The organism is Paraburkholderia sp. GAS448, assembly GCF_050435685.1.
Taxonomy (GTDB): Bacteria; Pseudomonadota; Gammaproteobacteria; order Burkholderiales; family Burkholderiaceae; genus Paraburkholderia.
Genome location: NZ_JBNDKT010000045.1, coordinates 1 through 55717 on the forward strand (window position 1 = coordinate 1; position 55717 = coordinate 55717).

At 61.8% G+C, this 55717-nt stretch carries 54 protein-coding genes and 2 pseudogenes; 21 read left to right on the forward strand and 35 right to left on the reverse strand.

Going from position 1 to position 55717, the window contains the following annotated elements; all coding sequences use genetic code 11:
* Positions 1 to 167 precede the first annotated feature (167 nt).
* The 5 genes from P3T23_RS40845 to P3T23_RS40865 all read right to left on the reverse strand — a co-directional run bounded on the left by P3T23_RS40845 (position 168) and on the right by P3T23_RS40865 (position 4488).
* Positions 168 to 1589: a basic amino acid/polyamine antiporter gene (locus tag P3T23_RS40845; protein ID WP_429321736.1), complete on the reverse strand. Its 1422-nt coding sequence runs from the start codon at positions 1587 to 1589 to the stop codon at positions 168 to 170.
* 344 nt (positions 1590 to 1933) lie between these two features.
* Entirely contained in the window at positions 1934 to 3253 is a 1320-nt protein-coding gene (locus P3T23_RS40850; protein ID WP_429321737.1) for a sensor histidine kinase, read from the reverse strand.
* The gene (locus P3T23_RS40855) at positions 3250 to 3990 is read right to left on the reverse strand and encodes a response regulator (RefSeq protein WP_133664848.1); all 741 of its coding nucleotides are present in this window, start codon (positions 3988 to 3990) and stop codon (positions 3250 to 3252) included. Before P3T23_RS40855 ends, P3T23_RS40850 begins: the two co-directional genes overlap by 4 nt.
* 7 nt (positions 3991 to 3997) lie before the next feature.
* Positions 3998 to 4120, reverse strand: coding sequence for a hypothetical protein (locus P3T23_RS40860; RefSeq protein ID WP_429321738.1), 123 nt, complete (start codon positions 4118 to 4120; stop codon positions 3998 to 4000).
* Positions 4117 to 4488, reverse strand: coding sequence for a GFA family protein (locus P3T23_RS40865; RefSeq protein ID WP_429321739.1), 372 nt, complete (start codon positions 4486 to 4488; stop codon positions 4117 to 4119). The genes P3T23_RS40860 and P3T23_RS40865 overlap by 4 nt, the downstream gene beginning before the upstream one ends.
* 176 nt (positions 4489 to 4664) lie before the next feature.
* Between P3T23_RS40865 and P3T23_RS40870 the strand changes: the two genes are divergently transcribed.
* The 3 genes from P3T23_RS40870 (at position 4665) to P3T23_RS40880 (ending at position 6596) form a co-directional block, all read left to right on the forward strand.
* Entirely contained in the window at positions 4665 to 4808 is a 144-nt protein-coding gene (locus P3T23_RS40870) for a hypothetical protein (RefSeq protein WP_429321740.1), read from the forward strand.
* A 1-nt stretch (position 4809) separates the two neighbouring features.
* Positions 4810 to 5367 (forward strand): thioredoxin family protein, encoded by a 558-nt coding sequence (locus P3T23_RS40875; RefSeq protein WP_429321741.1) that lies wholly within the window; start codon positions 4810 to 4812, stop codon positions 5365 to 5367.
* A 176-nt stretch (positions 5368 to 5543) separates the two neighbouring features.
* Positions 5544 to 6596 carry an alpha/beta fold hydrolase gene (locus tag P3T23_RS40880; protein WP_429321742.1) on the forward strand — a complete coding sequence of 351 codons (1053 nt, stop codon included), beginning with the start codon at positions 5544 to 5546 and terminating at the stop codon, positions 6594 to 6596.
* 255 nt (positions 6597 to 6851) lie between these two features.
* Here the strand turns inward: P3T23_RS40880 and mdeB are convergent, their stop codons facing one another.
* Entirely contained in the window at positions 6852 to 9572 is a 2721-nt protein-coding gene (gene mdeB, locus P3T23_RS40885) for an alpha-ketoglutarate dehydrogenase (RefSeq protein WP_429321743.1), read from the reverse strand.
* A 148-nt stretch (positions 9573 to 9720) separates the two neighbouring features.
* Here mdeB and P3T23_RS40890 point away from each other — a divergent pair, with 148 nt between their 5' ends.
* Positions 9721 to 10248 (forward strand): Lrp/AsnC family transcriptional regulator, encoded by a 528-nt coding sequence (locus tag P3T23_RS40890; protein ID WP_429321787.1) that lies wholly within the window; start codon positions 9721 to 9723, stop codon positions 10246 to 10248.
* A gap of 182 nt (positions 10249 to 10430) precedes the next feature.
* Here P3T23_RS40890 and P3T23_RS40895 read toward each other — a convergent pair whose 3' ends face one another.
* The 5 genes from P3T23_RS40895 to P3T23_RS40915 all read right to left on the reverse strand — a co-directional run bounded on the left by P3T23_RS40895 (position 10431) and on the right by P3T23_RS40915 (position 14892).
* Positions 10431 to 11555 carry a porin gene (locus P3T23_RS40895; RefSeq protein ID WP_429321744.1) on the reverse strand — a complete coding sequence of 375 codons (1125 nt, stop codon included), beginning with the start codon at positions 11553 to 11555 and terminating at the stop codon, positions 10431 to 10433.
* A gap of 48 nt (positions 11556 to 11603) precedes the next feature.
* Positions 11604 to 12149 carry a hypothetical protein gene (locus P3T23_RS40900; RefSeq protein ID WP_429321745.1) on the reverse strand — a complete coding sequence of 182 codons (546 nt, stop codon included), beginning with the start codon at positions 12147 to 12149 and terminating at the stop codon, positions 11604 to 11606.
* Between the two features lie 89 nt (positions 12150 to 12238).
* Entirely contained in the window at positions 12239 to 13582 is a 1344-nt protein-coding gene (locus P3T23_RS40905) for an MFS transporter (RefSeq protein WP_429321746.1), read from the reverse strand.
* Between the two features lie 108 nt (positions 13583 to 13690).
* The gene (locus tag P3T23_RS40910; protein ID WP_429321747.1) at positions 13691 to 14050 is read right to left on the reverse strand and encodes a protocatechuate 3,4-dioxygenase; all 360 of its coding nucleotides are present in this window, start codon (positions 14048 to 14050) and stop codon (positions 13691 to 13693) included.
* Positions 14047 to 14892: a gallate dioxygenase gene (locus P3T23_RS40915; protein WP_429321748.1), complete on the reverse strand. Its 846-nt coding sequence runs from the start codon at positions 14890 to 14892 to the stop codon at positions 14047 to 14049. The genes P3T23_RS40910 and P3T23_RS40915 overlap by 4 nt, the downstream gene beginning before the upstream one ends.
* 395 nt (positions 14893 to 15287) lie before the next feature.
* On the opposite strand from P3T23_RS40915, the gene P3T23_RS40920 reads away from it, so the two are divergent.
* A complete protein-coding gene (locus tag P3T23_RS40920) occupies positions 15288 to 15989 on the forward strand; it encodes a GntR family transcriptional regulator (RefSeq protein WP_429321749.1) in 702 nt (233 codons plus the stop codon).
* A 55-nt stretch (positions 15990 to 16044) separates the two neighbouring features.
* Positions 16045 to 17295 (forward strand): LysR family transcriptional regulator, encoded by a 1251-nt coding sequence (locus P3T23_RS40925; protein WP_429321750.1) that lies wholly within the window; start codon positions 16045 to 16047, stop codon positions 17293 to 17295.
* 27 nt (positions 17296 to 17322) lie between these two features.
* On the opposite strand, the gene P3T23_RS40930 is transcribed toward P3T23_RS40925, so the two are convergent.
* Genes P3T23_RS40930 through P3T23_RS40945 form a run of 4 tightly spaced genes read right to left on the reverse strand, consistent with a single transcriptional unit; the run spans position 17323 to position 20743 of the window.
* Positions 17323 to 18201: a DUF1932 domain-containing protein gene (locus tag P3T23_RS40930; protein ID WP_429321751.1), complete on the reverse strand. Its 879-nt coding sequence runs from the start codon at positions 18199 to 18201 to the stop codon at positions 17323 to 17325.
* Entirely contained in the window at positions 18198 to 19307 is a 1110-nt protein-coding gene (locus tag P3T23_RS40935) for a 4-oxalomesaconate tautomerase (RefSeq protein WP_429321752.1), read from the reverse strand. The genes P3T23_RS40930 and P3T23_RS40935 overlap by 4 nt, the downstream gene beginning before the upstream one ends.
* A gap of 15 nt (positions 19308 to 19322) precedes the next feature.
* On the reverse strand, positions 19323 to 20018 hold the full coding sequence (locus P3T23_RS40940; RefSeq protein ID WP_429321753.1) for a 4-carboxy-4-hydroxy-2-oxoadipate aldolase/oxaloacetate decarboxylase: 696 nt from the start codon (positions 20016 to 20018) through the stop codon (positions 19323 to 19325).
* Positions 20015 to 20743 carry a PIG-L deacetylase family protein gene (locus P3T23_RS40945; protein ID WP_429321754.1) on the reverse strand — a complete coding sequence of 243 codons (729 nt, stop codon included), beginning with the start codon at positions 20741 to 20743 and terminating at the stop codon, positions 20015 to 20017. The genes P3T23_RS40940 and P3T23_RS40945 overlap by 4 nt, the downstream gene beginning before the upstream one ends.
* A gap of 221 nt (positions 20744 to 20964) precedes the next feature.
* Here P3T23_RS40945 and P3T23_RS40950 point away from each other — a divergent pair, with 221 nt between their 5' ends.
* Positions 20965 to 21294: a DUF2322 family protein gene (locus P3T23_RS40950; protein WP_429321755.1), complete on the forward strand. Its 330-nt coding sequence runs from the start codon at positions 20965 to 20967 to the stop codon at positions 21292 to 21294.
* Positions 21295 to 21352: 58 nt separating this feature from the next.
* On the opposite strand, the gene P3T23_RS40955 is transcribed toward P3T23_RS40950, so the two are convergent.
* The 3 genes from P3T23_RS40955 to P3T23_RS40965 all read right to left on the reverse strand — a co-directional run bounded on the left by P3T23_RS40955 (position 21353) and on the right by P3T23_RS40965 (position 24528).
* Entirely contained in the window at positions 21353 to 22564 is a 1212-nt protein-coding gene (locus tag P3T23_RS40955) for an amino acid aminotransferase (RefSeq protein ID WP_429321756.1), read from the reverse strand.
* A 190-nt stretch (positions 22565 to 22754) separates the two neighbouring features.
* Positions 22755 to 23168, reverse strand: coding sequence for a VOC family protein (locus P3T23_RS40960; protein WP_429321757.1), 414 nt, complete (start codon positions 23166 to 23168; stop codon positions 22755 to 22757).
* A gap of 418 nt (positions 23169 to 23586) precedes the next feature.
* Positions 23587 to 24528 (reverse strand): LysR family transcriptional regulator, encoded by a 942-nt coding sequence (locus P3T23_RS40965; protein ID WP_429321758.1) that lies wholly within the window; start codon positions 24526 to 24528, stop codon positions 23587 to 23589.
* A 103-nt stretch (positions 24529 to 24631) separates the two neighbouring features.
* Here P3T23_RS40965 and P3T23_RS40970 point away from each other — a divergent pair, with 103 nt between their 5' ends.
* Entirely contained in the window at positions 24632 to 26053 is a 1422-nt protein-coding gene (locus P3T23_RS40970; RefSeq protein WP_429321759.1) for an aldehyde dehydrogenase family protein, read from the forward strand.
* 99 nt (positions 26054 to 26152) lie between these two features.
* Here P3T23_RS40970 and P3T23_RS40975 read toward each other — a convergent pair whose 3' ends face one another.
* Together P3T23_RS40975 and P3T23_RS40980 are read right to left on the reverse strand one after the other, a co-directional pair.
* The gene (locus tag P3T23_RS40975) at positions 26153 to 26800 is read right to left on the reverse strand and encodes a cysteine hydrolase (RefSeq protein WP_429321760.1); all 648 of its coding nucleotides are present in this window, start codon (positions 26798 to 26800) and stop codon (positions 26153 to 26155) included.
* A gap of 579 nt (positions 26801 to 27379) precedes the next feature.
* Positions 27380 to 27970 (reverse strand): BPSL1445 family SYLF domain-containing lipoprotein, encoded by a 591-nt coding sequence (locus P3T23_RS40980; protein WP_429321761.1) that lies wholly within the window; start codon positions 27968 to 27970, stop codon positions 27380 to 27382.
* 557 nt (positions 27971 to 28527) lie between these two features.
* Here P3T23_RS40980 and P3T23_RS40985 point away from each other — a divergent pair.
* Together P3T23_RS40985 and P3T23_RS40990 are read left to right on the forward strand one after the other, a co-directional pair.
* Positions 28528 to 28574: pseudogene (locus P3T23_RS40985) on the forward strand (hypothetical protein); the annotation flags it as partial.
* 48 nt (positions 28575 to 28622) lie between these two features.
* Positions 28623 to 28913 (forward strand): autotransporter domain-containing protein, encoded by a 291-nt coding sequence (locus tag P3T23_RS40990; RefSeq protein ID WP_429321762.1) that lies wholly within the window; start codon positions 28623 to 28625, stop codon positions 28911 to 28913.
* 134 nt (positions 28914 to 29047) lie between these two features.
* Here the strand turns inward: P3T23_RS40990 and P3T23_RS40995 are convergent, their stop codons facing one another.
* Positions 29048 to 30091 carry a methyltransferase gene (locus P3T23_RS40995; RefSeq protein WP_429321763.1) on the reverse strand — a complete coding sequence of 348 codons (1044 nt, stop codon included), beginning with the start codon at positions 30089 to 30091 and terminating at the stop codon, positions 29048 to 29050.
* Positions 30092 to 30292: 201 nt separating this feature from the next.
* On the opposite strand from P3T23_RS40995, the gene P3T23_RS41000 reads away from it, so the two are divergent.
* Both P3T23_RS41000 and P3T23_RS41005 read left to right on the forward strand, forming a co-directional pair.
* Positions 30293 to 31750 carry an NCS1 family nucleobase:cation symporter-1 gene (locus tag P3T23_RS41000; protein WP_429321764.1) on the forward strand — a complete coding sequence of 486 codons (1458 nt, stop codon included), beginning with the start codon at positions 30293 to 30295 and terminating at the stop codon, positions 31748 to 31750.
* A gap of 35 nt (positions 31751 to 31785) precedes the next feature.
* Positions 31786 to 33123 carry an MFS transporter gene (locus P3T23_RS41005; protein ID WP_429321765.1) on the forward strand — a complete coding sequence of 446 codons (1338 nt, stop codon included), beginning with the start codon at positions 31786 to 31788 and terminating at the stop codon, positions 33121 to 33123.
* Between the two features lie 175 nt (positions 33124 to 33298).
* Here the strand turns inward: P3T23_RS41005 and P3T23_RS41010 are convergent, their stop codons facing one another.
* The 3 genes from P3T23_RS41010 to P3T23_RS41020 are packed head-to-tail and all read right to left on the reverse strand — an operon-like array spanning position 33299 to position 35690.
* Entirely contained in the window at positions 33299 to 34189 is an 891-nt protein-coding gene (locus P3T23_RS41010; protein WP_429321766.1) for a LytR/AlgR family response regulator transcription factor, read from the reverse strand.
* The gene (locus P3T23_RS41015; protein WP_429321767.1) at positions 34186 to 35325 is read right to left on the reverse strand and encodes a sensor histidine kinase; all 1140 of its coding nucleotides are present in this window, start codon (positions 35323 to 35325) and stop codon (positions 34186 to 34188) included. Before P3T23_RS41015 ends, P3T23_RS41010 begins: the two co-directional genes overlap by 4 nt.
* Entirely contained in the window at positions 35313 to 35690 is a 378-nt protein-coding gene (locus P3T23_RS41020) for a DUF2306 domain-containing protein (protein ID WP_429321768.1), read from the reverse strand. Before P3T23_RS41020 ends, P3T23_RS41015 begins: the two co-directional genes overlap by 13 nt.
* A gap of 265 nt (positions 35691 to 35955) precedes the next feature.
* On the opposite strand from P3T23_RS41020, the gene P3T23_RS41025 reads away from it, so the two are divergent.
* Positions 35956 to 37395: an alkaline phosphatase family protein gene (locus P3T23_RS41025; protein WP_429321788.1), complete on the forward strand. Its 1440-nt coding sequence runs from the start codon at positions 35956 to 35958 to the stop codon at positions 37393 to 37395.
* A 404-nt stretch (positions 37396 to 37799) separates the two neighbouring features.
* Positions 37800 to 39146 (forward strand): AAA-associated domain-containing protein, encoded by a 1347-nt coding sequence (locus P3T23_RS41030; RefSeq protein WP_429321769.1) that lies wholly within the window; start codon positions 37800 to 37802, stop codon positions 39144 to 39146.
* Between the two features lie 157 nt (positions 39147 to 39303).
* Here P3T23_RS41030 and P3T23_RS41035 read toward each other — a convergent pair whose 3' ends face one another.
* A complete protein-coding gene (locus P3T23_RS41035) occupies positions 39304 to 39909 on the reverse strand; it encodes a ParB-like protein (protein WP_429321770.1) in 606 nt (201 codons plus the stop codon).
* A gap of 559 nt (positions 39910 to 40468) precedes the next feature.
* Here P3T23_RS41035 and P3T23_RS41040 point away from each other — a divergent pair.
* Positions 40469 to 41668, forward strand: coding sequence for an NAD(P)/FAD-dependent oxidoreductase (locus P3T23_RS41040; protein WP_429321771.1), 1200 nt, complete (start codon positions 40469 to 40471; stop codon positions 41666 to 41668).
* Between the two features lie 209 nt (positions 41669 to 41877).
* Here P3T23_RS41040 and P3T23_RS41045 read toward each other — a convergent pair whose 3' ends face one another.
* Both P3T23_RS41045 and P3T23_RS41050 read right to left on the reverse strand, forming a co-directional pair.
* Complete coding sequence (locus tag P3T23_RS41045; protein ID WP_429321772.1) at positions 41878 to 42078, reverse strand: hypothetical protein; 201 nt, start codon at positions 42076 to 42078, stop codon at positions 41878 to 41880.
* Positions 42079 to 42165: 87 nt separating this feature from the next.
* Positions 42166 to 42580, reverse strand: a pseudogene (locus tag P3T23_RS41050) (peptidase); the annotation flags it as partial.
* An 895-nt stretch (positions 42581 to 43475) separates the two neighbouring features.
* On the opposite strand from P3T23_RS41050, the gene P3T23_RS41055 reads away from it, so the two are divergent.
* The 3 genes from P3T23_RS41055 (at position 43476) to P3T23_RS41065 (ending at position 46169) form a co-directional block, all read left to right on the forward strand.
* Positions 43476 to 43805 (forward strand): GntR family transcriptional regulator, encoded by a 330-nt coding sequence (locus tag P3T23_RS41055; protein ID WP_429321773.1) that lies wholly within the window; start codon positions 43476 to 43478, stop codon positions 43803 to 43805.
* Positions 43806 to 43843: 38 nt separating this feature from the next.
* Complete coding sequence (locus P3T23_RS41060; RefSeq protein ID WP_429321774.1) at positions 43844 to 44254, forward strand: hypothetical protein; 411 nt, start codon at positions 43844 to 43846, stop codon at positions 44252 to 44254.
* 271 nt (positions 44255 to 44525) lie between these two features.
* Positions 44526 to 46169: an alkaline phosphatase family protein gene (locus tag P3T23_RS41065; RefSeq protein WP_429321775.1), complete on the forward strand. Its 1644-nt coding sequence runs from the start codon at positions 44526 to 44528 to the stop codon at positions 46167 to 46169.
* Between the two features lie 144 nt (positions 46170 to 46313).
* On the opposite strand, the gene P3T23_RS41070 is transcribed toward P3T23_RS41065, so the two are convergent.
* From P3T23_RS41070 to P3T23_RS41080, 3 genes are all read right to left on the reverse strand, one after another.
* Positions 46314 to 46763: a hypothetical protein gene (locus P3T23_RS41070; RefSeq protein ID WP_429321776.1), complete on the reverse strand. Its 450-nt coding sequence runs from the start codon at positions 46761 to 46763 to the stop codon at positions 46314 to 46316.
* A 158-nt stretch (positions 46764 to 46921) separates the two neighbouring features.
* Complete coding sequence (locus P3T23_RS41075; protein ID WP_429321777.1) at positions 46922 to 47119, reverse strand: hypothetical protein; 198 nt, start codon at positions 47117 to 47119, stop codon at positions 46922 to 46924.
* A gap of 38 nt (positions 47120 to 47157) precedes the next feature.
* A complete protein-coding gene (locus P3T23_RS41080; protein ID WP_429321778.1) occupies positions 47158 to 47406 on the reverse strand; it encodes a hypothetical protein in 249 nt (82 codons plus the stop codon).
* A gap of 428 nt (positions 47407 to 47834) precedes the next feature.
* On the opposite strand from P3T23_RS41080, the gene P3T23_RS41085 reads away from it, so the two are divergent.
* Positions 47835 to 48488, forward strand: coding sequence for a TetR/AcrR family transcriptional regulator (locus P3T23_RS41085; RefSeq protein ID WP_429321779.1), 654 nt, complete (start codon positions 47835 to 47837; stop codon positions 48486 to 48488).
* Positions 48489 to 48517: 29 nt separating this feature from the next.
* Here the strand turns inward: P3T23_RS41085 and P3T23_RS41090 are convergent, their stop codons facing one another.
* Positions 48518 to 49471 (reverse strand): LysR family transcriptional regulator, encoded by a 954-nt coding sequence (locus tag P3T23_RS41090; protein ID WP_429321780.1) that lies wholly within the window; start codon positions 49469 to 49471, stop codon positions 48518 to 48520.
* A 43-nt stretch (positions 49472 to 49514) separates the two neighbouring features.
* On the opposite strand from P3T23_RS41090, the gene P3T23_RS41095 reads away from it, so the two are divergent.
* Positions 49515 to 50411: an MBL fold metallo-hydrolase gene (locus tag P3T23_RS41095; RefSeq protein WP_429321781.1), complete on the forward strand. Its 897-nt coding sequence runs from the start codon at positions 49515 to 49517 to the stop codon at positions 50409 to 50411.
* Positions 50412 to 50521: 110 nt separating this feature from the next.
* On the forward strand, positions 50522 to 51310 hold the full coding sequence (locus tag P3T23_RS41100; protein WP_429321782.1) for an alpha/beta fold hydrolase: 789 nt from the start codon (positions 50522 to 50524) through the stop codon (positions 51308 to 51310).
* 159 nt (positions 51311 to 51469) lie between these two features.
* Here P3T23_RS41100 and katG read toward each other — a convergent pair whose 3' ends face one another.
* The 4 genes from katG to P3T23_RS41120 form a co-directional block, all read right to left on the reverse strand.
* Positions 51470 to 53731: a catalase/peroxidase HPI gene (gene katG / locus P3T23_RS41105; RefSeq protein ID WP_429321783.1), complete on the reverse strand. Its 2262-nt coding sequence runs from the start codon at positions 53729 to 53731 to the stop codon at positions 51470 to 51472.
* A gap of 449 nt (positions 53732 to 54180) precedes the next feature.
* Positions 54181 to 54390, reverse strand: coding sequence for a hypothetical protein (locus P3T23_RS41110; RefSeq protein WP_429321784.1), 210 nt, complete (start codon positions 54388 to 54390; stop codon positions 54181 to 54183).
* 827 nt (positions 54391 to 55217) lie between these two features.
* A complete protein-coding gene (locus P3T23_RS41115) occupies positions 55218 to 55463 on the reverse strand; it encodes a hypothetical protein (protein WP_429321785.1) in 246 nt (81 codons plus the stop codon).
* Positions 55460 to 55717, reverse strand: a 258-nt coding sequence (locus tag P3T23_RS41120) for a hypothetical protein (RefSeq protein WP_429321786.1), incomplete at its 5' end; no start/stop codon positions are given. The genes P3T23_RS41120 and P3T23_RS41115, both read right to left, overlap by 4 nt.

A 55717-nucleotide genomic window follows, 5' to 3' on the forward strand; every position in this document is an offset into this window, starting at 1 on the left:
AATTGCTCGGCGTGAGGCGCGAATGCGCCAGGCCCGGCGCGCATACCATCACCTTGTGCAATTGCCCGACTTCCGAGTAAACGCCCAACCCAGCCTGTTTCACATCGGTGTTCGCCATAATGACCTCCGAAATTTCAGTATCCACCGGCCGTGTCCAGCCGGAGTGACTAGAGGGTGATCAACCCTGTCGCCAGGCCATAAATGCCGACGACGGCACCGATGACGGTGACGATGAAAATGATCCAGTCCGAAGCTATAAAGACGGTCTTGTTCTGTTCGCGCCTTGCCCAGATATACAGAATCGTGCCGGGCGCATACAGCACGGCAGAAAGCAGGATGAACTTCAGCCCGCCCGCATAAATCATGAAGATCGTGTAGATCACGGCGATGGTGGCCATGATCAGGTCGCGCGTGCGCTCCTCGGGACGTATTTCATACGTCTCGCCGCGTCTGGAAATCATGAAGCCGTAGGCTGCCACGAACAGGTACGGGATCAACGACATGGCGCTGGTGAGGTTGAGCATCAGCGCGAACGCGTCCCCCGAGAAGTACGTGCTGATGACGAGGAACTGCACGACGATGTTGGTCAGCCACAGCGCGTTGGCCGGCACCTTGTTGGCGTTCTCTTTGGCGAAGATCGCCGGCATGTCTTCGGTCTTCGCTGCAGTGAACAACACTTCGGCACAGATCAGCGACCAGGCCAGATAGGCGCCAAGCACGGAAATGAGAAGCCCCACGCTGACGAAGACCGCCCCCCAGTGACCCACCACCGCTTCCAGCACCGTCGCCATCGAAGGCTGGCGCATGCCCGCGATGTCCGCGCGCTGCAGTGCGGCATAGGGAAGCATCGTCACGAGCACCATCAGCGTCGTCACACTAATGAAGCCCAGAATCGTGGCGCGGCCGACGTCCGCGCGCTCCTTCGCGTAACGCGAATACACGCTCGCCCCCTCGATGCCGATGAACACGAACACCGTGACCAGCATGGTCGCCCGAACCTGCTGGAAGAGATTCCCCTCCAGCCCGCCACCGTAGAAATTCGCGCTGAACAGGTTCATCCTGAACGCAAAGATCATGATCACGATGAACACCAGAATCGGAACGATCTTGGCCACCGTTACGATGCTGTTAATAAAGGCGGCCTGCTGCACGCCCTTCAGGATCATGAAGTGAAACAGCCAGATCCCGATCGAGGCGACCACGATCGCCACGAGCGTATTACCCTCGCCGAACACAGGAAAGAACGCACCGAGCGTCGACTTGATCAGCACCCAGTAGGAGACATTGCCGATGCAGCTGCCTATCCAGTAACCGAAGGCCGAGAGGAAGCCCGGGTAGTCGCCAAAGCCCGCCTTGGCATACGCAAACACACCGGCGTCCAGATTGGGCTTGCGCTCGGCAAGCGCCTGGAATACCCGCGCCAGCATATACATGCCGGTACCCGCAATGAGCCACGCGATGACCGCGCCCAACGGCCCGGTCGCATTCGCAAAAGTCCGAGGCAGGGAGAAAATCCCCGCTCCCACCATCCCGCCCACCACCATCGCGGTGAGTTGCATGCGTGACATCTTTTGCTCTGTGGAAGCCATGCGGACTCCTTTTTTTGTTAGCTGGCGTTATGTGATGCCTACCTCTTGTCTGAACTTTATAGTTCATATCCGTGTTTACGCGAGGTATTTGTAGCTGGCTGATTACATAGTCGCGTGGTCGACATTGCGCCGCAGCAAGTGTCTGCGCGCGAGCACGTCAACATATGAAGTACTCGTTCGAGCTATGGCGCGAACGGTTTGCCACGAACGCGGCTGAACGTCCTGATTGAGTACTGGGGGAGATCGAACCACGGGAGGGAGTTGAGGCGGGGCCGCCTCGTCCTGACCATCCTGTCGGGCGTGCGGGGCCGCGCGGCAGCGGCTGCCCGAACAGCAGATGGCGTTTAGCGCGGGGCTTTCAACGTCAACCTGGCTTCCAGCCCGCCGCCGGTCCGGTTGTGCAGTGACAGCGTCGCATCCATGGCAAGGGCGAGTTGCCGCGCGATGGCAAGGCCCAGCCCGGTGCCGCCGGTATGACGGTTACGCGACGCTTCGAGCCGGTAGAACGGTTCGAATACCGCTTCCAGCGATTCAGCCGGTATGCCCGGCCCGCGGTCGAGCACCGAGATCGTCACCTGCCCGTCCTGCAATGCGCCCACCACAATCTCGGCCGCCCCTCCGTACTTCAGTGCGTTGTCGACCAGGTTGCCGAGTATGCGGCGCAACGCCTGGGGACGCGTCACCAGCGAACTGCCGATCCTGCCCTGCAGGGAAACCGGCTGGCCGGCATCGACATAGTCGAAGACGAGGCTGTCGAACAGCGCGTCGGGATCGATGCGGCACGGCACTTCGGCAGCACCGTGCAGGGTCCTCGCATACGTCACGCCTTCCTTTACGAGGGATTCCATTTCCCGCAGGTCCTGCTGCAGCTTTGCGCTTTCCGCGCTGTCGTCCATGACGTCGACCCGCAGCCGCATGCGGGTGATCGGTGTTTGCAGATCGTGCGAGATCGCCGCCAGGATCTGCATGCGTTCGGTCATGTACATCGCGATGCGGTCCTGCATGGCGTTGAACGCTCGCGCTGCAAGCGCCACCTCGGACGGCCCGTCTTCCGGCAGGCGGGCCGCCTTCAGGTCAGGCCCCAGCGTATCGGCCGCCAGCGCCAGGTGGTGCAGCGGCCGGGTCGCCACCCGAACCGCCAGCCAGCAGCATGCCGCCAGCACAGCCAGTTGCAGTATCAGCACCAGCGGCAGCCAGCGCGACATCGGCGTGCCCGGCATGGGGCGCAGGTCGATGGTCAGCGGCGTGCCGTCGCTCAGTTTCAGATGAACCTGCAGGCGCTCCCGATCGCCGGGAACGGCGTTCACAGTCAACGGGTATTGGGTGCCGATGCCTTCGCCGATCGATTTGGCCACCCGGGCCGACAGCCGCGCATCCGGCGGGCTGCCGGTGATCCCCGGCCCGAGGATGAAGTCGTAGCTGCGCCGCGCCAGCCGTGGCAGCCATTCGGCGCGCTTGTCAGGCGGCAGATGATCGAGCAGTGCAACCGAGCTGGCAACCTCGCGCTCGATGTAACCCATCATCACGTTGGTCATGGACTGGTCGCGTTCGGTCATGGTGAGCCAGAACGACAGCCCTTGCGCCAGCGCCAGGCTGACAAAGAGAATCAGGGCCAGCCGCGCGAACAGCGTGCGCGGCCAACGCAGCAATGACCGTGCGTTCATTGAGGGCCTTCGATCAGCGTCACCGCCGCGGAGAACACATAGCCTTCACTGCGCAGCGTCTTGATGTAACGCGGTTCGCGCGCAACATCCTGCAGACGCTGGCGCAGCCGGCTGACCAGCAGGTCGATCGACCGGTCGAACGCATCGGCCTGGCGGCCCTGGGTCAGGTTGAGCAGCTGCTCACGCGTCAACACACGTTGCGGATTGTCGAGGAACACGCGCAGCAGGCGGTACTCTGCGCCGCTCAGCGCGACCATGGTGCCTTCGGCGTCGAGCAGGTGGCGCGCGGTCGTGTCGAGCCGCCAGTCGCCAAAGGCCAGCATCTGAGCCGTTTCCGTCACCTGCATCCCTGGCGGCAACATGCGGGCGCGGCGTAGCACGGAGCGAATGCGCGCCAGCAGTTCCCGCACGGCGAACGGCTTGGGCAGGTAATCGTCTGCGCCCATTTCCAGGCCGACGATGCGATCCGCCTCCTCGTTGCGGGCAGTCAGCATCACCACCGGCACCGAGCGGAACTTGCCCGCCCGCAGTTCCCTGCAGAGCACCAGCCCGTCTTCGCCCGGCAACATCAGGTCGAGCACGATCAGGTCGGGCGCGCCGTTCTCCAGCGCGGCCCGCATCTCGCGGCCGTTGGCGGCGAGCGAAACCCGCATGCCGTTCTTCTCCAGATAGGTGGCGAGCAGTTCGCGAATGCCGCGGTCGTCGTCGACGATCAGCACGTGATCAACGTTTTCCATCAATGGATCATCCTTTCCGGCGTTTCACGCACACCCGGCTCGCATACATCAGCGAACAGTGCACCGGGTGCGCCATTTCGGCCGCAAACCCGCCCGCGAGGAAGGCGACGATCGCGAGTAATCGCCTCATGCGTCCTCCACCACGGAAAGGCTGGCACCATCGGCCACGCTGGCTTCGAGCGTATACGGATCGATGCCTTCGAGGCAACCGATGTTGACGCGCCAGAGCTGCGCGTCCTTGCGAGTCTGGTGGAACGGATAGATGCCGCAATGCTTGCAGAAATAGTGTTTCGCCACGCGCGTATTGAATTGATACAGCGTCAGCGCATCCTCGCCACTCAGAATCTTCAGATCGCCCGCGGGGAACAGCGGAGTCATCAGTGCGCCCTTGCGCCTGCACAGGCTGCAGTTGCAACGCCCGGCAGGAACGACCGGGGTACGGACTTCGAATTTGACGGCCCCGCAGTGACAGGATCCTTGCAGCAGGTTGGTGGTCATGTGGCTCTCCCGTTGAACGATGTCTGCTTTATAGCGCAGCTCGCACGGCGATTTGTGTCGCAATGTATCTGAGGCTTTCCCAGATACAAAACATTGCACCCGGGCCGAATGGCCGACACACGCCAGATACGTGCGGGCGTTCCAATGCAGCCATGCCAATCGACGGAACGCCCATCGTGCACAACCTGCCTGAAACGCCCCTCGCCCTGCTGGCCGGCCGGCTCACCATTGCGCTGACCGCACTCGCGATCTACCTGCCGTACGACGTCCTGGCTTACGCCCGGATCGCCACTTTGTTCCCCTCCCTGCTAGGAGTCTGACATGCTCTCCCGATTCAAAACCCTGGCCGCCGTGGTTGTCGTTGCCGCGACTGCCACTGCGGGCGCCACCGCCATCGGCGCCGCCGGCACCACCGCGAGCGCATCCCCGCTCAAGAACGGCGGACCCGCACCGGAATTCACCGGCATCGACAAGTGGCTCAACAGCGATCCGTTGACCATCCAGCAGTTGCGGGGCAAGGTCGTGCTGGTCGACTTCTGGACCTACACCTGTATTAATTGCATCGACACGCTGCCTTACGTCAAGGGCTGGAACCAGAAATACAAGGACCAGGGGCTCGCGGTAATCGGCGTACACACGCCCGAGTACGCGTTCGAGCGCGACACCGACAACGTCAGGACGGCCATCAAGCGCTTCGGCATCAGTTATCCGGTGGCGCAGGACAACCGGTACGCGACCTGGCGCGCCTATAACAACCAGTACTGGCCGGCGGTCTACCTGATCAACAGGCAGGGACAGGTGGTCTACAGCCACTTCGGCGAGGGCGACTATGCCGAGACCGAGGCGAAGATCCAGAGCTTGCTGGCGCAGAAGGAATAAGGCCGGCTGACGGTGCTGCACGTGAGCGCAACACCGCTGTCCGGGTTGTTTGCCATCGAATGTATCGCGCGGGATGACGATGGTTCACGGTTATTTCCCGCGGGCAGGAACAGATCGGACTTACCTGCTCGCCGCACTCCGGCGGCCGGGTTAATACATCAACAGGAGGAGTAGAAATGTCAGACAAGATAAACGATCGTCGTCGCGGTTTCCTCGGCACCGCAGCCATGGCCCTGGCTGCCGCCCAGTTCGGCATGATCGGCTCTGCACAAGCACAATCCAGCACGACGAAACTGGCAGCCGTGCCGCCGATCAAGCCTGGAACCAACACGTCGTTCGGTCCGCTAAAGCAGATCGATGCCGGTCTTCTGAACGTGGGATACGCCGAGGCTGGGCCAGCCCATGGCCCCGTGGTCATCCTTCTGCACGGCTGGCCCTACGACATCCACAGCTACGTCGATGTTGCGCCTCTGCTGGCGTCAGCCGGCTACCGGGTGATCGTCCCGCATCTGCGCGGCTATGGCACGACGCGTTTTCTTTCAGGTACGACAGTCCGGAATGGCCAGCAGGCGGTCGTCGCGGTCGACATCATCGCGCTCATGGATGCGCTCAAGATCGACAAGGCAATTCTTGGCGGTTATGACTGGGGAGGCCGCACGGCCTGCATCATGGCGGCACTCTGGCCCGAGCGCTGCAAGGCGCTCGTCGCCGTGAGCGGCTATCTGATCGGCAGCCAGGAAGCGGGCAAGATACCGCTGCCACCGCAGGCGGAACACGCATGGTGGTACCAGTTCTACTTTGCTACCGAGCGCGGCCACGCGGGCTACGAAAAGTACCGGCGCGATTTTGCTAAGCTCATCTGGCAGCTCGCTTCGCCGACGTGGCATTTCGATGACGCCACGTTCGATCGCAGCGCAACCGCCTTCGACAATCCGGACCACGTCAGCATCGTGATCCATAACTACCGCTGGCGACAGAGTCTGGCTGCAGGCGAGCCGCAGTACGACGATCTGGAAAGGCGGCTAGCGTCTGGTCCGGTCATCACCGTGCCCACCATCACCATGGAAGGGGATGCCAATGGCGCACCGCATCCGGAAGCCGCATCCTACGCAAAGAAATTCTCCGGCAAATACGAGCACCGACTCATCACGGGCGGCATCGGCCACAACCTGCCCCAGGAAGCCCCCCAGGCCTTCGCCCAGGCTGTCATTGATGTAGCCAGCCGCTGACCCAAGCGGGAATGGATAGCACGCCGCAAGCCCTTCATCGGGTGGCCTGCTTTCCAGTTCCCGAACGCAGGCCACTTTTCAAAGAGCCTCATTACCGTCGCTGTTCTTTCGAAACCATCGCGATGGACCCATGTTGGTGTCGCAATGTATCTACACCTCTGGGGATGCAAAACCACTGCTGCTTAGTAAATGTCGGGCAGGACAACGGCACTCATTGTCCCGCCTTAGCCAAGCGACGCACGAGTGAAAACGTATTTACCGCTCCCATGAAGCAGCGCCCGCCGATCCGCTTTTGCCATAGCGCTGGCGTGCCCCGCCAACCACATCGGCGTCGATCCCGCCGTCATCCGCGAGTGCCTTCAATGCGGCAATCACGATCGACGCGCGGTCCACTTCGAAGAACTCGCGCAAAGCCTGACGCGTATCGCTGCGGCCGAAGCCATCGGTGCCAAGCGTCACATAGCGACGCGGCACATAGGCACGAATCAGTTCAGGGATGGCGCGCACGTAATCCGTCGCCGCAATCACCGGACCGCTCGACGCTTCGAGCGCTGCGGTCGCATACGGCACCGGCGCTGATTCGCCGAAACGTGCGAGCCGCTCGGCGGCCATGCCGTCGCGCTGCAACTCGGTAAAACTCGTCACACTCCAGACCGCGGCCTCGATACCCCAATCGTCCTCGAGCATCCGCTGCGCGGCGATCACCTCGCCGAGGATCGCTCCCGAGCCGAGCAGTTGCACGCGCGCCGCGTCCTTTGTCTCCAGCTGCAGTGGATAGAGGCCTTTGAGAATGCCCTCGCGCAATGCCTGCGGATCGCCCTGCGGGGCCGACGGCTGCATGTAGTTCTCGTTCATCACCGTGACGTAATAAAACACGTCATGCTGACGTTCGACCATCTCGCGCGCACCCTCGTCAAGGATCGTCGCCACCTCATACGCGAACGCCGGGTCGTAAGCGCGGCAATTCGGAATCGTCGAAGCCGCCAGATGACTGCTGCCATCCTGGTGCTGCAGGCCCTCGCCACCGAGCGTCGTCTTGCCGGACGTCGCCCCGATCAGGAAGCCGCGTGCACGCTGATCGGCGGCCGCCCAGATGAGGTCGCCGATGCGCTGAAAGCCAAACATCGAGTAATAGATGTAGAACGGCAACATCGGCAGATCGTGGACGCTGTACGACGTGGCCGCCGCGATCCACGACGACACCGCGCCCGCCTCTGAAATCCCCTCTTCGAGAATCTGCCCTTTGGTATCTTCACGGTAATAGAGCATCGACCCGAGGTCTTCGGGTTCGTACAACTGGCCGAGCGGCGAATAGATCCCGACCTGGCGGAACATGTTGGCCATGCCGAACGTGCGCGCCTCGTCAGCGACGATCGGCACGACGCGCTGGCCGAGTTGCGCGTCCTTGAGCAGTGCGGTCAGCATGCGCACCAGCGCCATCGTCGTCGACATCTCGCGGCCACCCGCTTGCAGCGCGAATTGTCCCCAGGTTTGCAGCGAAGGAACGGTCAACCCCTTCGATGCGACTCTCCGCCTTCTGGGCAGATAGCCTCCCAAGGCAGCCCGGCGCGCATGCAGATACTGCATCTCCGGACTGTTTTCCGCTGGCTTGTAAAACTTCACCTGTTCGACGTCCTCATCCGACAGCGGCAAGCGAAAGCGATCGCGAAACGCCTTAAGGTCGTCGAACCCGAGCTTCTTCTGCTGGTGCGTCGTCATCCTGCCCTGCCCCGCCGCGCCCATGCCGAAGCCCTTCATCGTCTTGGCGAGAATCACCGTCGGCTGGCCGCGATGGTCGAGCGCCTTCGCGTAAGCCGCGTGCAGCTTGCGCACGTCATGGCCGCCGCGGCGCAGGCGGTCGATATCGTCGTCGCCCAGTTGCTCGGCGAGCGCCGCGAGGTCGGGATTCTGGCCGAAGAAGCGTTCGCGGTTATAAGCGCCGTCGTTGGCCGAGAAGGTCTGGAACTGGCCGTCGACCGTGTGGGCGAACGCGCGCAGCAATGCACCGGTGCGGTCGCGGGCAAACAAGGCGTCCCAGTCTGAACCCCATACCACCTTGATCACATTCCAGCCTGCGCCGGTGAATTGCGCCTCGAGTTCGTCGATGATGCGACCGTTGCTGCGCACGGGCCCGTCGAGCCGCTGCAGGTTGCAGTTGATCACGAACACGAGGTTATCGAGCCCCTCGCGCGCCGCAAGCGACAGCGCACCGGTCGATTCCGGCTCGTCCATCTCGCCGTCGCCGAAGAAACCCCACACCTTGCGGCCTTCGGTTGTCGCCAGGCCGCGGTTCTGCAGATAGCGCATGAAACGCGCCTGGTAGATCGAGTTGATCGGGCCGATGCCCATCGAGCCGGTCGGGAATTGCCAGAAGTCCGGCATCAGCCACGGATGCGGATACGAACACAAGCCGGGTCCGGCAATTTCACGCCGGTAGTGCTGCAGGTGTTCCTCGCTCAGGAATCCTTCGAGGTAGGCGCGTGCGTAGACGCCCGGCGACGAGTGCGGCTGGAAATACACCAGATCGCCGCCGATGCCCTCGCCGGCTCCTGGCGCAGCAGCCCGGAAGAAATGGTTGAAACCCACTTCGAACAGATCCGCCGCCGACGCATAGCTCGCGATGTGCCCGCCGAGTTCGCCATATGCCTTGTTCGCGCGCACGACCATCGCGAGCGCATTCCAGCGCAGCGCGGCGGCGAGCCGCTCCTCGAGTTCGAGGTTGCCCGGATAGCGCGGCTGCTGTTCGACCGGAATCGTATTCGTGTAGGGCGTGACGCGGGCGCGCGAAGACTCGACGCCGAGCGTCAGCGCATGCCCGGCCAGACGATCGAACAGATACTGTGCGCGATCCGTGCCGACATGAGCGACCACCGCATCGAGCGCCTCCAGCCATTCCGCCGTTTCCTCGGGGTCGCTATCTTCGCAGCCTCGTCCGAGGCATTGCATCTGTTTGCTACCGCTGGACAAATCCGTCATGGCACAACTCCAGGAGGCGTTCGGTTCATGGATGGTTCGATACATGTTAGCCATCCAGCCACAAAATATGCCTCTCTTTTACTTGCGATGCAGCGCCTCGATAGTGTATTTATTCTGCATAGACTCCCATTTTCGGAATATTTCATCCATGACCTCGCCACCCAGACGGCTCGATCGCATCGACATCGGCATCCTCAGCCAGCTGCAGCAGAATGCCCGCATCACCAATTCCGAGCTGGCCCGGTCGGTCAACCTGTCGCCAACTCCGTGCTTCAACCGTGTCCGCGCCCTCGAAAAGCTCGGCTTGTTCAAGCAGCAGGTCACCCTGCTCAATCCCGAACTGCTGGGCCTGAGAATCAACGTGTTTATCCAGGTGAGTCTTGAGAAGCAGGTCGAGGATGCGCTTCAGCGCTTCGAGCGGGCCATCTCGGAACGCCCGGAGGTGATGGAGTGTTATCTGATGTCGGGCGACGCCGACTACCTGCTGCGCGTGGTCATGCCGGACATGAAGACGCTGGAGCGTTTCATCCTCGAGCGTCTGACGACCATCCCGGGTGTCTCGAACATCCGTTCCAGCTTCGCCCTCAAGCAGGTGCGTTACAAGACGGCGCTGCCGTTGCCGTCGTCAGGACTGACGCTGATCGATCCCGACGACATCTCAACGGACTGGAGTTGAAGGCTCAGGGAATTTAGCCGACGCCTGCTTTTCGCGAGCGGATCGGCCTGCCTTCCAGGTCGACGCGAGGTCAATGCGAGGTCGCCGCGAGGTCGCCGCGATATGCGTCGCCTACGACATCCACCATTCCATTGCGCGGGCACGTCCTGCCATCAACCAGCAGGACGGCCAGCCCGCGTGCGTCAGAACAGGTGACGAATGCCAACCTGCACACCGGTTTCACTCTGACCCTTGTCCGGCGTAAGGAACGAACCTGTCGTAATGCTGGCGCCCGCCATCTTGAACTGGGCAGAGTTGCGGTTATTCAGCCGCGATGCAACGCCATACAACCGCGTGGCCTTCGAAAGGTCGTAGTTCACGATCGCGCTGAACTGGCTTGCATCATTGCCCAGCGACGAACTGTCCTTGATGAACGCATATCCGGCACCAGCGCTCAGGAAAGGCGTGAACCGGTAGTCGGCAGACAGCGAAAAGGTGCTGTGCCAGTTGCCGGCAACGTTACCGACCGGACCGACCGCCGGATCATATTTTCCCGCTGGATTAGACAACGCGTTGCCCGTCGTCGCGGAGATCACGTCGTTCGCCCTGAAATAGCCGAGATAGATCTTTCCCAGGCCATAGTCGACGTTTCCGCCTGCCATGATCTCCTGAACACGGACCGAGGCTGTCGCATTCGCTGCGTTCAGGTAGGCCATCGCGAAATAAACCGGACCCTGAGTGGTCTGCACCCCGGCCTGGTAGACAGCATTGCCCGCAAGCGTCCCGGGCTGCCCGCCGACCGAATAGTGCAGCTCGAGCTGGGTGTTCGCCAGTTTCGGAGAGATGTAGCTGATGTCGTTATCGACGCGTGCCTGCCAGTTGGCGAAATTGTTATAGCCCGATCCGTACGTCGCGGCACCGAAGGCGTCCATGTTGCCGCTATAGACAAACATCGGCGAGTTCTGACGCCCGAACCTGAGTTCGCCCCAAGGCGCGCCCACGCCGACCCACGCCTGCCGGTCGAAAAGGCGGTAGGAATTCTGCTGCTTGCCAGTGCCCGGATCGAACCCGCTTTCCAGGGCGAACGTGGTCCGGTACCCTCCGCCCAGATCTTCCGTTCCCCGCAAGCCCCAGCGGCTCGTGAGTTCCCCGTTATTCCCGAGCACGGCCAGCGACGTACTCTTCCCTCCAACCGTCGACGACTGATAGCCTGCAAAAACGTCGAGTATCCCGTATAGCGTCAGAGACGACTGCGCGTGCGCCTGCCCCGCGCAGATTGCCCCGATCGCCATGGCTACCACTTTATATTTATGGTTCAGTTTTTTCATTTTATCTCCTGTGGTTGGTCCAACCAGTTCAAAGCAAAATCACCCGTATCAGCTCACTGCTTGCGGAGCCAGCTGCTTTTTCACAATCAGGGCAAGCGTCACCGTGAAGAAGAAGTGAGACATGAACCCGCCAATGATCACGACCGGGTCATAGTAGTTGGGGTGGTTATCGCCCGCGATCATGATTGCCACATGCATCACGATCCACGCAAACATGGCGTAAAACAGCGCCACGAACGTCGCTTCATACCCGCGCCGGCGGAAATACGGCCAGATCATCGCAAACAGGATTCCCCAGCCCGTCGCGAAGACAAAGTGAATCCCCGTGCCGACGAAATACGCCCATATACCGAGCGAATCCTGCACGGCCTTGCCGAACACGAGGCCGGTTGCGTTGCGCGGAATACCCGCGAGGGGCATCAAATGCTGAGCCCCTACCCAGACAAGGGCCTCATAAATCCAGATGATGATTGCCCCAGCGAGGCCGCCCATCACTCCGGCACGAATGGTCGCCTTGAGACCTGGCTTGTCCGAAACATTCGACGTCAAGCCTTTGTCTATCCCGTTACCACTGACACTGAAATTGCCACCCATGTCTGCTCTCCTCGAAAAAATCTCATATAGCGGATGTCATGCAGCAGATGGCCCACGCCATCGCGCGTGCAGGACTTCCGTCAGCACGGTCACGCATCGACCACTGGTGCGGTAATGAACTTCAGGGCGACGCGATTCATCACGATGGCCCCTGCGGCGATAATTGCCGGAACAGCCAGCACCGAGAAAACAGCAGCGAAACTGAATCCGAGCGACAGCAACGCGCCGCCGACAAGCGAGCCCAGAATGCCGCCAAGGCGACCGAACCCCAGCATCCAGCTCACGCCGGTTGCCCGGGCGCGGGTCGGATAGCAGGTGGGCGCAAGCGCGTTCAGACCAGTCTGCGCACCACTCATGAAGAAGCCGGCACACGCGACCAGGATCGGAAGCAGTGCGGACTGGAGCGAACCCATCCCCAACGCGAAGATGAATACGCCGCCGAGCAGATAGGCCGTCCCGATCACCGCATTGCGGTCCATGCGGTCCATCGCGAATCCAACGGCAATCGCGCCCACGGTGCCGCCGAGCTGGAACATCCCGGTAATGGCCGCCGCGCGCTCGACGGGCAGACCTGCATCCTTGATGAGCGTAGGAAGCCAGCCGGTGAGCAGGTAGATGATCAGGAGACCCATGAAGTACGTCAGCCACAGCATGAGCGTGCTGAACGCATAACCGTCCGCGAACAGCATCCGCACCGGCGCCTTGGCGGACACCACGGGCTCTGGTGCAGTAAACCTGGCATCGCCGCCAAAGACGTGGCCGCAGACACGTCCAAGCGTAGTCGCGATACGCGCGTTGCTGGCCTTGCGCACGAGCAGCAAGCGCGCGGATTCAGGCAGCAGCCACAGCAGCAGCGGCACGCTGACGATCGGCAGGATGCCGCCGAACATGAACACGGAACGCCAGCCAAAGTGAGGGATCAGGGATGCGGCAACGAAGCCGCCGGCACCGGATCCGAAGTTAAAGCCGGTGAACATGATCGTCAGAAGCAGCGAGCGGCTTTTCGACGGGACGTATTCCGACAGCAGAGTCGTCGAATTCGGCATCGCGGCGCCGAGACCGAGGCCGGTCAGAAAGCGCAGCATCATCAGTTGCGTCGGTGACTCGGCGAATGCGCACAGCAGACTGAACAGGCCGAAGCAGAATACGGATCCGATCAGGACTATCTTTCGTCCCACACGGTCTGCGGCCGGCCCAGCCGTCAGCGCGCCGATCGCGAGGCCCACCATCGCTGCGCTCATGACGGGGCCGAACGCGGCACGGCTCACGCCCCAGTCATGCATGACGAGGGGTGCCACGAAGCCCATCACGGCGGTGTCCAGGCCGTCCATCGTGACGATCAGAAAACATAGAGCGAGTACCAGCCATTGGTAGCCCGACATCTTGCGTGCATCGATGAACGCCTTGATGTCGACCGATTCTTCAGGTTTCATGCGTGTCTCCAGAAAAAAGATTCCCCGCCCCGGGGTTCTTTCGACTCCGGGGTCATATTTCCCTGCAAGGAAAAGGCGACTGACGCCTGATCCGGGTGCCGCATCACGTCAGACGGCGTCGGGCACCCTGCGCGTCTTGAGAAACGCTTCGAGCGTCTCGCCCCGCATGCTGGCGTACATGCCCAGATTCGTCGTCTTCACCACCCGCGCGAACTTCTCGAGTACGAAGAAGCACACGCCGTAGCGAATCAGGCCAAGCCAGTCCGTGTTGTCGACGAGTGTCCGTTCCTCTGCGGTCAGGCCCGCGGCGGCGTACGCGGAGGCCCGGTCCTCGAGCCAGCGCGAGCGCGCCTGCGGCTCGCGCATCTGCCAGAAGAAGCGGTTCAGGCGCATCGCCTTGATGCTCTGGCGAATATCGAACGGGTAGGTACCGGTCAACTCTTCGATGCCAACCAGTTGAGGGTTCATTGCGTCGCCTCTTCTTCGTAAATCGTCACGGCCATCGCGGTACTCGTCGCGAGGTAGTAGTTGCGATGGAGTTCGCGAACCTTCGGCCCGAGCGCGCCGCGCATCGCCAGCCACATGATGGTCTCGACGCTCTCCGCGCCACCGAGGCGCACATAGTCGACGTGCTTCATCGCCGCGAGCCGCGCCGGGTCGTTGACGATCAGGTCGAGGAACTCCATGTCCCAGTCCTCGTTATTGAAACCGCTTCGCTCCCCGTGGACCTGATGTGACAGACCGCCCGTCCCCACCACCACGACGTCGAGATCCTGCTCGAAAGACTCGATCGCACGGCGCAGCGCCTGGCCCAGGCGATAGCAGCGGTTCGCGGTCGGCAGCGGATATTGCAGCACGTTGACTTCCAGCGGCACGAGCGACACGGGCCAGCCGCCGTCATGCGGCAACATCAGCGATAGCGGCGAGTTGCAGCCGTGGTCGAGCGCCCGGTCCTGGAAGATCGTCAGATCGAACTCCTCCGCGACGAGTTGCTCTGCAATGTGGATCGCCAGATCGGGATGTCCGGCGATGTCCGGAAGCGGACGCTTTCCAGCGCCCTCGTCCGCAAACTCATGATTCGCGGAAACGCCGAGCGCGAACGTCGGATAGCAGTCGAAGAAGAAGCTGTTCGCGTGATCGTTGTAGAACATCACCATCACGTCGGGCTTGCGTTGCGCGAGCCACTGCGCGACCGGTTCGTATCCCTTGAAGAGGGGTGCCCATGCGGGATCGTTCTGCTTACCCTTGTCATACGCGAGGCCAATCGTCGGTACGTGCGACGTGCCGATGCCACCTACAATCCTTGCCATATCGATACCTTCCGTTGCTTCCGCCCTCATCGCGCAGGCGGGTGAATCTAATGGGCCGTTTCCATCCCCGGGATGCGAACCGCGACCTCTTGGGATACAAAGATATAGAAAAAGCACGGTTTTCCGAAAGTACGGGTTAACCACATACGCTGGGTAGAAACCGCCAGCTTACCGGGGTTTTGCGCCTCACTGCCGGGGCGGATGGCGCTGAAAACCGCGCCGCATCAGGGGCGGCCTGGTATCCTGAGCACCTGACGGGACCGTGTCGGCCGACCTGCTGGAAGGATCAGCCATAACTGAATCAGATACCGAAAGAACGAACTCGCAATACGGCGCGCGCGCGTGGTGCGGCAGCTAGCATCTCGCTATACTTCCGCCAAACGGAACAGATAGACATGAACGGCACAACCCAGCAGGCGATTGTTCACACGCTACGCGAACGAATCCTTTCCGGCGAGCTGGGACCGGGGCAGCGCCTCGTCGAAGCGCAGATCGCACAATGGCTTGGCGTGTCACGCACGCCGTTGCGTTATGCACTGAGTGTGCTCTCGTCCGAAGGACTGCTGGAACGCTCGGGCGCGCGAGGCTACGTCGTGCGGCGCTTCAGCGTCAGCGACGTGCTGAACGCAATCGACGTGCGCGGCGTGCTCGAAGGGCTCGCCGCCCGTTCCGTTGCCGAGCGTCGGGTCGACGCTGCGCTCGCCCGATCGCTCGAAGACTGCCTCAAGGAAGGAGACGAGATCTTCAGCGCCGGCTTTCTGAAGGAAGGCGATGAAATGCGATACGCGTCGATGAACGGACGCTTTCATGCGTTGATCGTGGACGCCGCACAGAATATGGCCGTTAGCGCGGCGCTCCGCCTGAATGACCGGATTCCGTTCGTCTCTCCACTCACGGTCGTGTTCGATGAAACGGCCAGAGAGCGCCAGTTCATGATGCTGATGTACGCGCATCGTCAACATCACGCAATCGTCGGCGCGCTTCTGAACGGCGAGGGGGCACGCGTGGAAGCATTGATGAAAGAACACACGCATATTTCGAAGGAAAGTCTCAACCTGTCCTCGGCCAGGCTCCATCTGATTTCCGGCGCAGCATAGCGCGGGCCTCATCACCTTTCCCGATCATCGAACTCCACTCACCGGCACGTCATCCGTGAGCAACAGCGAACTTCTCAACCTCGCCCATCTGCGTGCGTTCAAACTCGTTGCCGATACCGGCAGCGCAACCCGTGCCGCCCTGGCGCTCTTTCGGGCCCAGTCCGCCGTCACGCGCTCGGTGCAGGAACTGGAGTCGGCGCTCGGCGAGCAGCTTTTCGAGCGCAAACCGTCGGGGATGTTGCCGACCCCGGTCGGCCGCGCGGTGCTGGAGCGTTGTGAGCGGATCTTCGCCGAGCTCGAGGAGCTTGCGCAGTGGTGCGCCGTGAGACAGGTGCGGCGACGCGCCCCTGCGGAAGGCACGCTGCCGGCCTATCTGCTGAATGCACGCCGGCTGCAGTTGTTCGTCGCGCTCGCGCGCCACCGGCACATGCCAACGGCTGCCGCCACGTTCGGCATCACCCAGCCCGCGGTGAGCAGCGCGATTCGCGTACTCGAAAGCGGCGCGGGCCTGCGCCTGTTCCATCGCAGTGCGCGCGGCATCCTGCTGACCACCGAAGGCGAAACTTTCCTGCTGCATGTGCGCCGCGCCTTGAACGAATTGCGACATGTACCGGACGACATCGCCGCGCTGCGCGGCAACATCCAGGGTTCGGTCACGGTCGGCGCGCTTCCGCTTGGCCGAACGCTGATTCTTCCCAACGCGATCGCCCGGATGACAGCGCGGCACCCCGGCGTGCGGGTCGTCACCGATGAAAGTGCCTACGAAACGCTCGTCGCCGGGCTGCGTGCGGGCGACATCGACTTTATTCTGGGTGCGCTGCGCGGCAACGACGCGGCAAGCGGTCTGCAAAACGAGCGGCTGATGGCGGAAGACATGGTCGTGCTGGCGCGCCGCGATCACCCTCTGGCAAACGCACGGGGGTTGACCATCGCAGACCTGCGCAACGCGCAATGGATTCTGCCGCGCAGCCATGCACCCGCGCGCGGCCTCTTCGAATCGCAGTTCCGTCGCCTGAAGCTGAAGCCGCCGATGCCTACCGTCGAAACGGCGGATCTGGCGGTCATTCGTGGCGTGCTGCTGGGGACGGACATGGTAGCGGCGCTGTCCGCGCAGCAGTTGTACTACGAGTGCGAGTCCGGCCAGCTCGCTGTCCTCGACATTGCACTGCATAACACGCAGCGCGACATCGGGCTCACGGTCCGCGCGGAAGGGACACCGTCGCCCGCCGCACGCGCGCTGATCGATGCGATCCGGCTGGCGATAACCGACGTGGCGCGCGCCGTGAATAGTGCCGATCGCAGGTGACCGCCATTCCGCGAGGCCTTCAGGCTATCAGACTGTCTCTCCGGCAAGGCCATCGAAGAGTCTTTTCCAGTCGAAGGGAACAGGCAATGCAGCGTAATCGATGCCCTGTTCCTGCATGGCATCGACCACGCCGTCCTGCAAGCGGGCACAAGCTTCGCTCATCCATGGCTCGATACCCACTTCGCGCAGCGTCTGCGACACCTCGCGCATTTCGGCGGCACGGCGGCGGCCATGCTCCGCCACCCGGCTAACGAGGTAGCCGGCAAGGTCCGGGTCGCGCTGCATTTTGGCGAAGGTCTCGGCAAGCGACGCGAGCACGATCGAATCGGCATCGTAGCAGCGCGCCGCACGCAGGCATTCCACTGTCAGCGCTTCGATACCCTTGATCATCACGCTACGGCACATCTTTGCCGCCGAGGCGACGCCGATCTGGCGAGACACCGTGCGGGTATCGAAGCCCCAGCCGTTGAGTGTCCCGCCGACGCGCCCGGCCTGCTGCCCGCCGAGCAGCATCGGCACCGACAAACCGTACGGCGGGATAGGCGCCATGACTGCCGCCTCGACATAGTGAGCGCCGGCGGTCTCGATGCACGACTGCGCATGCTGCTTCGTGCGGGGCGAGACGGAATTGATATCGAGGTACACCTGCCCGCCCCTGACATGCCGGGCCACGGCTTCTGCAACCTCGATGTCGGCCTGTGCCGTAACGGCTGACACGATCATGTCAGCGCCATCCAGCACTTGCGCGAGCGACGCCGCCACGCGAACGCCGGACTGTTCGGCCTTTTCTCTCAGTGCGTCCAGACGCAGGTCGTACATCCACACGTCGAGGTCCTGGGCCGCAAGCCCCGCGCCGAGAATGCCACCGGCTTCACCAAAGCCGACAAACGCGATCCGGGTCTTCATGCCGGTCCCTGCCATGTGGACGCGGCGACGCCCACGACGCCATCAAAGAGCCACCTCGCGGTACGAAGCAGCGCCGCGCTCAGCACTTCCGGCCTCTCCGGATCCCCGCCGAGCGTGAGTTCCACCGTGAATTCGCCTGTCGGGTGTTCGACCGACACGCGTATGCGTCCGTCACCGGCGTTGTCGCTCGCAACACCGTCGCAAACGGTGCCCGGAAGCACCGCAGCCGTCGCCACGCTCACCGCGCCCAGTACGCCGATCGACGCATGGCAGCGGTGCGGAATGAAGCTGCGGGTGCAGATCGTTCCGCCGTTGCGCGGTTCGGTGACGAGGCACATCTTCGGCACCGTGCGCTGGCCCACGTCGCCCAGGTTCATCATCGGCCCGACCGCGAGACGGATCGCTTCGATACGCGCCTTCAGTTCATCGTCCGCGTCGAGTTGCTCGCGCGTCTCGTACCCGGTGCGATCCAGGTCGCGTGCACGAATCAGCACGAGCGGCATGCCGTTGTCGATGCAGGTCACGTCGACGCCGTCGACCGTGTCCGTGAGACGACCCGTCGGCAGCAGCGCCCCGCAGGTCGAGCCCGCGGTATCGCGGAATTCGAGCGGGATGGCCGCGGCGGTGCCGGGCACGCCGTCGATCCTCGCCTCGCCTTCGTACATCACGCGCCCGCCAGGCGTCGACACGGACGCCACCGCAATCTGTCCCGTGTTCACCATATGAATCGCGACCTGCGTACTGTCCTGCCGCGCATCGACGAGTCCACGCTCGATTGCGAAAGGACCAACGCCCGCAAGAATATTGCCGCAGTTCTGCCCATAGTCGACCCGTGCTTCATTGACCACGACCTGGGCAAACAGGTAGTCGACATCGGCGTCCGTCCGCGTGGAACGTGAGACGATCGCCACCTTGCTGGTCAATGGATCAGCACCGCCAATGCCATCGATCTGGCGCGGATCGGGGGAGCCCATCACGGCGAGCAGGACGCGATCACGCGTGGCCGGATCGGCGGGCAGGTCCGACGCGAGAAAATAGGCGCCCTTTGACGTGCCGCCGCGCATCATCATGCACGGGATGCGGGTCTGAATGCTGCCTGCAGCCATTGATGCCCCCATCCTTCAAACGTCCGACGCCGACTCGACGTAGCGCAGGCCCTTTTCGGCAAGCCGCTCGCGCATTGCGTAGTAGTCGAGCCCCAGCGTGCCGCCGGCGAGCACCGCACGCGTTTTCTCTTCCTTGGCCATGCGCGCCTGCGATGCCTCAGCCACGCGCTGCACTGTGTCCAGCGGGACGACGACCACCCCGTCGTCATCGGCCACGATCACGTCGCCCGGATGGACGATCTGCTGTGCGCAAACCAGCGGGATGTTGACGGAGCCGAGCGTTTCCTTGACGGTGCCCTGGGCAGAAACCGCTTTCGACCACACGGGAAAATTCATGTCCTTCAGCGCGCGTACATCGCGACACCCGGCGTCGATGATGAGGCCACGCACCCCGCGCGCGGCAAGCGACGTCGCGAGCAATTCGCCGAAATAGCCATCTTCACAGGGCGAAGTGGGCGCGACCACCAGCACGTCGCCCGCGCGACATTGCTCGACCGCAACGTGCAGCATCCAGTTGTCCGATGGCGGCACGAGCACCGTGACGGCAGACCCGGCGATCGCCGCACCCGGGTAGATCGGGCGCATGTAGGAGGCCAGCAGGCCGAGCCGGCTCTGTGCTTCGTGCACGGTCGCAACGCCTGCCTGCTGGAGCGCCGCTACGTCAAGCGCATCGGCGCGGCGCGTACCTGTCACCACCACACCGCGCTTCATGACAGGTCTCCCGTCACGGCCGGCGTGATGCGCATATAGCCTTCAGCGTATTTGATATCGCGAGCCGCGGTAATGCCGATATTGCGCTTGGCCTGTACGCCGCGCTGCAAAGCTACGCGCGTGTAGTACTCCCACAGGTGCTCCTGCCCTGCCATGCACTCGATTGCGCGCCGTTTGATGTCCCACACTTCGGTGATGTCGAGGAACGTGTTGGGCATCCACTCGCACTGTTCGGTCTGGTGGGGTTCGAAAGCGTACACCGGCGGTGCGCCGACCACTTTCTGCCCGGGGTTGTGACCTTCAGCCTGCGCGATGATGCGCGCTTCCTGCGCGACGTGCATCGCGAGTGGGTGATCGAAATTGTAGGGGTCTTTCGGCGAGTGGCTCAGCACGAACGCAGGCTGCATTTCCCGATAAACGTCGACGAGCCGCATCAGTGCTTCATCCGGCACGCGCAGTGGATAGTCGCCGAGATCGAAAAATTCCACTTCTGCACCCAGAATGTCGGCAGCCCGCTCCGCTTCTTCGCGCCGCGCCGCCTTGACTTTCTCCACAGTCATTTCGCCCTTGCGCCAGAGCTTTGCGGACTCGCCGCGCTCGCCGAAGGACAGACACACCACCTTCGCCCGGTATCCATTCTTCTTGTGAAGCGCGATCGCACCACCTGCCCGCCATACGAAGTCGGCGCTGTGCGCGCTCACGACCAGCATCGAATTGTCTGCCATTTCTGCTCACCGTTGGTCCATCGTTAACAGTGGTGATTGTAGGTCTCGTGACGGCAGAGCAACCAACGAATCAGCCGTCCATTTCCATCTAATCTCTTTATCGGATCAGGTAACGGCAGCGCTGCTTGCGGGCAAGTACCGGGCACGCTCGACCGAAGCGCAATCCCCGATCGTATAAGATACGGCTCCACGCGATTTTCGGAACAGACGGAGTGTTTGCAGTGATTCAACTGAGCAACGTATTCAAGGACAACCTCGCCCAACTGCCTGCCATCGAAGCTATCGAGCGTATCGATCTGGTCGACGGCAAGGGTGCCGTGGTGGCAAGCATCGAGAACAAGCCGGGCAAGCAGGGTTCGCTGGCGGTGTACCACTATCTGCTGAAAACATTCGGCACGCTGGACGCCACGGCGGCTGGGCACGGCCTCGCGGTGTTCGCCGAGCACACGGCGGACGCGCGCAACCGCCCCGGTGCGCACCCGAACGTCGACCGCCTGCTGGAGATCGAGGCCGGTGCGGAAGCGTTGCGCATCGACGTCGTCGCAGCCTGAGCGCGCTCCCGAACTACGACGCGATATTGACTGACGTTCCGCCGCCCGACTGCCCTCATCATTTCTGTGCGTCGCGCCTGGCGGCTACCGATGCGATCGCGGACACCACATAACCGACATTCTGCTGATTGAGGCCCGCCACGCACATCCGTCCCGAACGGAGCAGATAGATCCCGTGCTCAGCGCGCAGCCGGTCGACCTGCCCCTCGCTTAGCCCAGTGTAAGTGAACATGCCGACCTGCGATGTATAACGCTCGCGCATCACGTCGTCGACGTGCCCGGCAAGTCCTTCATGCATCCTGCCTCGCATCGCCTTGATACGCTGTCGCATCGACGCCAGCTCGCTCTCCCACGCGGCGCGCAGCGCTGCGTTCGAAAGAACGCCCGCCACCAGCTTCGCGCCGTGCGTGGGCGGGTTGCTGTAGTTCGACCGGATCGCAAAGGTTAGCTGCCCGAGCACGCGCTGCGCTTCGTCAGTGTCGCGGCACACCACGCTCAATGCGCCGCAACGCTCGCCATACAGCGAGAAGTTCTTCGAGAACGAACTGGCGACGATCAGCGGCACACCGGCATCTGCCAGCGAACGCACGCAAGCGGCATCTTCATCGAGCCCATCGCCGAAACCCTGGTACGCCATGTCGACAAACGCAATGAGTTTTCGGCGCTGGAGGACGGGTATCAGTTCGGCCCATTGCGCCCGGTCGAGGTCGACGCCGGTTGGGTTGTGACAGCAGGCGTGCAGCAGAACGACGCTGCGCTCGGGTAGCGTATCGATCGCGGCGCGCATCGCATCGAAGCGCAGGCCGCCGGTCTGCGGGTCGTAGTACGGGTACGTGTTGACCGTGAGTCCGGCGCCTTCGAACACGACGCGATGATTCTCCCAGCTCGGATCGCTGATCCAGATCTGCGAAGCCGGCAAGTGGCGATGCAGGAAATCGGCTGCCACCTTCAGCGCCCCGGAACCGCCGAGCGTCTGGAGCGTCGCGATATGGCCGGCAAGACGTGCCTCATGATTCGCGCCGAAGATCAACGCCTGGGCGGCGTCGCGATAGCCGGCATGACCCGCCATTGGCAGATAGCCGCGCGGCGCCGCCGTTTCGAGCAGCGAGGCTTCGACAGCCTGAACGGCGCTCATCACCGGCAGCCGGCCCGCTTCGTCGAAGTACATGCCGATGCTCAGGTTGACCTTATCGGTGCGCGGATCGCGCTGGAAGTCCTCGTTAAGGGAAAGAATCGGATCGCCGGCATAGGCGGGCACATTTTCGAACATCGCGTCTCCCTTCATGGATGCCAACGGGCGCGCGGATTGCGATATGCCCGAAAATACGAGCCTATACGACCCGTTTCGAAACGGACATGCCCGCAAGAACCAGATACATGCACGATCGTATCACCCGCTGGGCATCGGGCCGTACGAACGTGACATCATTTCGACGCATTTGTTGTGCCGCGGGCCTGCACTAGGCGCGGGGATCCAGGTCGAACTCCAGCCGGATGCCGCCAGGCTCGTACACCATGGTGTGCCGCTTGGGCCCGCTGCCCAACAATTCCGGCGCGAACTCGACCTTGACTCCCGGCCATGTGGAGACGCGTTCGAAGATTATTGCAAACGCCTCTTCGCTCGCAGCGCGAATGGCAAGATGATGTAGCCCGACATTGCTCTTACGGTCGAAGTCGACTTTGCCCGTCTCATTCTTTACCTGCCAGAGCGTCAGCAGGACATGGCCATCCGAGACGAACGCAGCCGGATACTCGGGTTTTCCTCCGACCTGTTTCCACCCGAGACAATTCACGAAGAAGTCGCGCGTTACTTCGAGATCCGGAACGGTCAGTCCCACGTGGTCGATGCCAAGCGTTAGCGATTCAGTAGTCATATAAAGGCTCCTTGCCGGATCAGTTCAATTGACCCATTGACGAAATGAAATGCCACTGTACGGTGGCTCCTGGCGGGTGTAGCCGGCACGACAGATCCCTCAATCCCCGGGACCTGCGACATTCTTTGCACTACCGAAGCCTGGATGCCTATCGCGTGGCGCGCTACGCCCACCCGAAGAAGGAGACCGGCATCGATCTCCCATTGTCGTCCACATTCATCTCCCAACTGCGCTTCGATAACTTCGCGATTGGTGCGCCGCACCACCCGAACCAGTCTAGGGAGCGCAGGAACAGACGGGAATGCCGGATAAACTCAAAATCATGCTCGATCGGCTCATTCGTCTACGTGAGCACCCAGGCGCGGCTGTGAACGGCAGCATCTGGCCGGGAATGCTCTCTGCGCGTCGTGACGCTTCGTTAGCGCCTCGAGGCGCGCGGCCTGGTTTTCCTGGATGCGCGCTCACGGCGCGCATCGGCGTGTTCGCGGATCATGTCGATTAGCGCGCGCAGTCCGGCCGGCACATGGCGGCGGCCGGGATAATACAGACACAGGCCGTGGAGCGGCGGCGTCCAGTCTTCGAGCACGCGAACCAGCGTGCCCGCTTCCAGATCGGCGGCGACGGTCCACTCGGTCAGATAGGTGAGCCCAAGACCGGCGCGTGCGGCCGCCAGCATCAGACTCGACTCGTCCAGCGTCAGCGCGCCTTTTCCGTCGATACGCACCGTTTCACCGTGACGCTCGAACTCCCACTGATAGATTGCGCCGCTCGGCATCCGCGTGCGGATGCAACAGTGCGTGTTGAGATCGGCAGGCGTGCGCGGCGGCTTGTGCCGGGCAAAGTACGCCGGGCTGCCGACCACGGCGAAGCGCTGCCGGTCGCCGAACGGCACCGCAATCATGTCCTGCGGCACCGTATCGGCGAGACGGATACCCGCATCGAATCCTTCGACAACGATATCGATGAGCCGCCCCTCGGTGACGATATCGAGCTTCATCTCAGGATATCGCCGCAGGAACGCGACAAAGAGCGGCATCGCCTGTCTCGCCGCGCCAGCCGCCGTGTTGATGCGCAACGTGCCCGCCAGCGTATCGCGAAAGCTGCCCGCCTGTTCGATCGCGCTGCGGATCGTAGATAGTGCGGGCGCGACGCTGTCGACGAACTGCGCGCCTGCCTCCGACAACGACACGCTGCGCGTCGTGCGATTGAAAAGCCGCACGCCGATGCGCGCTTCGAGCGCCGCCACGGCATGACTGAGCGCGGACGTCGAGACGCCCAGTTCCGTCGCGGCCGCGCGAAAGCTGCGATGACGCGCGACGGCCAGCACGGCTTCCAGTTCACCCAGACCCGAAGTTTTCATTGTCCCAGATTGCTCAACGTGACGTGCTTGATTGTATGCCTAGTCAACGCAATTGCACCGGGCTATCGTGTGTCGTTCAGAACGTTTTCCGGGAGCAACAGCCATGCAGATCATCGACAGGATTTATATCGACGGCGCGTTCGTCACGCCGCACGGCGACGAACTCTTCGACCTCTTCAATCCGGCGACCGGGCAGGTGATCGGTCGCGTGAGGCTCGCCAATGCGCAGGATGCGCGCGACGCGATCGCCGCCGCGAAGCGCGCGTTTCCCGCGTTCTCGCGCACCGACAGGCGCGAGCGCATCGACATGCTGAAGCGGATGCACGAAGCCGTCGTCGCGAAAGAGGACGAGCTTTACGAAGCGATCACGGAGGAATATGGCGCGCCGGTGTCGCGTGGCCGCTGGATGGCGCAGCACGCCAGCAGCGTGCTGCTCGAAGCGGCGAAAGTATTGCAGGACTACACGTTCACGCGCCGCGCGGGCACCGCTCAGGTCGTGATGCAGCCGCTCGGCGTCGCCGGCCTGATCACGCCGTGGAATAGCGACGCGGGCTTCATCTGCGGGAAACTTGCCGCCGCGCTGGCCGCGGGTTGCACGGCCGTCATCAAGCCGAGCGAGATGAGCGCGATCCAGACACGCATCGTCACCGAAGCGCTGCACGAAGCAGGCTTGCCGGCAGGCGTGTTCAACATCGTGACGGGACGCGGCGACACGGTCGGCGCCGAGATCAGCTCACACCCCGATGTCGCGAAGCTGTCGTTCACCGGTTCAACGGCTGTCGGCAAGGCGATCCTGCGCGCCGGTGCCGATACATTGAAGCGCGTCACACTCGAACTGGGCGGCAAGTCGCCGGTGGTGATCCTCGACGACGCGAACTTCGATGACGTCGTGCCGCTTGCGATTCAGGCCGGCTTCATGAACAGCGGCCAGGCATGTATCGCGGGCACGCGCATTCTCGTGCCGCAGCAGCGGATCGCTGAATTCGAAGCGCGTGTGCAGGAAGAAGTCGCACGCACGCAGTCGGGCGATCCCCGCGATCCGCGCACCACCATCGGCCCGATGGTCAGCCAGAAGCAGTGGGAGCGCGTGCAACGCTATATCCGCATCGGCATCGACGAAGGCGCGCGTTTGATCGCGGGCGGCGAAGGAAGGCCCCAAGGCATCGACGCCGGATGGTTCGTGCGGCCGACTGTCTTCAGCGACGTGACCAACGACATGACGATCGCTCGCGAAGAGATCTTCGGCCCGGTGCTGTCGATCATCGCGTACCGCGATACTGACGAGGCGATCGCGATTGCCAACGATACGGACTACGGCCTGCAGGCCTATGTGTTTTCGTCGGACGCAAAGCGCGCGCACGAGGTCGCGTCACGGATCGACGCCGGACGCGTGCTCGTCAACACGCTCGCCCATGAACCGGCCGCGCCATTCGGCGGCTTCAAGCAATCGGGGATCGGCCGGGAGTATGGCGCGTTTGGGCTGGAGGCGTTTCTTGAGCCGAAGGCCGTTCTTGGCGTGCTGTGAGGGTCGATCCCAGGCGTCTGTTCGTGCGCCTCCTCTGCGGAGCTGAGAGGACACCGTCTTTCTACTGGAAGGCGCACGCCCTGCCCCGTTGATTCCGACTCATGACATCGCATTGATCACGTCGTCCGTGGCCATGACGGCGTGGGCGAGAAACTGATAGTTGACCATCGCCGCCCTATAGCCGTCACCCCAAACTGGATGCCGAGGGCCAGCGGTCGCATCCTTGATAACAGCGACCTCGAAGCCCTGCTCCAGCAGCTCGCGGAGATGCGACTCGACACACATGTTTGCCAGCATGCCGCCTAGCAGTATGTTCTTGATGTTCCGCTTACGCAGCTGCAAAACAAGGTCATTCGTCTGAGGTCCGAACACCTTGTGCGGGCTCGCAACAATTGTTGCTCCGTCTTCAATGTATGGTTTGAACCGGTCGAGCCAGTCAGCACCTGAATTGATAAAGCCGGATAGATCCAGTGGTCCTGATCGCGCGAAAGTTCCGGTCGCGAATTCATCGGCCTCCAAAGGCCCGTTCATCTTCCAGCCTTTATCAGTCGGGTAGAAGTAATGCGGGGAAATGAAGACTCCGAAGCCGTTCTCTTTCGCGGCCTTGAATATACGCTCCATATTTTCGACTGTCTTATTCTCAGTCACGCTCGCACCTACCGCACCCCAGTTCTTCCCACTTTCGCTTAATACGTCGTTTTGCGGATCAATAAAGACAACAGCGGTATCGGTCTTGTCAATGTTCACGGTCTGCTCCTGTTAGCACCGGGCGACGACATATCCTGGCAAGCCGCGCACCGGCGAACTGTGATTACTATCGGCCTTGCCGAAACGACATTTCCCTCTTTTTTGCCGAACACTTCCGGCGTCAAAAGCGGTAAATATCTGCAAATGGCGACACGACATGGAGATGCTCGCGCGCTAACCACTCCTGGGAGACAAGGCGTGTCATCGCTGCGAAGTGGTGCTGTAAGCATAGTTCAACGGTTCCGTCGAACAATTGGACCAAGGGATAGGTTCGCATCCCCGTTCGTACAGAAGTGCCACGCATACGGGAATCCGACGCTCTCGAGTCTGGAGCAATGGCCCGCTCAACCTGACGCTTGTCCTGACGAGACAGAGGCTGAAATGCTCGCACAGTCTTCAGCGTGTTGCATCCACCGGCTGAATCCGCAACGGCGAGCCGACTTCCATTGTTGAACCCCGGACAGACTGTCGTCACCGCGGTTCCACGGACCGCTCATCCCTGAACACGCACCGTGCAATCCAGGGACCGGAGAATGTCCGGGACGAGCTGGCGCTATCGCAGACTGCGGTGACAGCGCATCAGATGATCAGGCGTGAGATCTTCGTTCCTTCCAGCGAGACGCCGGCCATCAGACCGCCGTTTGTCAGCACAAAGGCCTGGACCGGGCCTGTTGCCGTCGAAGTGTCGACGTTGCCGTTCGCGCCGACCTTCAGCACAGCGACGGTTGCGTCGACACCGGCTGCCCAGCCGAGGCTGTGCGTAAATTCGTCGAGTGCTTCCTGCGTCATGAACAGCATGATGATCGCTTTCGACTGCGCGCCGATCTGCAAGCCAAACGACGCCGCGGCCATGCTGTAATAGCCACTCGTTTGCCCGCCGACGCGCAAGACGCCCTGGCCGTACTGTCCGCCGAACCAGAATCCGGCCGCGAACACTGAAGGAAACACCAGCACGCCGCGCGCGTTGTCGACAAGTTCGCGCGAGTCGTGGACTGTGGCGAAAAGACGTGCGAGGGTCGCGTTCGCGTCCGCGTCGAGTGACTGGCGCCGCCCGGTGTTGGCCTCGGGTGTCGCGTCCGACGACGCTGGCGTCGTCGTGCAACCGCTCAGTGACAGTCCTCCTGATGCGAATATGGCGCTGGTCATGGCAATGAATCGACGGCGTTGCATGCAACCTCCTGTCAAGACTAACTTTCGACGCGGAATGCGGACTCAGTCAGCGCGCGCCCTTGAGGTAAGCGGCTCGCGCCTTAATGCGCTGACATCAGGAGCGGCCCGCTAGTTCCTTGACTGACAGCTGTCGCGAACGTGAAGGTGAGGACCCGTTCCAGCCTGTCGAAATCCGCAATCGCGGCTGCTTGCTGGTCGGGCCCACCTCCCGATCGAGCAGCTGAGCCGATACGGTTCGTCATGGTCGCCAGCGGCCTACGTGCCTGACCCACCGGTTCGGGGAACAGCTGAGCCTGGCGTCTTTAGACCCGTCTGTACCTCGTCAAGAATTGCGGGTTTGCCGCATTAATATGCCACGCCCTACTATTCCCCAACCGCATTTCGGACTCGAAGCCCCGTCAGGCATAGCCTGCCGGGTTGTTCCGGGGCGACTGATCAAAAAGTATCCTGTCAGCGAACCTTGACCTGGAATAGTCCATCTACTAGTCTCGATTTGTCTGGTGAATAAAGCCATCGGCGCCGATACGCGTGTGTTCGACACCTGGCGGGTCGGCGTAATGGCCGGTTACGACCACTCGTCGTTCGACGTTGATGAGCGCAACTCCTCCGGTTCAAGCGACGACTACCATCTCGGGCTGTACGGCGGCGCGCAGTGGGGCAATCTGGGGCTGCGGCCTCGGTCAAGCTCGACCTCACGGCCGGCGGCTCGCTCGGCTGGCGCCACGTGTACGGCAATCCGCGCGCCACCGTCACCCAGGCGTTCAGCGGTGGAGTGCCGTTCAGCGTCGCCGGGCTGCCGATTGCGCGCGATGGCGTGGTGCTCGAGGCAGGGATCGGCGCCGCGGTGCTGCGCAATCTGTCGCTTGGGGTGTACTACACCGGGCAGTTTGGCAACAACGCGAGTGAACAGGGAGTGATGGGCAATCTCACGTGGAAGTTCTGATACGTGGCAGCTCCCCCAATCGCGGGATGTAGATCATGGATATCGCGACCCTCGCATGACGCCATGAGCGGTTGTTTGTCCGTCCATCCTCTATTTTCGTCGAAGCGTTACTTCGTTCAAAACGCGCGAGAGACTTAGATCGGCTTGCCCTCGATCACGGTCGTGCCGGTAGGCGAACCTGTTTCGACCGTTTGGATCAGCTCGAACCCGGCAGCGCGGTAGAGCGCACGATATTGCGCCTCGGTGCGCTCGCAACCTCCTGTCACAAGGAGCATGTTCAGGTCGGAGAGTTCGGGATAGATGGTCCTCGCGGCCGGGCGCAACATCGCTTCCAGCAAGACCAGTTTACCGTTGGCAGCGATGGTCCGGCGGACGGTCTTCAGGATTGCGGTTGCCTTTTCGTCATCCCAATCGTGGATTACACGGGAAAGAATGTAAGTATCCCCTCCGGCAGGAACGGAGGCAAAGAAATCGCCCGACATGACCTCGCAGCGGTCTTCCAGTCCAGCCTGGGCAATTGTGCTTTGGCCACCCGCCAGGGCGTGAGGCAGATCGAACAGTATGCCGTGCATGCCCGGATTCCGCGTCAGAATGTCGGCGATGATCCTTCCATGTCCTCCACCCACGTCGACGATTTCTGTAGCTGGAGAAAAGTCATACGCTTCCAGCACCCCGATCATATGAAGGGTCGAGAAGGCGGTCATCGTGGCATTGAAAAGTTTCGTCCGCTCGGGGGTGCTCAGCAGCCAATCGAAACAGTTGGAGGCGCCAGCGAGTTTCTGGCCGACGTTTTCCCCCGTCTTGACGCAGTGCTCGAAAAGCTCGACGACGCTCGCTCCGGCTTCGCCACCGAAGAATAGAGCCGCGGAGTACAAAGACCCCTCTGCGTCACGCCGGAGCAGTTCGCCCAGAGGTCCCAGCGCGAAGCGACCCGGCATTTCTTCTGAAAAGACGCCAAAGCTCGACAGCGCTCGCATCGTGCGCCCAAGAGACCGCGCGGTGGCGCCGGCCGCCTCAGCCAGTTGTTCGATGCTCCTCGGTTCATCGGCGAGCAAATCGGCAATTCCCAGTGCCGCCACAACGTGAATCGCTTCTGAAATGAGCCGCATCTGGATAAGCTCAAGCAGACGGGCGGCCGCCTCTGGCCTGGTCACTTGTAATGGAGCAGTGGCATGCATTTGCGGTCCTCCCAGGTCTGGCTGTCAGCATCCTGCGGAACCGGGTACCTGGCAAGCACTTGTAGCTCAAAGACGAAAAGAACCTGCCAGAATTGTATTGTCTGGGCGGTCCCCAATCCTCGAGGTTGACGGGCGTGACACCCCCGTTGCCGCCACACTGCCGCGCCGTCACACCGGACACGAACTCAAAGGAGATGACAGATGGAAATCCGCAATCCTTCCCCCGGTCTCTACAACGCAGATCTCGCGCCCGCCAGGGTGCGCAACTGGGGTGCCTTTAGCATTTTCAACGTCTGGACCTCGGACGTGCACAGCCTCTGGGGCTACTACCTCGCCGCCAGCCTGTTCCTGCTGTGCGGCAGCTTCATCAACTTTGTGCTGGCGATCGGGCTCGGCTCGCTGGTGATCTTCGCGCTGATGAATCTGATCGGCTACGCCGGCGAGAAGACCGGTGTGCCTTACCCGGTGCTGGCGCGCGCCTCTTTCGGCGTGTGGGGCGCCAACCTGGCGGCGCTGGTGCGCGCCGTGGTGGCCTGCTTCTGGTACGGCGCGCAGACGGCAGCGGCTTCGAGCGCGATAGTCGCGCTGTTGATCCGCAGCCCCAGCCTGATGGAGTTCCACAAGGGCACGCACTTCCTCGGCCACCCGGCGCTGGAGGTGATCTGCTACTTCGTCGTCTGGGCGCTGCAGCTGCTCATCATCCAGAAGGGCATGGAAACGGTGCGCAAATTCCAGGACCTGGCCGGTCCGGCGGTGTGGGTCGCGATGCTGATCCTGGCGATCGGCCTGTGCGTCAAGGCCGGCGGCTTCTCGTTCGACCATGGCATTCCGATGAACGTGCTGCTCGAGAAGACCAGGGACGCCGGCGTCAGCGGCGAGCCCGGCTCGTTCTGGGCGCTGATGGCAGTGGGCGCGACCTGGATCACCTACTTCGCAGCGCTGTACCTGAACTTTTGCGACTTCTCGCGCTACGCGAAGAACCGCGACGCCGTCAGGAAAGGCAATCTGTGGGGCCTGCCGGTCAACCTGATTGCGTTCTCGCTGGTCGCCGGCGTCACCACCATCGCCGCCTTCAAGGTGTACGGCGAAGTGCTGCTGCACCCCGAGCAGATCTCAGCCAGGTTCGACAGCTGGCTACTGGCGCTCATCGCGGCGCTGACCTTCGCAGTCGCCACGCTGGGCATCAACGTGGTGGCCAATTTCGTCTCGGCGGCGTTCGACATCTCCAACACGTTCCCCAGACGGATCAGCTTCAGGAAGGGCGGTTTCATCGCCGCAGCCATCGCGCTGGTGCTCTACCCGTTTGCGCCGTGGGAAGGCAACGCCGCGCAATTCGTCAATGCCATCGGCGCCACGATGGGCCCCCTGCTGGGGATCATCCTGGTGGACTACTATCTGGTGGCCAAGGGCAACATCAACGTCGCGGCGCTCTACCAGGAGCACGGCGAGTACCGCTACGAAGGCGGCTGGAACGTCAACGCGCTGGCCGCGGTGGCGGTCGGCAGCGTGTTTTCGACCTTCCTGCCCAACTTCACCAACCTGCTGCCGGCCTGGTGGAATACATATGGCTGGTTCTTCGGCGTGGTGATCGGCGGCGGCATGTACCTGATCATGGCGACGCTGCGGCCGCGTACCGCGATCGCCCCGACCCGCGCTTAAGGGTCTTGTTGGCGCGATGCTCATGGACTTCCGACATGACCCTACCCAGTCCAGCCCAGGAGGTGTCGGTCGAACCACCCGACCCTCGCCTGTCGACGCTCAGTCACATACAGATCGCGTCGCTGTGGTTTGCGCTCTTTGCCCAATGGATGACGGTCGTTCCGGTGCTCGTGCCGGCACAGGTTGCCGAAATGCTCGGACGCGATGCCGCGGTAAAGGAAGGCGTGGCCGGCTCCGTCATCGCGGCTGGCGCATTCATTGCGATGCTCGTGGCCCCGCTGGCCGGCGCGCTGTCGGATCGCTGCTCTGCAAAACATGGGCGTCGGCGACCGTTTCTCGTCGCCGGTGTGTTCGGCACCTCGGTCGCACTGGTATGGCTTGCATCGTTCAACGGTGCAGGGAGCGTGTGGTTGTACACGCTCGCGTTCCTGCATCTTCAATTCTGGTGGAACTGGGCGGCGGGCCCCTACGCCGGGCTGGTGCCCGATGTCGTACCGAAACAGGAAGCTAGCCGCGCGAGCGCGTGGCTCAACGTGATGACCGTGCTCGGCACCATCACTGGCAACGTGGTGCTCGTCGCGCTGTATTCTCCGCGTCGCGTATATCCCGCGGTCGCCACGTTCATCGCGATCATGTTGCTCTGCCTTTGGCTGACGATTCGCGGCTCACGCGAGCCGACGCCGGCCGGATCCCGCGAGCGGTTCGAACTCTTCGCGTTCATCCGCTCGTTCTATCTTGATCCGCGCGTGCACCGGAACTTCTATTGGGTGCTGGTAACCCGCCTGTTCGGGAACATGGGAATCTGGTCGATCTTCACCTTCATGTTGTACTACCTGCAGGACGTAATAGGCATTCGTCATCCGACCACTCTCCTGAATGCGCTGCTTGGCGTCGGCGTGGTGCTGGCGATCCCCGCAAGCCTGCTGGGCGCACGGCTCGCCGACCGCCACGGCGTCGTTCCCGTCGTCCGCCTGACCAGCTGGATCATGGCCGGGACTGCGATCGGCTTTGTCCTGCTGGCGCTGCGGCCGCACGTCTTGCTGGTGATCCCGGTCGCACTGGTTTTCTGCGCCGCTTATGGCACCTATCAGGCCGTCGACTGGGCACTTGCGCTGCAGGTTCTGCCAGACGACGCGTCCGCCGGCAAGGACATGGGCATCTGGCACGTGTCGATGGTGCTGCCGCAGATCCTCGGTCCTGCCGCGACTGGGTGGATGCTTTCATGGGTGAAGGGGTTTGCCGGTGCCGGCCCCGCCTACGTTGCCGCGTTCGCCGTCGCTGCGGTATGGTTCGTGCTGGCGGCGTGGCTCGTCTCGCGCGTCAGGATCGCTTCATTGCGACACGTATCCACTGGACTCGTCGGACGAACATGATGCGGCGCACGCCTCGCCCATTGCGCTCTCATGCCTCAGGGTTTGCCGTATGCAATTTGAACAGCGAGCTTCGAATGGACTGCTAAAGATCCCAGCGCCAACTGGAACAGCCGTGGCGTCGATAGACGGAACCGCCATGTACGCACTCAACACGTCACCGTCAATGCTTGCCGCTTCACATCTGCCGGAACAGATGCGCGTATTGTTTGCTAACCGCAACCGCGCCACTGTGGCCGCGCAGCTTGAGTGACATTGTCCCCAGTGCGCTGACGGATGCGCTTTCCACCTGGTCGACATTCACCACAGTGCTTCGGTGCACCTGCCAGAAGCGCGCCGGGTCTAGTTGCGCGCACAGTTCCTTGAGGCTCGTGCGAATCAGCAGTTCGCCTGTGCGCGTCGTGACGACGACATACTTGTCGGCAGCCTCGAAGTACAACACCTCTTCCACCGGCACGATCCTGATGTCACGTCCGCTGGATGCGCGCAGATAGCGTAGCGGCTCATTGCGTCCAGTGTCCTGCGTGCGGTTACCCAGCTGGACGCCGCGCGTGATCTGCTCCAGCTGACCGACCAGGCGTTGCAGATCCGCCTGCACCTGCGCGCCGGGCGCCCCATCCGTTGGCGCACGGGCAAGCTGTACGCGTAACCGGTCGACCGTGCGCGCGAGCCGCGCGGCATCGACAGGCTTCAGAAGATAGTCGATGGCAGCGGCGTCAAACGCGTCCAACGCGTACTCGTCGTATGCGGTCACGAACACGATCTGCGGCGGCGCCGCGAGATTCGCGCACGCGCGCGCAACATCGAGACCGGTCGCGCCCGGCATCGAGATGTCGAGGAACGCAACGTCCGGTTGCAATGCGCCGATTCGTTCGATGGCAGCGTGGCCGTTGCCGACCGCCGCGACGATCTGCAACTCAGGCCACGCCGCCGCCAACTCCCGCTCAAGCGCGGCAGCAATCGGCGGTTCGTCCTCGGCGATCAGCGCAGTGGGAGCACGAGACGCCTCCGGCAAACGGGTCTTGCCCTCGTCATGCTGTGCCGCAGTGCGTGGCTGTCGGATCTTCATGCGCTCTCAACCCCCTCCAGTCGATGAGCATCGTCCGCCGGAAGCAGGACTCTCGCAACAATTCCGTGCGGCGCGTTCTCTATGAGGGTCAGCGAAGCGCGCTCGCCATAGAGCGCGGCAAGCCGGTCCCGCACGTTTGCGAGTCCGATGCCCGTGCCCTGCGTACCCGGCGTCGCACCGAAGCCTGGACCCGTGTCGGTGACGGTGAGTTCGACGTGCTGTTCGCCGCGCGTTGCCCTCACATCGATCCGTCCGCCTGCCAGCGCGGCCTGGATACCGTGCTTCAGTGCGTTTTCGACGAGCGGTTGCAGCAGCATCGGCGGCACCGCCAGCTTTGTACAATCGGCCGGAAGATCGAGTGAATACGCGAGCCTCGGGCCCAGGCGCATCGCATGCACGGCAAGCATCGAGTCCAGCACCGCAAACTGAACCGACAGGGTCTCGCTTTCGGTTCTCGACGCTTCCAGTGTTGCCCGCAAAAACCGATTGAGGCTCCCGAGCAGTTCGCGTGCGCGTGGCGGATCGGACACGATCAAGCTATCGAGGGTCGCCAGCGTGTTGAAGAGAAAGTGCGGCTCAATCTGTGCCTGCAACGCCTGTAGACGGGCGCGCAGCGCGGTTTTTTCGGCGGTTTCCTGCAGCCACGCAGTGCGGGCCACCTGCTCGCTCAGACCGGCTATCCGGGCGCGCGACCAGCCATACCAGGTCACCAGCAGCGTCGCGACCAGCGCGATCCAGCCAGTCATGGCAATTTCTTTGGTGGCGAACGTCTTGCCGATGTCGAGGCCAAGCAGCGCGCTCGCGACGATCCGCCCGATTGCGGCGCCTGCGATGATGGCGACGACCATCACTATGGCGAGCCTGGGCGCAGTGAGCGCGTTCCTGCGCTGAAGACTATAGCGGCCGACGTGGAGCAGCAGCATGATCGATAGCCCGATCGCCTCGCTGAAGACAAGGTTTTCTCCGAGGCCTTTGCCGATGCCGACCGCGGTAAGGCCAGCCGCAATCAATGCGTTGCCGATGACGACGAGCACGGCCTCGCGGGCAAACTCGGTCAGCAGCTGTTTCGCCGGGACAGGGAGTCCGGCGGACGCATCGGGAAATTTGACGTTGCTGCCAGGAATCATGCGATCCATCCCGTCACGATGATATTCAGCACGCGGTGCGGCGTAGCCACTGCGGCGATACCGGCCAGGACGAGCCCGATGAACGATCCGCGCATGGCAAGCTGGTGACCGCGAACGTTGCCTTGCCGGATAGCCCAGATCGCTCGCCCGACGCTTACGAACGTCAGCAACGACAGCCCGTGCACCCAGGAAAAATGCCCCGGATTCAGTTCCCGGATGTCGAACGAACTGAGCGTAGTGGCGAACATCGCCGCCGCCCAGAGACGGCCGAGCCACTTGTGGCGCGGGGTTCCCTTTTCGGTCAGAAGCACGGCCGCTCCCAGTATGACAGAAAGGGTTGCAGCGGCTATATGCACGGCGATAGCGGTAGACATGCTGGCCCCCTGGCAGGATGAGCGGACTCGATGGCTGCAGTCTGTGCGGGGGCCGAATTGTTTTCGAGGGGCATGCGACGAACCGTGCGAATTGTGTCGCGAGAGGTGTTTGCAGTGGCGCGAGCGGATGAGTCGGGGGTGGCCACGGTCGGGGCATAGGAAGGAACACATCGAGTGGCCTTTTGCTGGCCGGACCTTCGCGTGCATACTTCTTCGTCCAGGCGCAGTCTGCGCGGAAAACGAGGTTCCCCCTGGGAGGCAGGTTATGGCGAATCAACTCGGAAAGATTGATCACATCGTCGTGCTCATGCTGGAGAACAGATCATTCGACCAGATGCTCGGTTTTCTCTACAGCGACAGCAATAACCGCTCGCTGTCGGATGACCCATTTGACGGACTGACGGGGAAGGAATCGAATCCCGATGAACTCGGCCGGGAAGTTTCTGTGTACAAGATTCAGAAGAGCGACCAGCACGTCTATCTGATGCCGGGCGCCGATCCCGGCGAGGGATTCCAGAACACGAATTACCAGCTCTACTCGACCGACGACCCGGCTCCGAACGCAGTTCCGGACAACAAGGGCTTCGTTCTCAACTTCAAATCGGCAATCGCTACAGATCTCGCGAAGCACTACCGGGACACTTTGCCCGGCACGGCAGCGCCGCAGATTATGGGCATGTACACCCCCGAGTTGCTTCCAGTTCTGTCAGCGCTTGCCCGGGGCTATGCGGTTTCCGACGCGTGGTTCGCGTCGGTTCCGACGATGACGATGCCGAATCGCGCGTTTGCGCTCGCCGCTACATCGCAGGGTCATCTGGACGATCACGTCAAGATCTTCACCTGCCCCAGCATTTTTGGGCGGCTCTCGGATAAGGGGCTTGATTGGGCGATCTATGGATATAACCGTGATCCTCTTACTCGCCACGATTTTCCAGACACGCAACACGCCGACGAAAGCCATTTCGGCCATTTTCGGGACTTCAAGGAGCGAGCTGCCGCTGGGGAGCTACCGCCCTTCACGTTCCTGGAACCGAGTTGGGACGCAGCCGGGAACAGTCAGCACCCGAACTACGACGTCGTGGCCGGCGAGCAACTCATCCACGAGGCCTACTACGCGCTGCGCAACGGTGCGAAATGTTCGTCGACCCTATTCATCATTACGTACGACGAGCACGGCGGAAACTACGACCACGTGCCGCCGCCGACCGACGCGGCACCGCCCAACGATGGGACGATCGGGGAGTACGGGTTTGACTTTAGCCGCTTCGGGGTGCGAGTGCCGGCGGTACTCGTTTCGCCATGGATCAAGGAAGGAACGGTCTTTCACCCCCCGGGTCGGGTAGATCACACCTCGGTGCTCCAGACGATACACCAACGGTGGAAAACTGATCCGCTGACCGATCGCGACAAAAACGCGGCTTCGCTTGCCGACGTGTTGACGCTCAAGGTAGCGCGCAAAGATGACCCACTGGAGGGCGTCGCGGTTCCGGTATCGTCAGCGCATCACCCGAACTCCTCGACGCCGTCCAGGCTCGACAAGATCCACGCAGCTCGCGTTGCAGCGCTGCCCATCAGGAATGAGAAGGGGCATTATGAAGAGGCTTCGCCCGATCTGTCATCGACCGCCGAAGTGAGCAATTTCATCCGCGATCGCACTGCCGCGTGGAAAGAACATTTGCGCCGGCAACGCGATCGGCGGAAGTAAGCGGTGAAGGGTCATCGCAATGGATTGATCTTCCATCACCGATCCCGATCGGATGACCGCGCAACATGCGACCGCATCCCGATGACGCGCGTCATCTGTTCGTCATCCATGACGAACATGCTGAGCGTTGGGCAAGTATTCAGGAGGCAAACATGAATGATTTTCAGGCGCAGGCTGCCGTAGCCCAACCAGGTACAGGTTATCGATCTACCTGGCGTAAAACCTGGTGAGTTGACGCTGCCCGGCCCGCCTGCATCACCGGCGCGATCACCGCGTCGGGCGGTGCGTCGAATGCAGGCGTCGCTGTGATGTCGCTGTTCGTGACCCTGTTCAACCGCCTGTTGTGGCGCCCGATGTACGCCTATGCCGAAGCGAAGCTCCGGCTCAATCAAGAGTGACACGCGATGCAAAATCCTGACGCCGCCCTAACCGCCGTGCCGATCCAGACGCTGTCGATGCCGCCGCGCCCCGGTGACGAAATTCTGCACGTCGAGGACGTGAGCCGTGGCTTCAGCAAGACACAGGGCGAACTGCTCGTCCTCGACGATGTGAACCTCACACTGTGCGAGGGCGAGATCGTCGGTATGCTGGGCCGTTCAGGGTCGGGCAAGTCGACGCTCCTGCGCATCATCGCCGGGCTGATCGAGCCGACGGGCGGCGAAGTCACCTATATGGGCAAACCGCTCAACGGCCCCGCTGAAGGCGTCGCGATGGTCTTTCAGACCTTCGCGCTGTTCCCGTGGCTGACGGTGCTGCAGAACGTGGAAGCGGGCCTCGAGGCGCTGGGTGTAGGTGCGAGCGAGCGCCGCAAACGCGCGCTGGCGGCGATCGACCTGATCGGTCTCGACGGCTTCGAAAACGCCTATCCGCGCGAACTGTCGGGTGGCATGCGCCAGCGCGTGGGCTTCGCGCGTGCGCTGGTGGTCGATCCGACGCTGCTGCTGATGGACGAGCCGTTCTCCGCGCTCGACGTGCTGACCGCCGAAAACCTGCGTACCGACCTGCTCGACCTGTGGACCCAGGGCCGCATGCCGATCAAGTCGGTGCTGATCGTCACGCACAACATCGAGGAAGCGGTGTTCATGTGCGACCGGATTCTCGTGCTGTCGTCGAATCCGGGGCGCGTGATTGCCGAAATCAAGGTGCCGTTCAAGCATCCCCGTAACCGGCTGGACCCGGCGTTCCGCGCCCTGGTCGACGACATCTATGCGAAGATGACCGCCCGCCAGACCGACGAAGCGACGAGGCTGGGGCTTGAACTGGGCAGCCGGTTACCGCCCGTGTCGACCAACCTGCTGGCCGGTCTGATCGAAACGCTGGCCGCTGCGCCGTATCACGGCCGCGCTGACATGCCGGAAATCGCCCGTTCGCTGCAGCTCGAGGTGGACGATCTGTTCCCCATCGCCGAAGTGCTGCAGTATCTCGGCTTTGCGGACGTACGTGAAGGCGACATCTTCCTGACGCTACAGGCACGCACCTTCGCGGAATTCGACACGCAGGAACGCAAGATGATGTTTGCCGAGCATCTGCTGCGGCACGTGCCGCTCGCCGCGCGGATCAGGAAGGTGTTGAACGAGCGCCCCGGTCATCGCGCGCCGCGCGTGCGTTTCGAGCAGGAACTGGAAGATTTTCTGTCGGACAACGCGGCGCAACAGACGCTCGACGCCGTCATCAACTGGGGCCGTTACGGCGAGATCTTCTCATATAACGACAAAACGGAAATCTTCAGTCTCGAGGACGTGGAGTCCTGATCCCGAGGTTCCGGCTCATGGCGCAGCACTCCGGTAAGTCGGGCGATGAAAGGTAGTCGTACGTTTTTCCATGTGGCGTCGTTTCACCGCGCCCACCCAGAATTCGTCTGCCTGCTGGGCAAATGTGCGTGCTCTCCGCTCCTACGTCGCTAACACTTCAACTTGACGGCGCCGCCTTGAAACCTGGCAGACCCTTGGCCAGTTCGCCGGTTGCGAGGGCGACGGCGCTCTGGACTGCCGCGTGGAAGTCGGCTTTCAGATCCTCAACGGCTATGGAGCGACGGAAGAAATCAGCCCACACAAATTCGGCGAAAGCGGTAGGCGTTTTAAGGTAACCGCCGGCATCACGTACATATCCGGCCAGGGAACGATAGGGGTCGTCGACCAACTTTTCCAGGTGATACGGGATGGCCGGGTAATAGTGACGCACCCCGTGCTCGTCGAGGGGGTGAACCCACAGGTTCCTGTCCATCTCCTTCCAGAAATCTTCCAGGCCGTAATTAGACAGATCGGCCTCCACCAGGAAGAACCCACTAGCGACGCCGGCCTCCAGCGCGGCTCGCCCGAGGTGGTGATGATCGGTTATGTAGAGTTTCCCGGCCGGCCCAACCACCGCAGGTATAGGATGGGCTTGCATAAACGCCTGTTGCTCTTTTTGCGTTAGCGAGACCAGGTGTTTCTTTTTGTCCAGGACTTCAATCATCCCCACCGTGAGCTGCGTTGGGTGCAATTCATGGATCAAGGACTCGCGGATCTTCGGCATCTTAAGCTCCGTCAATTGTTGAATTCGGATGAGCGAAGGCTTCTTTTCGCGCCCCCCAGCGAAATCGTGCAGAGGCTCCAAGGCCGCCCGACAGAGCCGGCAAGTGCCATGCGCGCTCGCCAGGCTTGACCGCTTCGACCAGTTCTCCCTCTGCTGTCTATCGTATGCCAGAAGGGACGCGGCCGAAACCAGCGCGCTGTTCGAACTGATCGCGAACGGTGTGAAAGGCGTAGTCTTCTCAATGGGTGTTACGAGAAGGACCGGGCAATAGGCGCGGTGCTGTCACGTTACAGTATTCGCGATGAAGTAGCGTAGAAGACGCGCAGGTGCTCAGACCGCGGATACTGACGTCCTTCATGCGTGCCTCAACGGCAGGTCATCGGTGCGGATTCAACCGGTGGATGCAACACGGGATGAATCCGCAATGTCCAACCGTCATTCGTGAGTTGGGTGCCGTTCCCAGTCCGCTCCTGAGGCATATCATGGTTGTAACGCCCCCCAACCGACAGGTCGACTGGCGTGCCCAACAGGAGAAGCAGCGATGGCCAAATCTGCGGATGTGATCGTGATCGGCTCCGGTGGACTTGGAGCGGCTACCGCCTGGTACCTGGCTAAACGGGGCACCCACCGCATCGCGCTTCTCGAGCGGCACGAAATCGGCTCACAGACTTCTCCGCGAGCGGCTGGCATGGTCAGTTGCTTGCGCAAGAATGACTTGATGATCGACTTGATCACGTTGGCGGCAGGCAAGATCAGGCGATTCTCTGCGGACACCGGCCAGCCTCTGGATTGGGTGCAGTCGGGTAGCCTCAAGGTTGCGCGCCGCCCGGAAGACGCCGAGGTCATTCAGGAAGACATCCTGCGCGGCCGGCGCCACGGCCTGGACGTGGAGGAGCTTTCCCTGGACGCGGCCCACCGGCTCAACCCGTTTCTTGAAACGAAGGGAGTAGCGGCGGTCATGCGCATCGGCGATGACATGTATTTCAATCCCGCCCAGCTAGCCGTCGGCTTCGCTCTTGCGGCGCAGGCGCACGGTGTAGAGGTACTGCCGAAGACTCCGGTCACGCGCGTCCTGATCGAAGATGGCGAGGTCACGGGTGTCGACACCACGCGCGGTCGCAAGCATGCCCCGGTTGTCGTCGATGCCGCCGGCGCCTGGACACGACAGGTGGCCGAAGCCAGCGGAATTCGTGTTCCTCTTGTCACGACAGCGCAGCAATTGTTCGTCACCGAGCCGGTGCCCGACGCCCGGGCAGACTTGCCGATGATCCGGATCATGGACGCTGCCGTCTATATGCGGCCCTGTGATGGTGGTTTTCTGTGGGGGGTCTACGAGGACAACCCGTCGTTCTTCGACATGAATGACTTCGACACCAACTTCGACATCAAGGATCTGTCGCTTGATGCCGGGTTGCTCTGGCGCTACGGTCGAGACGTCGAGGCTCAGCTCCCCGTCCTTCTCAAGGCAGCGGTGCGTGAGCATCGCGGTGGGCTGCCAACGATGACTGCCGACGGGCAGCACATTGTCGGGCCAGCGTCGGCAATTCGTGGCTTCTACTTTGCGAGCGGCTGCAACGTCGCGGGCCTGTCCATTGCCCCGGCACTGGGCGAAGCGCTTGCCGCGTGGATCATCGACGGCGCGCCTCCAATTGACCTGAGCCCTCTTTCGATAAGCAGGTTTGGCACCGGGCCATGGCCAGGCGATGAGTTGAAGAAGCAGGCAGCGTGGCAGTACCGTCATTTCTACGGCGCGAGATAACCCCGTCATCGACGCATTCGAGAAACAATCGAAGCGCCTTCACCAGCATCATGTGAGTGAGGTGCTGAAGGACTGAAAATCCGCCCGGCTGCGGCTCCCGTAGCGCCTCAATGATCTGTTGAATTTTTCGCACGCGATCGCGCGCGCGAACAACCCGGACGCGGTCAGCGTGAATTCGTCCGGTTCGTCTTCCCAAGGCTTCGAAGCGTTCACGCCTGTTCCCTCGGTTCTTCTGCGATCGGCGGCATGCCAAGCGCAAAGCCGCAAACAAACGCATGATCAATCAGCAAGCCTCGCAACTCGGCGCGCTCGACCGTCACGAAGTGCGATGCATCCTCGTCAACCTGAGCGCGCAGCCGCATGCCGCGATCTTTCATTTTAAAGATGGCTTCACGCGTTTTTTGGTCCATCGTCTATCCCCTTCCCGGTAAAATTTGTGCAGAGTTTCATCTTTCAGATCGGGGCGAAAGAAGCGGGTAATAAGGCCATCCCCGCCTTCTGCCCGTTATGCGCGCGTCCGTTTTGACGATCTGGTCTTTGACCCGGATCGCTTCGTCACCTGGAATCGCGAACGACAGCCCCTGAAACCCACCGGTGCGCGAGCAGGTCATCGAATTGATGCCGATCACTTCGCGTTTCAGGTTGAAGAGCGGTCCGCCCGGGTTGTCGGGATTGACGGGGACGTCGGTCTCAATGAGCAATGTGTAACCGCGTGGACGGCGTGCGCGATTTGACGCTGACAATGCCGATCTTCACGGTCCGCAGATTGCTGGCGTCGATCTAAAGCACGGGTACATCGAACGTTTTGTCTGTGCCGATGATCCGCGCGTGGAAGTCGCGCCTGCCGGTCAGTTTCACGGTGACGATATCGGTTCCGTCGACGATCTGATTGTCAGTCAGCTCGACACCGTCCTCGGTGAGGATGAAGCCGGAGCCGAGGCTCTCGCCTGCGCGATTGTCCCCGCTGTCGCCATCCGGGTTGCCGGTGTGCTTCGCGCTGATATGCACGACCCGAGGTCCATGGGTGGCCAGGAAGTCTCGCGTACCGGCACGCACGCCACTTACTGGCTTCTGCAGGAACAGGAGCCGTCGACGTGGTGTCGTGAGATGCCGTTTGCGATGCGTCGGCGCCGCGGCGACCCGCCGCGTAACCACCAACGAGAGCAGGCGCGACGCCGGTGATTGCTACCCCGCGCAAATTAATTCTGGTGCTCATGATCTGGTGCTGCTCGTACCGCGTGCTTTGAGGAGCCGTAAGGTACTAGTCGCTACTTAAAGGAATATTAAGATCCGGCATATCACCTTGAACTCAGGCAACATCCGATCCCGGCTCTTCGTCTGGGCGAATCGCTTCCGCGATCCGAAAAACAGGTCTCCTCATGTTACTCATTGGACCCCGCAACGGATGCGCGTGCAACTATCTCCTCTACGGAGCAACAACGTTTAGCGGATGGGGCGGCGGAATGTATGACATTGGTAAGCCATATGCCGTAAAGCGGTAACATGCCAGTGATCCAATTCACTCCGTTTTGACGCGGCAATCCTGCGCAACGCTATGGCGCGAGGCGCGTTCTTTCACAACGGTGTTGACCGCAACCTCAAACAGGTCATGGACGTCTCCTCAAAGGTTCAATCGTTGGCGCGGATGAGACAGAAACTGGTCCCGTCGCGCCCGTAAAGAGCCTTTCCTTCGACACACGAGTAGCGGATGCGAATTCAGCTCGTCTCGCGCTACACCCGACAAATCTGACGCTCTTCCGGTTAAATCCTTCGGCCTTTTCGACTGTGGGCTTCCAATGAGGTAACAATGAATACTCTGCAAACGGCGGCGACGCGTCAGTCGTCGATATCGCGCGCGACGACCGCCGAATGGCGTGTGGACTTCGCCAGAATTCGCGGCCGGGTCTACCTCTCGATCGCAGCACAGATAGAGGAAGCGATCCGCTCGGGTGTCTTCTCGCCGGGCGACAGGCTCCCCTCGCAGCGCGCGCTGGCCAACGATCTAGGCTTCCACGTGAACACAATCAACGCGGCGTTCAAGGAAGCCGCACGCCGTGGCCTCGTTCAGGGATGCACCCGCCGTGGTACCGTCGTCTTGTCACGCTCGCCCACGCAGGTGAACCAACCCGGACATTGAACATCTGCAATTTTGCAATCGTTTGTACGTTGGACAGCATGAACACCCTGCAAATCCGCCTTCTGTCACTCGCGCTCTTCGCCATGTTGTGCGCGACGCTGACCTGTTTGATCGTCACGCTGACCGCGCACTCCGCGCCCTTGCCCGTCGCCACCGTGCGCGCACCCGATTCGGCCGACGGGGCCGCGACTCTATTCGGTGGCCAGATCACGCACAACGCGAATCAGGACGTGCACGTGTTCGGCATCCTCGCACTGCAACGGGGCGCCGCGGCAATCGTGAGCATCAGCGGCGATTCGCCCAGGACGGTGTCGCTCGGCGCGCCGCTCACGCAGGGCGCGACGCTCGCCGACGTGCGCCCACGCTCCATCGTGATCGATCGCAACGGCGCGCGTTCCGAAGTGTTCCTGCCCGCCGATGGGGGCACCCCCACGATCTACGTGCGCTGAACCCCGATTCCCGATGCTGGTCCGGCCTCGCTGCTTTGTGGGGATGGCTCCCCGCGCCACGATGAAATCTTGCGCCTGGGTCATCACTCAGTGCGCTGCGCCTCCGGCTTCGTCTAACCGTCCTTGTCGCGACAAAACCTTCGCGCGCTGGCTTCGCTAGCGCGCGGCCGATGTCTAAATGAAAGCCAGGCGTCATCACGGTTTCGCAATCTGGATCCATATTCGTTGACTCAGCGCAAGCCCATCCCAACGCAGCACAACGAGGTGAAAAATGGAGAAGACAGGCAAGTGGTCCCGGTTAAGCGTAGCAGTCGGTGCCGCTGTAATGGCGCTGGCTGGCGCGCACTCGACCGCGCAAGCTCATGAGATGCAGGACGCAAAGCGCGTGCTCCTGATCAGCATCGACGGTTTGCATGAACAGGATGTCGCGCGTTGCATCGGCGCGAATACTTGCCCCAATCTGGCGGTACTGGCTAAATCAGGCGTGACCTACACGAATGCGCACACGCCTGGCCTGTCGGATTCGTTCCCGGGCCTTGCTGCACTGGTGACCGGAGGCTCCCCGAAGAGCGTGGGGCTGTTCTATGACGTGTCGTACGACCGCACCCTCTATGCTCCGACGGATCCGACCTGCTCCGGCAAGCAGGGCTGGAACGTCGTGTTCGATGAGACGACCGGGATCGATGGAGAGAACGGTGGCCCGCTGATTCACCTCGACGGCGGCGGCGCCTTCAATCCGCAGGCCATTCCGCATGCGCTGATCAATGGCGTCTGCACACCGGTTTATCCGCACAACTACATAAAGACCAATACGGTCTTCGAGGTCATCAAGGACCATATCCACGGTGCGCGTACCGCCTGGGCGGACAAGCACGCCTGGGGTTATGACTGGGTGAACGGGCCGTCTGGTCACGGCGTTGACGATCTGGCGCGGACCGAGATCAACTCGATCGACCCGGCTACGAACACGTACTACCTCGACACCTATACGCACACCGAGAAGTTCGATAACTATCACGTGCAGGCGATCATCAACCAGATCGACGGCAAGGACTCGACTGGCACGACTGGCGCGCCCGTGCCGACGGTGTTCGGCTTCAACTTCCAGACCTTGAGCGTGGCCCAGAAGGCGACGGTGGCAACGGGAGGGGGCTATCTCGACGCGAGTTTCACGCCTGGCCCACAGGTTGCAGGCGCGATTAGCTACGCCGACAATGCACTGGGCCGCATCGTCGCGGAATTGAAGCAGCGCAACCTGTACTCCACGACGGTCATCATCGTGACGGCCAAGCACGGCCAGTCGCCGACCGATCACACAAAGCTCGTCAAGAACGGCGATACGCTGACGAAACTGCTCGAAGCCAACAACTACCTGGATCCGAACGGCAAGTTTGGCCAGAACAGCACGACGTCGGGCAATCTGAACGACGGCACGGGTCTGGTTGACACGGGCATGGTGCAAACCGACGACGTCGGGCTCATCTGGTTGCGTGACCCGAGCCAGACAGACGCAGCGGTTGCGACGCTCAAGGCAAACCTCGGCTGCAATGCGCCCGGTATCTGCGCGGACGGTCCGCAGGCGTATATCCTGCACGGAGATACCCTCGCAGACCGCTTTGGCGATCCGGCCCGTGGCCGTACCCCGAACATCATCGTGCAGCCGAACCCTGGCGTGATCTACACGTCCAGCACGGCGAAGGACGAGGAGCACGGCGGCAATGCACCTGACGACAGCCATCTGGGTCTCGTCGTGTCGTATGCGGGAATCCGCCACGGTCGAACCGTCGACAGGCCGGTTCTGACCACGCAGGTCGCACCGACGATCCTTCGCGTACTGGACCTCGATCCGGATCTGCTGCATTCGGTAGCGGTTGAAGGCACGCGGTCTCTGCCGGAGCTTGGCATCGACCGGTAAGCGTTTGGCGGGCGCGGCAGCCATCGGGTCACCGATGGTTGCCTGCTCGATGGACAGGGAGACTGGACGTTCATGTGCGACCTGAAATTCAAAAGAGCCCCATTTGTCGATCGCATTGCATACATGACAGCACCGCTGAGTGCATCACGGTCCGCTGCAGAAAATGGCCGTTAGCAAGAGGGGCACTACTTGATGAATGACAGCGCGGCTGCCGGCCTGGCGCGCGTGCGCTTCTACTGACTCGGCGGCGCCGATTACTACCGCACCATAGGCTGGGTCCGCAATAGGCTGACCATCTCCGCGTTTGAACAGTGCATCTCCGTGTTCATACCCGAGGACGGCGTATACGCGAAATCCAAATGCCGTCAAGTTGCTGCCGTGCGCCAGTCGAAAAGCATTGACTGAGTTCGCTTCGACGCGCATCGGTTTCGGATCGATATACCGATCCTTTAGCAGCGGGGCGATAAACGCATGTGCGTTCGATCTACAGTCGAGTTGCGGATCGAGCGCATAGCCGTAGGACGAGATCGGCAGCAGACCGGTGGCGGCCGCAGTAAGCACCGTTACCCAGGCATAGATTACAGAAACCTTCATCGGTCTCTCCGCTTGATCGAGCTGGTTCCCCAGTGTGAGCAAACACGATCTGGCACCAGCATGTCCTGTACCCGTTCCGATTTCATGGCCAGAGGCCAGATGAACATTCCGGGTCCGGGTGAGGGTCTCCCTATCAGTAATGCTCCGGCGCCATTTCTTCACGATGAAGACTCCTCGCACAGGTCGCCCCGAGGCCCATCGGACCCGTCAACATTAGCCAATGCCGATTCCAATGCCTGAACAAAACGCTGAAATGCATCGAAGGTTCCATGGACGCTTCGGTACTCGGTGCGACCGATTCTGCCGTCAAGTACGACCAGCATTCCCGCATCCCCCGCCATTTTCAGGATGTTCATAGCGTTCTCCCCAGATCGCCCGACTATCGACCCATCGCTCACGCCGCAAGCTGGTAGACGCGCATTGCCGGCGTGCTCGTCTTTGCCGGGAACACGTTCCACGAACCGTCGTCGTGCCGGAAAAAGACGATGGTCAACCCTCCGTCCGCCCGCACCGCGCCGATGCGCACGTAGCGCCTTCGATCCGTTCGTGTGCGACTGAACTCCATCACGCGTATCGTCACCACCGCAGAAGAGCCAAACCACTTGCCGACCAGCGTTCGCAAGCACTTCTCGCCGGAACCCATTTCGCTCTCCTCTGACTGCCGCGCGACCATCATGCCCCGCCACTTCGTGGCTGGAACATCGCCACGTCTTGTCGGTTGCCCTACCCACAAATATAGGTTAGATAACCTATATGTCAACCCGGAAATTTGGGTAATCCGGGTAAACGATGTCGGCCGTTAGAGCCTTGTTTCTTCGGATGTTTGCGGTGCCGGCGTCTAGGAAAAACAGGTTATTCAACCTATACTTAGGTACGGTTCGATAACCTATTACGTTGCGCAATTCCGGAAGCCGCCATAGCACCCTCGCAGCCGTAAAACGCGATGTCAGGAGGTGCAGAACTGCAACGTTGATTGTTGTCCCACAGGGCAAGCGCGACCCCAAGGTCCACTGCCGGACGCTAACTTTGCGCTGAACAGCGAGACCGTCAGCGCCTCAGGACGGAGTGCACGTGAAAAAGCTGACCCTCACTTCCGCAGCGATATTTGATCCGCAAGCCCCAGCATCTGTGAGACGGCGCGGCAATCGGGAGAGCCGGGTGCCCGAGATCGTCGATGTTTCAATTAACGTGCTAATTGCGGCGGGTTACGCCGGGTACACGATCAACCGCGTGGCCAACGATGCGGGCATTCGTCTGAGCACATTGCAGCACTATTTTTCGACTCGCGAAGCACTGTTGCGCGCCACGCTCGAGGAAATCGCAAGACGGTACTTCGAGCGCTTTCGAGGGTTTGTCGAAAACAGAAACCGATCCCCGCAGGCACGGCTCGAAGCAATCATCGACGACGCTTTCGCCGAGTTTGTCAGACCTGGATTGCCCGCGGGAATCCTCGAAAGTTGGGGATTGGCGCTGCATGAGTCCTTCGCGCGCGATGTCGTCGTAGAGGTACAGAAACGGTTCACGGCGCTCTTTGCAAAGCTCGTCGGCGAAATCAATCCAGCCCTATCGATGGAAGAACGCGAATTGCGAGGCGCATTGATCGTGTCGAGTTGCCAGGGCCTGGTTATTTTCCTTCGCTGGAGTGAAGACGACGCCTCGCAACTGCGTGCCTTCCGCAAGGCTGTCAAGGTCGTATGGAGCGGTCTCGGCAAGGCTGACGAATGAGGACGCGCGGCGGCGGAGTTTCGTCGCGGTCAAGCGCGTGGCGGAACTGCTGTTGCCTTGCCAACGGGAAGGCAGCTTACCCCGGGAATCCTTGCCAGTTCCTGCTTGAGTTCAGCACACCACGTCTGCAGGCGATACGTCTGTGTCTTGACCGGAAACACCGCATGCACTGGCCACTCGGGCAGCCGCCAGTCGGCGAGCAACTGGACGAGTCGCCCATCGCGGATGTCGGCATCAACGGCGTAACGATGAATCAACCCGACACCTGCACCTGCCAGTAGCGCCTCGCGGTGCCCAACGATCTGGTCGATCCTGAGGCGTGGCGCAACCCTGACCTTCTGTTTGCGGCCTCGACGTTCGAGGCAAACGTCGTCGCCGTCCAGCAGTCCCGCGAATGCAACCCACGGCAACGACTGCAAGTCAGCCGGCCGTGCAACCGGTCGATTCAGACACCGAGGATGACTGACCAGAACCTCTTCCAGCGCGGCCAGCGGTCTTGCGAACAGGGACGAATCGGCCAGTTGGCCAATGCGGACGGCAACGTCGATTCCTTCGCTGACCAGATCGCTCTGGCTGTCGGACAGACAAAGCTCCAGGATCGCCTTCGGATGCCGTTCGACGAACCGACCGCAAAACGGCGCGATCACGAAGGCACCAAATCCTGACGGAGCGGCAATGCGGATACGCCCTTCAACCTGCGCGTTATCGCCCGTCAGTCGTTCTCGCAGAATGTCGTCCGATTGCACGATGAGCCGCGCCTGCTCGTAGACCATCCTTCCGGAATCGGTCACGCGCAACGTTCGGGTGGTTCTAATGACGAGCGTGGTGCCATAGGCCGCCTCCAGGTCCTGCAGCTGTCGGGACACTGTCGGCTGCGTCGTGCCGAGGTCCCTTGCCGCCGCCGACAGGCTGCCGCGCTCGACGATCCGCAAAAACGTTCTCAACTGTGACAGGGATGCATCCTTCGTCATGGTCCCACCCATGTAGTTTCCGTATGAATTATATGCGGTCTATGCGCCTTCTCACATGCTGGTCAGTGATCGACAATGCGACGGCGTTCTCTTACAACCCGCTCAAGGAATGGTCATGTCCAATGTTCACGTGTTCAGATCTGCCGAATCTGCATTTTTCGTCAACTCATTCATCATCGAGACTGGGATCGGCCTCGTGCTCGTTGACACGCAGTTCCTGACTTCTTCCGCGCGGCAGTTATGCGCCGCGATCCGGGCTCACGGCAAGCCGCTTCTCGCGGTCTTCATCACCCACCCGCATCCCGATCACTTCAACGGCATGGCTGAGATTGCGCATGAGTGGCCGGGGCTACCGATCTACGCAACCCAGGCAACGATCGATGTCATCCGCGCAACGCAAGCCGGGAAGCGCACCGCATGGACTCCGGTATACGGCGACGACTACCCTCAGGACACCGTGCTGCCCAATACTGTGGTTGTACCTGGTCAGCCCATCTTTGTGGACGGCCTTGAGTTGCGCGTAGACGATCTCGGCGAGGGAGAGTCCGCCGACATCACCGTTATCCATCTGCCGCAGAGCGATCAGCTGATCGCCTCCGATCTGCTGTATCACCGCGTCCACCCCTGGCTCGCTGAGGGTCGGACAAAGCAGTGGCTAAGCCAGCTTGAAATCGTACGTGAGCGCTATTCGACTGCGACCAGCATATTCGCGGGACACGGCGAAGCCGCCGGGCTGGACGCCCTGGCGCAGCAGACGGAGTACCTCAATCTGTTTCGCGACTGGGTGCGCGGCGGAATCGCCGACCTCACGCACCCTACGCCGGACGAAAAGAGCCTGGTGGCTGGAAAAGTACTTCAGCGATACCCGAACTATCCGCTTCAAATGCTCGTTGAAATGAACATAGATGGCGTTGCAAAAGAGCTCGCTACTGAGTTCGGATCGGCGCGCTGACCCGGCTATTGGGGCGACGTCGTGACCGATGCTGTGCCGCGCATCAGCCGGCCGGATCGGCGGATCCGTCACTCCGCCATCTGACCCACTTCTTAACGAGGATCGATATCATGAATATCCTGCTCAAAAAATGCCTGGCCGCCGCGGTGATGTTCGGCAGCCTGCTCTCAATCAGCGCGCTGACGCCTGCCAGCGCTGCCCGGTCCGACGATCTCAAAGGCAAGAACGTCGTTCTGGTGCACGGCGCATTCGCCGATGCATCAAGCTGGAATAAGGTGATTCCGCTGCTGCAGGCAAAAGGCCTGCACGTCGTAGCGGTGCAGAATCCGCTCAGTTCGCTCGATGGCGACGTGGCCGCCACGCGCCGCGCGATCGAGCAACAGGACGGCCCTGTGATTCTGGTCGGCAATTCGTGGGCCGGTGCCGTGATCACGCAAGCCGGCAACGACGACAAGGTCAAGGCACTCGTCTACGTCGCGGCATTCGCGCCGCGAAAAGACCAGTCGATCAACGACATCCTGAAGGGCAAACCGGCGCCGTCATGGGCGTCTGCACTGCAAAAGGACTCCGCCGGCTATCTGACGCTGTCAACCGATGCGATCATCCACGACTTCGCGCAGGATCTGCCGGTTGCGCAGGCGCGTCTGGTTGCCGCGACGCAGGGTCCGTGGTTCGCCGGCTGTGCTGACGACAAGGTGACGCAAGCCGCGTGGCAAAGCAAGCCGTCGTGGTTCGTAATGACGGAAAGGGATCGCATCATGCCGCCGGAACTGCAGGCTGCGATGGCGCAGCAGATCGGCGCGACCGTGGTGAAGGTGGATGCAGGCCACATGCCGATGCTGTCGAAGCCGACTGAAGTGGCAGCGGCCATCATCGACGCGGCGCGTGCGGCCAGGTAAACAGAGGCCAACAAGCGGCGCTTTCGAGCCGGGATGAGCCGTTCGCCGCCAATCGTTGACCCCCGCTAGCCTCAGGTCATCCCACAACAGGCGCACGCCTTTCGCACGGCGGCGCGTGGTCCCGTCAGGGTGATTATCCTGACGGGACCACGCGCCCGATCAGGCGAGATCGAACCGGTCGAGATTCATCACCTTGACCCAGGCTGCGACGAAGTCGCGGATGAATTTCTCCTGACCGTCCTCGCTTGCATAGACTTCGCCCAGAGCCCGGAGTTGGGCGTGCGAACCAAAGACCAGATCGACGCGGCTGCCGGTCCACTTCAACTCGCCGGTCTTGCGGTCACGCCCTTCGAACGCATCGCGGGCCGATGAGGTCGGCTTCCATTCCGTACTCATGTCGAGCAGGTTGCGGAAAAAGTCGTTGGTCAGCGTTCCGGGCTTCTTTGTGAAGACGCTGTGCGAACCCTGTCCGGCATGGACATCCAGCACGCGCAAGCCGCCGATGAGCACGGTCATCTCGGGTGCGGTCAGCGTCAGCAATTGCGCCTTGTCGATCAGCAAAGCCTCAGCCGGTACCTTCAATCCGGCCTTGAGATAGTTGCGGAAGCCATCGGCGACCGGTTCGAGGGCGCCAACGGATACGACATCGGTCTGTTCTTGCGAGGCGTCCATGCGGCCAGGCGTAAAGGGCACGCTCACCGGATGGCCGGCGTTTTTCGCGGCCTGCTCGATGCCGGCGCTGCCGGCCAGAACGATCAGGTCGGCCAGTGAGACCTTCTTGCCGCCTGACTGCGCACTGTTGAACTCGCTCCGGATGCCCTCAAGTGCCGTCAGGACTTTCGCCAGTTGCTCGGGCTGGTTGACCGCCCAGTCTTTCTGCGGGGCGAGGCGGATGCGCGCGCCGTTCGCGCCGCCGCGTTTGTCCGAACCGCGGAATGTGGAGGCCGATGCCCAGGCCGTCGACACCAGTTCCGAAACAGACAGCCCCGAGGCCAGAATCTTCTGCTTGAGCGCGGCGATGTCCTGCCCATTGACCAGCGGATGGTCGACCGCCGGAATCGGGTCCTGCCAGAGCAGTTCTTCCGCGGGCACTTCCGGTCCCAGGTAGCGGGCGCGCGGTCCCATGTCACGGTGAGTCAGCTTGAACCAGGCACGGGCGAAGGCGTCGGCGAGCTGGTCGGGATGCTCCAGGAAGCGCCGCGAAATCTTCTCGTAGGCTGGGTCGAAGCGCAGCGACAGGTCAGTGGTGAGCATCGTCGGCAGCAGCTTCTTCGACGGATCGTGAGCATGGGGGATAGTCGTGTCGGCACCCTTGGCGACCCACTGATTGGCGCCAGCAGGGCTCTTTGTCAATTCCCATTCGTACTTGAAGAGGTTTTCGAGAAAGCCGTTGCCCCACCTGGTCGGCGTAGTGGTCCACGTGACTTCGAGACCGCTCGTGATCGTGTCACCACCCTTGCCGGTGCCGAAGCTGTTCTTCCAACCGAGGCCCTGGTTCTCCAGATCGGCGGCCTCGGGTTCCGGACCGACGTTGTCGGCAGGACCGGCGCCGTGCGTTTTGCCAAAGGTGTGGCCACCCGCGATCAGCGCGACCGTCTCTTCGTCGTTCATCGCCATGCGCCCGAAAGTCTCGCGAATGTCGTGTGCTGCGGCGACCGGGTCCGGATTGCCGTCCGGGCCTTCCGGGTTCACATAGATCAGGCCCATCTGCACCGCGCCGAGCGGGTTCTCCAGATTTCGTCCGTTGTCGTCGCGGCTGACCTCTTCGCCGTGCTTTTCCTCGTCGGCGACGATCGCGCCGCCGTCGTCCTTATTACCTGCGGCTGCCTTGCCATAACGGACGTCACCGCCGAGCCACGTCTTTTCGTTGCCCCAGTAGACGTCATGGTCCGGTTCCCACGTGTCCTCACGACCGCCGCCAAAGCCGAAGGTCTTGAAACCCATGGTCTCGAGCGCGACGTTGCCGGTCAGGATCAACAGGTCGGCCCAGGAAATCTTCTGGCCGTACTTCTGCTTGATCGGCCACAGCAGGCGGCGCGCCTTGTCGAGGCTGACGTTGTCCGGCCAGCTGTTGAGCGGCGCGAAACGCTGCTGGCCGCGCCCGGCGCCACCGCGGCCATCGCCGATGCGGTAGGTCCCGGCACTGTGCCAGGCCATGCGGATGAAGAGCGGCCCGTAGTGGCCGAAGTCCGCCGGCCACCAGTCCTGCGATTCGGTCATCAGCGCCGCGAGATCCTGCTTCACCGCCGCCAGGTCCAGGCTCTTGAACGCCTCGGCGTAGTTGAAGCTGCTGTCCAACGGGTTGGACTTGCCGGAGTGCTGGCTGAGCAGATCGAGCCGCAGCTGCTGCGGCCACCAGTCACGGTTCGTCGTACCGCCGCCGGCAGCATGGTTGAACGGGCATTTTGCTTCGGTTGACATGTGTTGTCTCCTTGAGGGATGTACCCACTACCTGCTTTTCTACGGCGTCTGGCTCCTACGGTGCATCGCCGATCCCGCGCCAGCGCGGCCGTCTGGAAATCGCATGGTAGGCTCTTTTAGGTGTACTAGTGCCTCCACCTGACGCGCATGGTCTTTGTTCGATGACCGACGTCGTTGCGTACATTCGACGACGATGGTCCGCGTCACTAGGCTGGCGTTGACGATATGGGCGGTCGGTGGGCTCATGCCGGAATCCCATGTAACGCTCTCTTGATCAACGATAGGCTATCGGTCATGCCTACGCAAATCAAGTGATTAGATGCTCGCGATAGCAAACGTATATCGGGGTTTCGACCATTCCACGACACCCACCTTACGAGTTGCTGTTCTTGACCCATACTGACTTCCGCGTGCGCATTCGCCGATTGCGGTACAAGCCAATGTGTACTTCAACCCGCTGCCATGCCAAGACGACGGAGTAGTTCAGCACCGGCAGGAGTCAGCCGAAATCTGCCATCGTCGAGAGCCGTAGGTACGATTTCGACGAGGCTCGCTTCTTGAAGAGCGATCGCATCTGGATCACCAGGCGCGACCTGGTTTGGAGCATCGAGCAGCAAAAACAGAATGGCGATCTCATGGTGACTCAGCAGCGATCTCATCATCGACCTCGGGTACTGGGCAGAGAGCACATCGACAGCGACGAACAACGTGGGTTTCGAACGATTTAAATGTTGCGGTGAATCCAACGGGGTTCCCGTCAAAACTCTGGTGATCGGCCTGGCGGAACGCGCCTGACTACATTGATGAAGATTGGCTTGACCTTGGCAGGCCGCGATCGATACTGATATGCAATATGTTCTGGCACTTCGCTTTGCAGAAGCCTGTCACCGGTATGCAACGGCGGCGGACGTGCGTTCGGCCTGGATTCGTTCAAGCAATAGAACACGACGTCCTACCGCACAGCAGGGGTCTTGAAGTAGGGGTCGTCGATGTGCCGCTCCGGGCGGCTGGGGTCTGCTGGCAGATGGACTTGCTCTCGGGCATCGCGTCGCTCCAGTCTTCAGGCTCGCGCCGGGTCGGCGCATATCTCTCATGCACCGCGAATTTGCAGACGGACCGCCTGCTTGATCGCTGGCATGCTCTCCTGGCCTTTACCGAAGTCGCTCGCAGTTTATTCCAGCTTCGAACCCGAAAAAAATGGATGCGAATAACGCCGCCCTGGCGCCGGCCAACCCACCGCCCTCATCCGCACGGCCCGGGAAGCGGTCGTCGCCGAGTCATGCACATTGACCTGCGCACGCAGTTGGACCTTCTTCAGCGCTGCGACCGCGCTCCATGAATGCGGGGATTTCGTTTGATGCCTTTGCGAGAAAACGAACAGATACCCCTTCGATTGTCGTGCTGTGATCACCCGGCCGGATCAGGTCACCCACTGGGAACCGCCAGCGTAACCGCGGTCGGCGCCTTCGATCCGTATGGCGCTCCCCTACGCTGCAAGCTGGCCCGTCAATGCCGGCCGTGCAATCGAGGGCGGAAAGACGCACCAGCAGCCGTCAGCGTGGCGAAAGAAGAAAATCGCATGCGAACCGCTCGCGGCCAAGGCCTCGACGCGCACATAGCGTCTCCTCTCGTAACCGGTACGGCCGAATTGAACCACGCGGAGCCGCGTCGTCGGAATTGGCGCAAGCCATTTCTCTACCAGGAACCGCAGGGACTGCTCGGCGATGTTCATGTCCGCCTCCTTCCATTTCTGCCGCCGCTCACGCCGACCGGTGGTTGATAGCAGAATGCTGCGGCTGTCGATCGTGCTGCGTACACTGAGCTAACCACGCCCGCCTCCGCTTTATTCCCGAGGCTTGAATCGGGTGCTGGCGGCATGCCACGATTGCGGGCATCTGAACTGCAGGGCGCGATGAGGACGACGAGGACGAAGAAGACGACGAAGAAAAAGAAGAAGAAGCAGGCGACGAGCCTGACGGAGATTCG

Excerpts from the sequence above, each read along its gene's own strand:
- P3T23_RS40845 (WP_429321736.1), bottom strand. The coding sequence starts at position 1,589 with ATGGCTTCCACAGAGCAAAAGATGTCACGCATGCAACTCACCGCGATG.
- P3T23_RS40850 (WP_429321737.1), bottom strand. The coding sequence starts at position 3,253 with ATGAACGCACGGTCATTGCTGCGTTGGCCGCGCACGCTGTTCGCGCGG.
- P3T23_RS40855 (WP_133664848.1), bottom strand. The coding sequence starts at position 3,990 with ATGGAAAACGTTGATCACGTGCTGATCGTCGACGACGACCGCGGCATT.
- P3T23_RS40860 (WP_429321738.1), bottom strand. The coding sequence starts at position 4,120 with ATGAGGCGATTACTCGCGATCGTCGCCTTCCTCGCGGGCGGGTTTGCG.
- P3T23_RS40865 (WP_429321739.1), bottom strand. The coding sequence starts at position 4,488 with ATGACCACCAACCTGCTGCAAGGATCCTGTCACTGCGGGGCCGTCAAA.
- P3T23_RS40875 (WP_429321741.1), top strand. The coding sequence starts at position 4,810 with ATGCTCTCCCGATTCAAAACCCTGGCCGCCGTGGTTGTCGTTGCCGCG.
- P3T23_RS40880 (WP_429321742.1), top strand. The coding sequence starts at position 5,544 with ATGTCAGACAAGATAAACGATCGTCGTCGCGGTTTCCTCGGCACCGCA.
- mdeB (WP_429321743.1), bottom strand. The coding sequence starts at position 9,572 with ATGACGGATTTGTCCAGCGGTAGCAAACAGATGCAATGCCTCGGACGA.
- P3T23_RS40890 (WP_429321787.1), top strand. The coding sequence starts at position 9,721 with ATGACCTCGCCACCCAGACGGCTCGATCGCATCGACATCGGCATCCTC.
- P3T23_RS40895 (WP_429321744.1), bottom strand. The coding sequence starts at position 11,555 with ATGAAAAAACTGAACCATAAATATAAAGTGGTAGCCATGGCGATCGGG.
- P3T23_RS40900 (WP_429321745.1), bottom strand. The coding sequence starts at position 12,149 with ATGGGTGGCAATTTCAGTGTCAGTGGTAACGGGATAGACAAAGGCTTG.
- P3T23_RS40905 (WP_429321746.1), bottom strand. The coding sequence starts at position 13,582 with ATGAAACCTGAAGAATCGGTCGACATCAAGGCGTTCATCGATGCACGC.
- P3T23_RS40910 (WP_429321747.1), bottom strand. The coding sequence starts at position 14,050 with ATGAACCCTCAACTGGTTGGCATCGAAGAGTTGACCGGTACCTACCCG.
- P3T23_RS40915 (WP_429321748.1), bottom strand. The coding sequence starts at position 14,892 with ATGGCAAGGATTGTAGGTGGCATCGGCACGTCGCACGTACCGACGATT.
- P3T23_RS40920 (WP_429321749.1), top strand. The coding sequence starts at position 15,288 with ATGAACGGCACAACCCAGCAGGCGATTGTTCACACGCTACGCGAACGA.
- P3T23_RS40930 (WP_429321751.1), bottom strand. The coding sequence starts at position 18,201 with ATGAAGACCCGGATCGCGTTTGTCGGCTTTGGTGAAGCCGGTGGCATT.
- P3T23_RS40935 (WP_429321752.1), bottom strand. The coding sequence starts at position 19,307 with ATGGCTGCAGGCAGCATTCAGACCCGCATCCCGTGCATGATGATGCGC.
- P3T23_RS40940 (WP_429321753.1), bottom strand. The coding sequence starts at position 20,018 with ATGAAGCGCGGTGTGGTGGTGACAGGTACGCGCCGCGCCGATGCGCTT.
- P3T23_RS40945 (WP_429321754.1), bottom strand. The coding sequence starts at position 20,743 with ATGGCAGACAATTCGATGCTGGTCGTGAGCGCGCACAGCGCCGACTTC.
- P3T23_RS40955 (WP_429321756.1), bottom strand. The coding sequence starts at position 22,564 with ATGTTCGAAAATGTGCCCGCCTATGCCGGCGATCCGATTCTTTCCCTT.
- P3T23_RS40960 (WP_429321757.1), bottom strand. The coding sequence starts at position 23,168 with ATGACTACTGAATCGCTAACGCTTGGCATCGACCACGTGGGACTGACC.
- P3T23_RS40965 (WP_429321758.1), bottom strand. The coding sequence starts at position 24,528 with ATGAAAACTTCGGGTCTGGGTGAACTGGAAGCCGTGCTGGCCGTCGCG.
- P3T23_RS40970 (WP_429321759.1), top strand. The coding sequence starts at position 24,632 with ATGCAGATCATCGACAGGATTTATATCGACGGCGCGTTCGTCACGCCG.
- P3T23_RS40980 (WP_429321761.1), bottom strand. The coding sequence starts at position 27,970 with ATGCAACGCCGTCGATTCATTGCCATGACCAGCGCCATATTCGCATCA.
- P3T23_RS40995 (WP_429321763.1), bottom strand. The coding sequence starts at position 30,091 with ATGCATGCCACTGCTCCATTACAAGTGACCAGGCCAGAGGCGGCCGCC.
- P3T23_RS41000 (WP_429321764.1), top strand. The coding sequence starts at position 30,293 with ATGGAAATCCGCAATCCTTCCCCCGGTCTCTACAACGCAGATCTCGCG.
- P3T23_RS41005 (WP_429321765.1), top strand. The coding sequence starts at position 31,786 with ATGACCCTACCCAGTCCAGCCCAGGAGGTGTCGGTCGAACCACCCGAC.
- P3T23_RS41010 (WP_429321766.1), bottom strand. The coding sequence starts at position 34,189 with ATGAAGATCCGACAGCCACGCACTGCGGCACAGCATGACGAGGGCAAG.
- P3T23_RS41015 (WP_429321767.1), bottom strand. The coding sequence starts at position 35,325 with ATGGATCGCATGATTCCTGGCAGCAACGTCAAATTTCCCGATGCGTCC.
- P3T23_RS41020 (WP_429321768.1), bottom strand. The coding sequence starts at position 35,690 with ATGTCTACCGCTATCGCCGTGCATATAGCCGCTGCAACCCTTTCTGTC.
- P3T23_RS41025 (WP_429321788.1), top strand. The coding sequence starts at position 35,956 with ATGGCGAATCAACTCGGAAAGATTGATCACATCGTCGTGCTCATGCTG.
- P3T23_RS41030 (WP_429321769.1), top strand. The coding sequence starts at position 37,800 with ATGCAAAATCCTGACGCCGCCCTAACCGCCGTGCCGATCCAGACGCTG.
- P3T23_RS41035 (WP_429321770.1), bottom strand. The coding sequence starts at position 39,909 with ATGCCGAAGATCCGCGAGTCCTTGATCCATGAATTGCACCCAACGCAG.
- P3T23_RS41045 (WP_429321772.1), bottom strand. The coding sequence starts at position 42,078 with ATGGACCAAAAAACGCGTGAAGCCATCTTTAAAATGAAAGATCGCGGC.
- P3T23_RS41055 (WP_429321773.1), top strand. The coding sequence starts at position 43,476 with ATGAATACTCTGCAAACGGCGGCGACGCGTCAGTCGTCGATATCGCGC.
- P3T23_RS41060 (WP_429321774.1), top strand. The coding sequence starts at position 43,844 with ATGAACACCCTGCAAATCCGCCTTCTGTCACTCGCGCTCTTCGCCATG.
- P3T23_RS41065 (WP_429321775.1), top strand. The coding sequence starts at position 44,526 with ATGGAGAAGACAGGCAAGTGGTCCCGGTTAAGCGTAGCAGTCGGTGCC.
- P3T23_RS41070 (WP_429321776.1), bottom strand. The coding sequence starts at position 46,763 with ATGAAGGTTTCTGTAATCTATGCCTGGGTAACGGTGCTTACTGCGGCC.
- P3T23_RS41075 (WP_429321777.1), bottom strand. The coding sequence starts at position 47,119 with ATGAACATCCTGAAAATGGCGGGGGATGCGGGAATGCTGGTCGTACTT.
- P3T23_RS41080 (WP_429321778.1), bottom strand. The coding sequence starts at position 47,406 with ATGGGTTCCGGCGAGAAGTGCTTGCGAACGCTGGTCGGCAAGTGGTTT.
- P3T23_RS41090 (WP_429321780.1), bottom strand. The coding sequence starts at position 49,471 with ATGGGTGGGACCATGACGAAGGATGCATCCCTGTCACAGTTGAGAACG.
- P3T23_RS41095 (WP_429321781.1), top strand. The coding sequence starts at position 49,515 with ATGCTGGTCAGTGATCGACAATGCGACGGCGTTCTCTTACAACCCGCT.
- P3T23_RS41100 (WP_429321782.1), top strand. The coding sequence starts at position 50,522 with ATGAATATCCTGCTCAAAAAATGCCTGGCCGCCGCGGTGATGTTCGGC.
- katG (WP_429321783.1), bottom strand. The coding sequence starts at position 53,731 with ATGTCAACCGAAGCAAAATGCCCGTTCAACCATGCTGCCGGCGGCGGT.
- P3T23_RS41110 (WP_429321784.1), bottom strand. The coding sequence starts at position 54,390 with ATGAGATCGCTGCTGAGTCACCATGAGATCGCCATTCTGTTTTTGCTG.
- P3T23_RS41115 (WP_429321785.1), bottom strand. The coding sequence starts at position 55,463 with ATGAACATCGCCGAGCAGTCCCTGCGGTTCCTGGTAGAGAAATGGCTT.